General features: G+C 34.5%; 54 protein-coding genes, 2 tRNA genes, 1 riboswitch and 3 other annotated features (2 of these 60 cut by a window edge). Of the genes, 46 read left to right on the forward strand and 10 right to left on the reverse strand.

The annotated features are described in order from the left end of the window. The 6 genes from thrS to F9279_RS13940 all read left to right on the forward strand — a co-directional run. A protein-coding gene (gene thrS, locus F9279_RS13915) for a threonine--tRNA ligase (RefSeq protein WP_152114023.1) crosses the window boundary here: on the forward strand, positions 1-627 show its end. Its footprint begins 1,311 nt before the window's first position; the window shows 627 of its 1,938 coding nt (coding positions 1,312-1,938); its start codon lies beyond the left edge, outside the window; its stop codon occupies positions 625-627. A 310-nt stretch (positions 628-937) separates the two neighbouring features. Next, positions 938-1,073 (forward strand) — a sequence feature (ribosomal protein L20 leader region). A 150-nt stretch (positions 1,074-1,223) separates the two neighbouring features. Then, on the forward strand, positions 1,224-1,727 hold the full coding sequence (infC, locus tag F9279_RS13920; RefSeq protein ID WP_152114025.1) for a translation initiation factor IF-3: 504 nt from the start codon (positions 1,224-1,226) through the stop codon (positions 1,725-1,727). Positions 1,728-1,743: 16 nt separating this feature from the next. Beyond that, complete coding sequence (gene rpmI, locus F9279_RS13925) at positions 1,744-1,944, forward strand: 50S ribosomal protein L35 (RefSeq protein ID WP_152114027.1); 201 nt, start codon at positions 1,744-1,746, stop codon at positions 1,942-1,944. A gap of 27 nt (positions 1,945-1,971) precedes the next feature. Further along, positions 1,972-2,328, forward strand: coding sequence for a 50S ribosomal protein L20 (gene rplT, locus F9279_RS13930; protein ID WP_152114029.1), 357 nt, complete (start codon positions 1,972-1,974; stop codon positions 2,326-2,328). A gap of 106 nt (positions 2,329-2,434) precedes the next feature. Continuing rightward, entirely contained in the window at positions 2,435-2,695 is a 261-nt protein-coding gene (locus tag F9279_RS13935; RefSeq protein ID WP_152114158.1) for a DUF1294 domain-containing protein, read from the forward strand. 67 nt (positions 2,696-2,762) lie between these two features. Beyond that, on the forward strand, positions 2,763-3,338 hold the full coding sequence (locus F9279_RS13940) for a TVP38/TMEM64 family protein (RefSeq protein WP_152114032.1): 576 nt from the start codon (positions 2,763-2,765) through the stop codon (positions 3,336-3,338). A gap of 58 nt (positions 3,339-3,396) precedes the next feature. Here F9279_RS13940 and F9279_RS13945 read toward each other — a convergent pair whose 3' ends face one another. After that, complete coding sequence (locus F9279_RS13945; RefSeq protein ID WP_152114034.1) at positions 3,397-3,747, reverse strand: sigma-w pathway protein ysdB; 351 nt, start codon at positions 3,745-3,747, stop codon at positions 3,397-3,399. A 231-nt stretch (positions 3,748-3,978) separates the two neighbouring features. On the opposite strand from F9279_RS13945, the gene F9279_RS13950 reads away from it, so the two are divergent. Next, the gene (locus F9279_RS13950; protein ID WP_152114036.1) at positions 3,979-5,064 is read left to right on the forward strand and encodes a M42 family metallopeptidase; all 1,086 of its coding nucleotides are present in this window, start codon (positions 3,979-3,981) and stop codon (positions 5,062-5,064) included. Positions 5,065-5,106: 42 nt separating this feature from the next. Here the strand turns inward: F9279_RS13950 and F9279_RS13955 are convergent, their stop codons facing one another. Together F9279_RS13955 and sspI are read right to left on the reverse strand one after the other, a co-directional pair. Beyond that, entirely contained in the window at positions 5,107-6,231 is a 1,125-nt protein-coding gene (locus tag F9279_RS13955; RefSeq protein ID WP_152114038.1) for an AI-2E family transporter, read from the reverse strand. Positions 6,232-6,682: 451 nt separating this feature from the next. Then, positions 6,683-6,889 carry a small acid-soluble spore protein SspI gene (gene sspI, locus F9279_RS13960; protein ID WP_152114040.1) on the reverse strand — a complete coding sequence of 69 codons (207 nt, stop codon included), beginning with the start codon at positions 6,887-6,889 and terminating at the stop codon, positions 6,683-6,685. Positions 6,890-7,239: 350 nt separating this feature from the next. Here sspI and F9279_RS13965 point away from each other — a divergent pair, with 350 nt between their 5' ends. From F9279_RS13965 to F9279_RS14035, 15 genes are all read left to right on the forward strand, one after another. Next, positions 7,240-7,989 (forward strand): TrmH family RNA methyltransferase, encoded by a 750-nt coding sequence (locus F9279_RS13965; protein WP_152114042.1) that lies wholly within the window; start codon positions 7,240-7,242, stop codon positions 7,987-7,989. 143 nt (positions 7,990-8,132) lie between these two features. Next, positions 8,133-8,383 (forward strand) — a binding site (T-box leader). Between the two features lie 61 nt (positions 8,384-8,444). Beyond that, positions 8,445-9,485: a phenylalanine--tRNA ligase subunit alpha gene (pheS, locus tag F9279_RS13970; protein ID WP_152114044.1), complete on the forward strand. Its 1,041-nt coding sequence runs from the start codon at positions 8,445-8,447 to the stop codon at positions 9,483-9,485. Between the two features lie 16 nt (positions 9,486-9,501). Continuing rightward, positions 9,502-11,916 carry a phenylalanine--tRNA ligase subunit beta gene (gene pheT / locus F9279_RS13975; protein ID WP_152114046.1) on the forward strand — a complete coding sequence of 805 codons (2,415 nt, stop codon included), beginning with the start codon at positions 9,502-9,504 and terminating at the stop codon, positions 11,914-11,916. A 167-nt stretch (positions 11,917-12,083) separates the two neighbouring features. Further along, a complete protein-coding gene (gene zapA, locus F9279_RS13980) occupies positions 12,084-12,344 on the forward strand; it encodes a cell division protein ZapA (protein WP_152114048.1) in 261 nt (86 codons plus the stop codon). 8 nt (positions 12,345-12,352) lie between these two features. Then, positions 12,353-12,892 carry a CvpA family protein gene (locus F9279_RS13985; protein WP_152114050.1) on the forward strand — a complete coding sequence of 180 codons (540 nt, stop codon included), beginning with the start codon at positions 12,353-12,355 and terminating at the stop codon, positions 12,890-12,892. 154 nt (positions 12,893-13,046) lie between these two features. Next, positions 13,047-14,771, forward strand: coding sequence for a DNA polymerase/3'-5' exonuclease PolX (gene polX / locus F9279_RS13990; protein WP_152114052.1), 1,725 nt, complete (start codon positions 13,047-13,049; stop codon positions 14,769-14,771). Between the two features lie 35 nt (positions 14,772-14,806). Beyond that, complete coding sequence (locus F9279_RS13995) at positions 14,807-17,161, forward strand: endonuclease MutS2 (RefSeq protein ID WP_152114054.1); 2,355 nt, start codon at positions 14,807-14,809, stop codon at positions 17,159-17,161. Between the two features lie 34 nt (positions 17,162-17,195). Next, the gene (locus tag F9279_RS14000) at positions 17,196-17,603 is read left to right on the forward strand and encodes a DUF350 domain-containing protein (RefSeq protein WP_152114056.1); all 408 of its coding nucleotides are present in this window, start codon (positions 17,196-17,198) and stop codon (positions 17,601-17,603) included. 171 nt (positions 17,604-17,774) lie between these two features. Then, complete coding sequence (locus tag F9279_RS14005; RefSeq protein WP_152114058.1) at positions 17,775-19,469, forward strand: long-chain-fatty-acid--CoA ligase; 1,695 nt, start codon at positions 17,775-17,777, stop codon at positions 19,467-19,469. Between the two features lie 19 nt (positions 19,470-19,488). After that, complete coding sequence (locus F9279_RS14010; RefSeq protein ID WP_152114060.1) at positions 19,489-20,232, forward strand: electron transfer flavoprotein subunit beta/FixA family protein; 744 nt, start codon at positions 19,489-19,491, stop codon at positions 20,230-20,232. A 20-nt stretch (positions 20,233-20,252) separates the two neighbouring features. Continuing rightward, positions 20,253-21,230: an electron transfer flavoprotein subunit alpha/FixB family protein gene (locus F9279_RS14015; RefSeq protein WP_193224574.1), complete on the forward strand. Its 978-nt coding sequence runs from the start codon at positions 20,253-20,255 to the stop codon at positions 21,228-21,230. Positions 21,231-21,353: 123 nt separating this feature from the next. Then, complete coding sequence (gene trxA / locus F9279_RS14020; RefSeq protein ID WP_152114065.1) at positions 21,354-21,668, forward strand: thioredoxin; 315 nt, start codon at positions 21,354-21,356, stop codon at positions 21,666-21,668. Positions 21,669-21,975: 307 nt separating this feature from the next. Further along, entirely contained in the window at positions 21,976-23,730 is a 1,755-nt protein-coding gene (gene uvrC, locus F9279_RS14025; protein WP_413463213.1) for an excinuclease ABC subunit UvrC, read from the forward strand. A gap of 51 nt (positions 23,731-23,781) precedes the next feature. Next, positions 23,782-23,963: riboswitch (Lysine riboswitch) on the forward strand. Positions 23,964-24,098: 135 nt separating this feature from the next. Then, positions 24,099-25,328, forward strand: coding sequence for an aspartate kinase (locus F9279_RS14030; RefSeq protein WP_152114068.1), 1,230 nt, complete (start codon positions 24,099-24,101; stop codon positions 25,326-25,328). A 156-nt stretch (positions 25,329-25,484) separates the two neighbouring features. Beyond that, positions 25,485-27,500, forward strand: a complete 2,016-nt coding sequence (locus tag F9279_RS14035) for a methyl-accepting chemotaxis protein (RefSeq protein WP_152114071.1) — start codon at positions 25,485-25,487, stop codon at positions 27,498-27,500. A 109-nt stretch (positions 27,501-27,609) separates the two neighbouring features. On the opposite strand, the gene F9279_RS14040 is transcribed toward F9279_RS14035, so the two are convergent. Continuing rightward, positions 27,610-28,080 (reverse strand): YslB family protein, encoded by a 471-nt coding sequence (locus tag F9279_RS14040; protein ID WP_152114073.1) that lies wholly within the window; start codon positions 28,078-28,080, stop codon positions 27,610-27,612. 686 nt (positions 28,081-28,766) lie between these two features. Between F9279_RS14040 and F9279_RS14045 the strand changes: the two genes are divergently transcribed. The 3 genes from F9279_RS14045 to sdhB are packed head-to-tail and all read left to right on the forward strand — an operon-like array spanning position 28,767 to position 31,953. Further along, a complete protein-coding gene (locus F9279_RS14045; RefSeq protein ID WP_152114075.1) occupies positions 28,767-29,375 on the forward strand; it encodes a succinate dehydrogenase cytochrome b558 subunit in 609 nt (202 codons plus the stop codon). Between the two features lie 54 nt (positions 29,376-29,429). Next, positions 29,430-31,193 carry a succinate dehydrogenase flavoprotein subunit gene (gene sdhA / locus F9279_RS14050; RefSeq protein WP_152114077.1) on the forward strand — a complete coding sequence of 588 codons (1,764 nt, stop codon included), beginning with the start codon at positions 29,430-29,432 and terminating at the stop codon, positions 31,191-31,193. A gap of 1 nt (position 31,194) precedes the next feature. Then, positions 31,195-31,953 (forward strand): succinate dehydrogenase iron-sulfur subunit, encoded by a 759-nt coding sequence (gene sdhB, locus F9279_RS14055; RefSeq protein WP_152114079.1) that lies wholly within the window; start codon positions 31,195-31,197, stop codon positions 31,951-31,953. A 226-nt stretch (positions 31,954-32,179) separates the two neighbouring features. Here the strand turns inward: sdhB and F9279_RS14060 are convergent, their stop codons facing one another. Continuing rightward, positions 32,180-33,334 carry a 7-cyano-7-deazaguanine synthase gene (locus tag F9279_RS14060; RefSeq protein ID WP_152114081.1) on the reverse strand — a complete coding sequence of 385 codons (1,155 nt, stop codon included), beginning with the start codon at positions 33,332-33,334 and terminating at the stop codon, positions 32,180-32,182. Between the two features lie 553 nt (positions 33,335-33,887). Here F9279_RS14060 and gerE point away from each other — a divergent pair. Beyond that, positions 33,888-34,112, forward strand: coding sequence for a spore germination transcription factor GerE (gerE, locus tag F9279_RS14065; RefSeq protein WP_016201768.1), 225 nt, complete (start codon positions 33,888-33,890; stop codon positions 34,110-34,112). Between the two features lie 154 nt (positions 34,113-34,266). Here the strand turns inward: gerE and F9279_RS25220 are convergent, their stop codons facing one another. The 3 genes from F9279_RS25220 to F9279_RS14075 are packed head-to-tail and all read right to left on the reverse strand — an operon-like array spanning position 34,267 to position 34,871. Continuing rightward, a complete protein-coding gene (locus F9279_RS25220; protein ID WP_193224575.1) occupies positions 34,267-34,413 on the reverse strand; it encodes a hypothetical protein in 147 nt (48 codons plus the stop codon). 27 nt (positions 34,414-34,440) lie between these two features. Next, a complete protein-coding gene (locus F9279_RS14070; RefSeq protein ID WP_152114083.1) occupies positions 34,441-34,635 on the reverse strand; it encodes a hypothetical protein in 195 nt (64 codons plus the stop codon). Between the two features lie 47 nt (positions 34,636-34,682). Further along, the gene (locus F9279_RS14075) at positions 34,683-34,871 is read right to left on the reverse strand and encodes a hypothetical protein (RefSeq protein ID WP_152114085.1); all 189 of its coding nucleotides are present in this window, start codon (positions 34,869-34,871) and stop codon (positions 34,683-34,685) included. 436 nt (positions 34,872-35,307) lie between these two features. Between F9279_RS14075 and F9279_RS14080 the strand changes: the two genes are divergently transcribed. From F9279_RS14080 to F9279_RS14110, 7 genes are all read left to right on the forward strand, one after another. Next, positions 35,308-35,760, forward strand: a complete 453-nt coding sequence (locus F9279_RS14080; protein ID WP_152114087.1) for a MarR family winged helix-turn-helix transcriptional regulator — start codon at positions 35,308-35,310, stop codon at positions 35,758-35,760. 16 nt (positions 35,761-35,776) lie between these two features. Next, on the forward strand, positions 35,777-36,571 hold the full coding sequence (gene racE, locus F9279_RS14085; RefSeq protein WP_152114089.1) for a glutamate racemase: 795 nt from the start codon (positions 35,777-35,779) through the stop codon (positions 36,569-36,571). Between the two features lie 172 nt (positions 36,572-36,743). Then, complete coding sequence (locus tag F9279_RS14090) at positions 36,744-37,811, forward strand: GerMN domain-containing protein (RefSeq protein ID WP_152114091.1); 1,068 nt, start codon at positions 36,744-36,746, stop codon at positions 37,809-37,811. A gap of 140 nt (positions 37,812-37,951) precedes the next feature. Beyond that, positions 37,952-38,545: an XTP/dITP diphosphatase gene (locus F9279_RS14095; RefSeq protein ID WP_152114093.1), complete on the forward strand. Its 594-nt coding sequence runs from the start codon at positions 37,952-37,954 to the stop codon at positions 38,543-38,545. A 15-nt stretch (positions 38,546-38,560) separates the two neighbouring features. Next, positions 38,561-39,070 (forward strand): metallophosphoesterase family protein, encoded by a 510-nt coding sequence (locus F9279_RS14100; RefSeq protein WP_152114095.1) that lies wholly within the window; start codon positions 38,561-38,563, stop codon positions 39,068-39,070. A 130-nt stretch (positions 39,071-39,200) separates the two neighbouring features. Next, positions 39,201-39,274: transfer RNA gene (locus F9279_RS14105), tRNA-Arg, on the forward strand. Positions 39,275-39,333: 59 nt separating this feature from the next. Further along, a tRNA-Arg gene (locus tag F9279_RS14110) sits at positions 39,334-39,407 on the forward strand. 46 nt (positions 39,408-39,453) lie between these two features. On the opposite strand, the gene F9279_RS14115 is transcribed toward F9279_RS14110, so the two are convergent. After that, entirely contained in the window at positions 39,454-39,864 is a 411-nt protein-coding gene (locus F9279_RS14115; protein WP_152114098.1) for a general stress protein, read from the reverse strand. A 354-nt stretch (positions 39,865-40,218) separates the two neighbouring features. Here F9279_RS14115 and F9279_RS14120 point away from each other — a divergent pair, with 354 nt between their 5' ends. From F9279_RS14120 to lonB, 12 genes are all read left to right on the forward strand, one after another. Then, entirely contained in the window at positions 40,219-40,449 is a 231-nt protein-coding gene (locus tag F9279_RS14120) for a YolD-like family protein (protein WP_226793520.1), read from the forward strand. Between the two features lie 430 nt (positions 40,450-40,879). Beyond that, positions 40,880-41,135 (forward strand) — a binding site (T-box leader). 114 nt (positions 41,136-41,249) lie between these two features. Further along, positions 41,250-42,965, forward strand: coding sequence for an acetolactate synthase large subunit (gene ilvB / locus F9279_RS14125; RefSeq protein ID WP_152114102.1), 1,716 nt, complete (start codon positions 41,250-41,252; stop codon positions 42,963-42,965). Continuing rightward, positions 42,962-43,480 carry an acetolactate synthase small subunit gene (ilvN, locus tag F9279_RS14130; protein WP_152114104.1) on the forward strand — a complete coding sequence of 173 codons (519 nt, stop codon included), beginning with the start codon at positions 42,962-42,964 and terminating at the stop codon, positions 43,478-43,480. The genes ilvB and ilvN overlap by 4 nt, the downstream gene beginning before the upstream one ends. A gap of 46 nt (positions 43,481-43,526) precedes the next feature. Beyond that, positions 43,527-44,549: a ketol-acid reductoisomerase gene (ilvC, locus tag F9279_RS14135; protein ID WP_152114105.1), complete on the forward strand. Its 1,023-nt coding sequence runs from the start codon at positions 43,527-43,529 to the stop codon at positions 44,547-44,549. Beyond that, the gene (locus F9279_RS14140; protein ID WP_152114107.1) at positions 44,536-46,071 is read left to right on the forward strand and encodes a 2-isopropylmalate synthase; all 1,536 of its coding nucleotides are present in this window, start codon (positions 44,536-44,538) and stop codon (positions 46,069-46,071) included. Before ilvC ends, F9279_RS14140 begins: the two co-directional genes overlap by 14 nt. 30 nt (positions 46,072-46,101) lie before the next feature. Beyond that, entirely contained in the window at positions 46,102-47,202 is a 1,101-nt protein-coding gene (leuB, locus tag F9279_RS14145) for a 3-isopropylmalate dehydrogenase (protein WP_152114109.1), read from the forward strand. Positions 47,203-47,258: 56 nt separating this feature from the next. Further along, on the forward strand, positions 47,259-48,665 hold the full coding sequence (gene leuC, locus F9279_RS14150; RefSeq protein ID WP_152114112.1) for a 3-isopropylmalate dehydratase large subunit: 1,407 nt from the start codon (positions 47,259-47,261) through the stop codon (positions 48,663-48,665). A gap of 72 nt (positions 48,666-48,737) precedes the next feature. Then, entirely contained in the window at positions 48,738-49,316 is a 579-nt protein-coding gene (leuD, locus tag F9279_RS14155) for a 3-isopropylmalate dehydratase small subunit (RefSeq protein ID WP_152114114.1), read from the forward strand. Between the two features lie 122 nt (positions 49,317-49,438). Further along, entirely contained in the window at positions 49,439-50,452 is a 1,014-nt protein-coding gene (locus F9279_RS14160) for a tetratricopeptide repeat protein (protein ID WP_152114116.1), read from the forward strand. Positions 50,453-50,664: 212 nt separating this feature from the next. Continuing rightward, a complete protein-coding gene (gene tig, locus F9279_RS14165) occupies positions 50,665-51,951 on the forward strand; it encodes a trigger factor (protein WP_152114118.1) in 1,287 nt (428 codons plus the stop codon). 368 nt (positions 51,952-52,319) lie between these two features. Continuing rightward, the gene (gene clpX, locus F9279_RS14170; RefSeq protein WP_152114120.1) at positions 52,320-53,585 is read left to right on the forward strand and encodes an ATP-dependent protease ATP-binding subunit ClpX; all 1,266 of its coding nucleotides are present in this window, start codon (positions 52,320-52,322) and stop codon (positions 53,583-53,585) included. Positions 53,586-53,837: 252 nt separating this feature from the next. Further along, positions 53,838-55,511: an ATP-dependent protease LonB gene (gene lonB / locus F9279_RS14175; RefSeq protein ID WP_152114123.1), complete on the forward strand. Its 1,674-nt coding sequence runs from the start codon at positions 53,838-53,840 to the stop codon at positions 55,509-55,511. A gap of 183 nt (positions 55,512-55,694) precedes the next feature. Here the strand turns inward: lonB and F9279_RS14180 are convergent, their stop codons facing one another. After that, positions 55,695-56,753 carry a hypothetical protein gene (locus tag F9279_RS14180; RefSeq protein ID WP_193224576.1) on the reverse strand — a complete coding sequence of 353 codons (1,059 nt, stop codon included), beginning with the start codon at positions 56,751-56,753 and terminating at the stop codon, positions 55,695-55,697. A 472-nt stretch (positions 56,754-57,225) separates the two neighbouring features. On the opposite strand from F9279_RS14180, the gene lon reads away from it, so the two are divergent. Continuing rightward, positions 57,226-57,671: the 5' portion of an endopeptidase La gene (gene lon / locus F9279_RS14185; protein WP_152114127.1), read on the forward strand. Its footprint extends 1,882 nt past the window's final position; only the first 446 of its 2,328 coding nucleotides appear in the window; its start codon is at positions 57,226-57,228; its stop codon lies off the right edge, out of view.

Below are 57,671 nucleotides of genomic sequence, written 5' to 3' on the forward strand. Positions count from 1 at the left end.
GATGATGCAATGTGGAATAAAGCACAAAGCATGTTAAAGGATGCAATGGATGATCTTGGACTAGATTATTTTGAGGCAGAGGGAGAAGCAGCATTCTACGGCCCTAAGCTTGATGTCCAAGTTAAAACAGCTCTTGGAAAAGAAGAAACACTATCAACAGTTCAATTGGATTTCTTACTACCTGAACGCTTTGATTTAACATACGTAGGCGAAGATGGAAAACAACACCGACCAGTTGTTATCCACAGAGGGGTTGTATCAACTATGGAGCGTTTTGTAGCCTTCTTAATTGAAGAATACAAAGGTGCATTCCCTACATGGTTATCACCAGTACAAGTACAAGTAATTCCAGTTTCACCATCTGTTCATTTTGACTATGCAAAAGAAGTACAGGAAAACTTACAGAAACATGGTTTCCGTGTTGAATTAGATGAGCGTGACGAAAAAATTGGCTACAAGATCCGTGAAGCACAAATGAAAAAAATTCCTTACATGCTAGTTGTTGGAGATAATGAAGTAGAAGACAAAGCCGTAAACGTTCGTAAATACGGAGAACAGAAATCAGAAACAGTTTCTTATGTGGAATTTTTAGAAAGTTTAACACAAGAAGTAAAAAAATCAATTTAAGTGAATGATATGAATAGGGAAAGTTAGCTTTTTTCCTAACAGTATTGGTGCTGTACTGTGATTTTAGTACCATGCTTTTGGAAAGTGAAACTAGTCAGTGGAAATAGTTCTGCGTTTAAAAGAAAGCTATTTAATTCATTCAATAAATGCTTATTTTAAGCCTTATTTCCCACCTTTCCAGAAAATATGCATAAAAAGTATTGCATTGCATGCATTATTTTGATAAAATTTTTCTCGTTGTGATATTTCTTTCGTTGACTTATACATTTCAGTTGTGATATAGTTACTAAGGTAAATTGAATACGAGTTTGAGGAAAAGAAGAAGCACCCGCTTCTCACCTGATTGACACAGATTCCAAGTAGTTAACAGGTATTACGTGAACATTTTAGGTCTTACTATGTTATCGTAAGTGTGGGTGATTATTCATCCACACTTTTTTATTTGGATGATAAATAATATTCAATACCTACGATGTCAACTTGGGAGTCAAGTGTCAATTAGTAACTAAACTAGAGATACACTAGGATAGCAAATTCTTGACCCGAACGTTGTATTCGTCTATTATCCTTGGAGGTGTTTAACTATTAGCAAAGATATGATTTTAAATGAAGGTATTCGTGCTAGAGAACTTCGTCTTATTGACCAAAATGGAGAACAGCTTGGGATTAAAACGAAATTTGAAGCTCTTGAAATTGCAACACGTGTAAATCTTGATGTCGTTCTAGTTGCGCCAAATGCGAAACCGCCAGTAGCTCGTATCATGGACTATGGTAAATACAAATTTGAACAACAAAAGAAAGACAAAGAAGCACGTAAAAACCAAAAAATCATTAATATTAAAGAAGTTCGCCTAAGTCCAACTATAGATGAGCATGACTTTAATACAAAGCTTCGTAATGCAATTAAATTCCTAGAAAAAGGCGACAAAGTAAAAGCATCCATCCGATTTAAAGGACGTGCTATTACACATAAGGAAATTGGTCAACGAGTACTTGTGCGATTTGCAGAAGCTTGTACAGAAGTTGCCACTGTGGAATCACACCCGAAAATGGACGGTCGAAGCATGTTCATGACTTTAGCGCCTAAAAACGACAAGTAACGAGGAGGAATACAAAATGCCAAAAATGAAAACTCACCGCGGAGCTGCTAAGCGTTTCAAAAAGACTGGCTCTGGTAAATTAAAACGTTCACACGCTTATACTAGTCACTTATTTGCAAACAAATCTACGAAACAAAAACGTAAACTTCGCAAAGGTGCTTTAGTATCTTCTGGAGATTACAAACGCATTCGTCATTTATTAGATAACATTAAGTAATTTTTTTCAATATAGGAGGGAAACAATATGCCACGTGTTAAAGGCGGTACAGTTACACGCAAACGTCGTAAAAAAGTTCTTAAATTAGCAAAAGGTTATTACGGTTCTAAACATACATTATACAAAGTTGCAAACCAACAAGTTATGAAATCTCTAATGTATGCATACAGAGATCGTCGTCAGAAAAAACGTGATTTCCGTAAATTATGGATTACTCGTATCAATGCAGCTGCACGTATCAACGGTCTTTCTTACAGCCGTTTAATGCACGGATTAAAAGTTGCTGGTATCGAAGTAAACCGCAAAATGCTTGCTGAACTTGCTGTAAGTGATGCAAAAGCATTTGCTGAATTAGCAACTGTAGCAAAACAAAACTTAAAATAAGTTTTTTAAAAAAGAAGGTATTTATACCTTCTTTTTTGTATTTATAAGGATATGTTTTGTAAGGCATATCGATACAGGATGATCTTAGAAGGTGGTGTAAGTTGTGATTTTGTTCTTATTATATTTTATCTGCATTAATATTTATGGATATATATTAATGGGAAGTGATAAAAATCGAGCTATAAAACATCTTTATCGCATTAGTGAGAAAAAACTATGGATGATTGCCATTCTTTTTGGCGCAATAGGAATGTATGCTGGGATGTTATCCTTCCGTCATAAAACGAAACATACTTCTTTTAAATATGGACTGCCTATCCTTTCTATACTAGAAATAGGGATTGTACTTAATTTTTTATTTGTTTAGTCATAAAGTCATCGAACTGCTTATACAATGAAGTAACAGCATGATTCTTTATTCAGAAGGTGATTAGATGGAAGAACAATTAGCGGTTCTATTTGTAATGCTTGAAGTGGGTGGAATTTTAGCACCAATTATATTTATTTTGTTTCATACACTCAGACAATTTTTGTTTATCCCTCCTATCCTTGTGTGTATTGCAGGTGGTGTGTTATTTGGAGTTACATGGGGCACCGTTTACTCCATAATTGGTTTAACCATTAACTGTCTATTTTTTTATGGTGTTATCCATCGCTTGCCTAAGACACATCTTAGGCTATCTAATCTAAAAAAACGTTGGTTTGGAGAATATCGAAACTTGACATTAGGGCAAATAACTATTTTAAGGTTAATTCCTATTTTTCATTATCATTTATTGAACTTTTGTATCTTAGAAAAAAAGAAGAGCTTGAAGAGCTATATGAAGGGTGCGTTTTTAAGTAATATACCTTTAGCCTTCTTCTATACCATTTTTGGCCAGTTTATCAGTCAATTCACTTTTACGATGATTATTATCATCTTATTCGCTTTAGGAATTCTTGTTTACCTTCTAAGAGAGAAAATGACCATTATTAAATGGAATGAGTTTTTTAAAGAAGCAAGAGGATAGAAAAGAAAAGGAGATACCTTTTTACTTGAGTAAAAGGTATCTCCTTTACTAATCTCTATTATTCTTTATGCTTTTTAAATTCTATCTTTGCATAGGGATAAGTATTTTGTATAGTCTGGTGGATGAATGTAACATCATCATTTGATAATTTCGTATTATAGGGATCTGTCATCCATACTAGAATATGGTCGACAGTGGTACCAGTAGCATATTTCTCTCCTTCAAATAAATGACCTTTATAGGTTAATAAGAAATTCATTCTTACATTCTCTTTTTTATCTAATAAATAAAAATTTCCTCGTCTTTGTGCCATAGCTAGCCTTCTTTCAGGGCTCAGGGTAAATGAAATGAAGCGAAAAAGGAAGAAAATCAGCGCAGCACAAAGTAAAATAATAACCAGCCATACCATAATAAAGCCTCCAGTAATCTATTTTTTCAGGATTAGCTAATGATATACGTAGAAATCAGCAAAAAGTTTCAAATTAAAAATATTTTTTATAAAAATTTTAGAATAAAAGGAATTACAGCATATTTGTATAATAAAAAAATTCTGTTGTAACATAAATATAGCTAAAAGTTTGTGCTAGTTTCATTTTCTAGTATAATAAATATTGAACATTATATTAAGGGAGTCGAAATAATGGGAAAATTAGATCAAACATTAACGATGCTAAAAGAGTTAACAGATGCAAAAGGAATTCCTGGAAATGAAAGAGAACCAAGAGAAGTAATGAAGAAATACATATCTGAATATGCAGATGACGTAACTACAGATAACTTAGGAAGCTTAATTGCTAAAAAAGTTGGGAACGAAAATGGTCCTAAAATTATGGTTGCTGGCCATCTAGATGAAGTTGGCTTTATGATTACTAGAATTGATGATAAAGGATTTCTTTATTTCCAAACAGTGGGTGGCTGGTGGTCACAGGTAATGTTGGCTCAACGTGTGACTATTGTAACAAGTAAAGGCGACATTACTGGTATTACTGGTTCTAAACCTCCACATGTTCTTTCAGTAGAAGCTAGAAAAAAACCAATTGATTTAAAAGATATCTTTATTGATATTGGTGCATCCTCTAAGGAAGAGGCAATGGAATGGGGAGTAAAACCAGGAGATATGGTTGTGCCATATTTTGAATTTACAGTAATGAATAATGAAAAAATGTTACTTGCAAAAGCTTGGGATAATCGAATCGGTTGTGCTATTGCAATTGATGTCTTGAAAAATCTAAAAGATACAGAACATCCAAATGTTGTTTATGGTGTTGGAACTGTACAGGAAGAAGTTGGATTGCGTGGTGCAAAAACATCTGCACACTTAATTCAACCAGATATTGCGTTTGGAGTAGATGTTGGAATAGCGGGTGATACACCTGGAGTAACAGAGAAAGAAGCATTAAGTAAGATGGGGAAAGGACCACAAATCATTTTATACGATGCTTCCATGGTCTCTCATAAAGGTTTAAGAGATTTAGTGACAGATACAGCAGATGAATTAAGCATTCCTTATCAATTTGACAGTGTACCAGGCGGAGGTACGGATTCTGGTTCTATTCATTTAACACATAACGGAGTACCAGCTTTATCGATTACCATTGCAACACGTTATATTCATTCACATGCAGCAATGCTTCATCGTGATGATTATGAAAATGCAGTAAAGCTTATTGTAGAAGTGATTAAAAAATTAGATGCAGAAACTGTTAACGAACTGACATTTGCATAAATATAAAAAAGGAGAAGAACGATTCCGATCGTTCTTCTCCTTTTAAATTAGTGGATCTTTAAATGGTGGATCTTGAGCATTCAATATAGCTGCTTTTCTTGCTTTTAGAAGGCGAATAATATTAACAACGATCGTCTTAGCAGCAGCATAAGTTGGAACAGCTAAAATCATTCCTAGAATACCTGCTAGGTTACCAGCTACTAATAATAAAATAATAATCGTTGCAGGATGTGTATCTAATCGTTTGCCTAGAATTAAAGGGGATAAGACATTTCCTTCAATTTGTTGAGCTATTGTAATAACTATGATGACTAATAATGCTTGTGTAGGAGAAGTGAATAAAGCGATAATAACGGCTGGCGCTCCTCCAATAAGTGGTCCTACATATGGGATAATATTTGTAACGGCTACTATTAGTGCCATAACAAGCGCATAGTCAAGCCCGATAATAAGATAACCAATTAAAGCTAACGTTCCTACAAATAAAGCAACAATAACCTGTCCTTGAATGTATGCAGCTAATGTTGTACTTGTATCTTTAATAATTTTTAAGCCTTCTTTTCGATAAGAGGCTGGGAAAAATTTAGACAGTGCCTCAGGGAATCTTTCCCCATCTTTAAAGCAGTAAAATAATAAAAATGGAACAGTAACGATAGTGACTGTAATATTTGTCATGGTGCTTATAATGGCACCAATTCCATTGGATAAGTTACTAGGGATAGTTTGTGCATATGCCTTCAAATTCTCTGTAATATCTTTTATAGATATGTATTCTTGATTCATGACCCATTTATATTGTTCTGTATCATTTAGATAGTTGAAATACTTAACGGCCTGATCTGCATATTTAGGTATATTGCTAAATAATTCTGTAATCTGTGCACTAATCATAGGTACAATACTACCTATAGCTAATATAACAAGACCAATGATTACTACATATACAATAATAATGGCTAGTGATTTAGGTAATTTTCCTTTTTGTAGAAACCGAACAATCGGATTAAGAAGGAAATATAGAAAGCCTGTGATAATAATTGGTACAAATAATGTGGAGAATAATACTGCAACTGGCTGAAATAAGAATGAGATCTTGGTGCAAATGTAAATAATGGCTACAATTAATAATATTTGCAATAGCCAGTAATGAAATTTTTTCTTTGTCAAAATTCCTTCACCTTTTTTCGTATATAGTAAGAGTAGTATAGCATATAACCTTTCCTTAGAAAAAATAAACATAAAGAATATTCTATATTTATCATGGTTATAGCATAATACGTGTAAGAAATATAAAAAGTTTCAAAAAAAAAATATAAAAGAAGGAGAATAATCTCCTTCTCAGCTTGTAGAAAAAGTATATTAGAAAGATCAAATAGAATTTTTATCCAGATGATTGTAGTGGAAGGGGGAAGACTCCTGTGGGATCTGCGAGACAGCTGAGACCCTGCAGGCCAAAGGCAGACCGCGGCTCAGCGCGAGCCCCACGGAAAGCGAACCCCTGTAACGGAAATCATCCCCCTATTCAGCAGCATGTTTAAATATACAACTTTATATTCTCCCATTACTCCATAGAGGTGTTTCTCGACAGCCTGAGAAGGAGAATAATCTCCTTCTTCTGTTATTTTAATCCATCTTCAAGTGTTTGGAGCATTTCTACCTTGTCATTTTCTGAGGAGTTTTTCCAGATTACTTCGAATAATACTCCTAAGCCTGGAAGCATTTTTTCCTCGCCATTTTGGATAGCATCTACGATTGTTTCTTTTAATTGATCTTGTGAGTTACCAGATACATTATGAATAATCGCATTACGTAAATTTAAATTCACGATAAGTGACTCCCTTCCATTAAGTAGTTGTAGTATTTTAGATTGCACAAAAATGAAGATGCAAGATGAAAACATAACATCTATTAGATAGCATTTACTTTTGTACATTTATTATGTCCATTATTTACGATATAATAGAAGAAAAGTAAATCTTCATGTAAGTTACAATGGAGTTCAGAGTGTTACCAACTAGCAAGAAATGAGAGAAGTTAGTCGGTTTTTAATAATACGAAAAGAAGAATAGGATACATAGTATAAAAAAATAGGAACCAACCAAATGGTCAGCTTCTAGGTTGGGTATACTGCCATGGACTACTTACTGTTTATGGAAATGAAGGAGAAATACTAAATTGAAACACATACTTTCGGCAAAAAACCCGCAAATTAAAGAATGGAAAAAGCTACTAACTAAAAAAGAAAGAGATAAGTCACAAACTTTTTTAGTAGAAGGATTTCATCTTGTAGAAGAAGCTTATAAATCAAATGCGATTATACATCTCATTGTTTCAGAGGAAATAGAGATGCCATCATGGGATTATGGAGATATTCCAGTAACATTAGTAACAAAAGAAATAATAGACATGCTATCTGAGACAGAAACTTCACAAGGGATTTTTGCTCATTGTAAGCAGTTGAATAATAATGAGATTTTAAAACAAGCAAAGACTTTTATGGCTGTAGATCAAGTTCAAGATCCAGGAAATATTGGGACAATCATTCGAACTGCTGATGCTGCAGGAATAGATTGTGTTATTATTGGGGATGGAACAGTAGATGTATATAATCCCAAAGTAGTTCGTTCAGCACAAGGAAGTCATTTTCATTTACCTATTGTAAAGGCAAATTTACTAGAAGCCATTCCTCAACTTAAGGAAAGAGAGATATCTGTATATGGTACTTCCCTGGAAAATGGGAAAAACTATAGAGAATTAGAAACAAGAAAAGATTCCTTCTGTCTAATTGTTGGTAATGAAGGAAATGGAGTAAGTAAAGAAGTCTTAAGTAAAACAGATGCAAATCTTTATATCCCGATTTTTGGTCAAAGTGAGTCTTTAAATGTAGCTGTAGCTGCAGGTATTTTAATGTATCACTTTAAATAATTCAGTTATTGAAAATGTCTTTATATGATATAGTGTTGCTGTTTACTTGTAAACAGTGAACTTATGCAACCAGCTATAATAAAAGCGGAAATGGCATTTGAAAACGAATGAAAAATATATTATAATAAGTACAAAATACATGAATAAAAACTATGATGGAGAAAAGTAATTGATGACTTTTCAATTTAGGGAGAAAATGCCATAGACTGAAAGCATTTTTATTAAAAAACATCAATGAAGTTCACCTCCTGAGTTGGCATCGGGACCATAATCTACTTACTAGAGAATGTAAAGATGTGCCGGTAATAATACCGTTATCCAAATGAAGTGAGCTTGTTTTTTATTTTTTACAAGTTAATTAGGGTGGTACCGCGTATATAACCTCGTCCCTTTTTTAGGGGGCGAGGTTTTTTGTTGCCGAATTTTTCATGAACCTGTAGAAGGAGGAAATAAATATGGAAGCAAAATTAAAAGAGCTTCAGGCAGAAGCGCTGAAAAGTATAGAAAATAGCCAAAATATGAAAGAACTAAATGACATCAGAGTAGCTTACCTAGGAAAAAAAGGTCCAATTACAGAAGTTTTAAAAGGGATGGGAAAACTTTCTGCGGAAGAAAGACCAAAAATGGGTGCTCTTGTCAATGTGGTTAGAGATGAAATCACAGCACATATTGAGAAAAAGCAAAAAGCATTAGAGGATGCACTAGTTCAAGAGAAAATCTCCTCAGAAACAATTGATATTTCTTTACCTGGACGTCCAGTTTCAGTTGGAAACCACCATCCACTAACGAGAGTGGTAGAAGAAATTGAAGACTTATTTCTTGGAATGGGTTATGCCATTGAAGAGGGTCCAGAAGTGGAAAATGATTATTACAACTTTGAAGCATTAAATTTACCGAAAGATCACCCAGCAAGAGATATGCAGGATTCTTTCTATATTACTGAAGAGCTGTTGCTTCGTACACAAACATCTCCAATGCAAGCAAGAACATTAGAGAAGCATAAAGGGCAAGGTCCAGTGAAAATCATCTGTCCAGGTAAAGTGTATCGCCGTGATAATGATGACGCAACCCACTCTCATCAATTTATGCAAATTGAAGGCTTAGTGGTAGATGAAAACATTCGTATGAGTGATTTAATTGGAACATTAGAAGTTTTTGCGAAGAAAATGTTCGGTGAAGATAGAGAAATCCGTCTACGTCCAAGTTTCTTCCCATTTACAGAGCCTTCTGTAGAAGTAGATATTTCTTGCTTTATCTGTAAAGGTGCAGGATGTAGTGTATGTAAAAAAACAGGCTGGATAGAGATTTTAGGAGCTGGAATGGTTCATCCTAATGTGTTAGAAATGTCTGGATTTGATTCTAAGAAATATTCAGGATTTGCTTTCGGAATGGGACCAGAGCGTATTGCTATGTTGAAATATGGAATTGATGATATTCGCCATTTCTATACAAATGATGTTCGTTTCTTAAAACAATTTTCAGTGCCGGAATATTAAGTTTGGAGGAGAAAAAATGTTAGTTTCCTATAATTGGTTAAAAGAGTATGTAGATATTAAAGATATTAACCCGAACGATTTAGCTGACAAAATTACAAAAAGCGGAATTGAAGTAGAGGGTGTAGAAGTATTAAACGAAGGCATTTCAAATGTTGTAATCGGATATATAGTGGAAAGAGAACAACATCCTAATGCTGACAAATTGAATAAGTGTCTTGTAGATGTAGGAGAAGGAGATCCTATTCAAATTATTTGTGGAGCAGCAAATGTGGATAAAGGTCAAAAGGTTGCTGTTGCGAAAGTTGGAGCAGTTCTTCCTGGAAACTTTAAAATTAAAAAAGCTAAACTTCGTGGAGAAGAATCAAATGGTATGATTTGTTCCCTTCAAGAACTTGGAATTGAAGGAAAGATTGTTGCTAAAGAGTACTCACAAGGAATCTTCGTATTCCCAAGTGATGTAGAAGTAGGAACAGATGCCCTAGAATACTTACAACGTGATGATGCTGTCCTAGAATTAGGGTTAACTCCTAACCGAGCAGATTGTTTAAGCATGCTAGGTGTTGCTTATGAAGTAGCAGCAATATTAGGAAAAGAAGTAACACTACCAGATACAACATATCCAACAAGTACTGAAAAAGCAGCTGATTTTGTGCAAGTTACAGTAGAAAATAATGCAGATGTACCACTTTATACAGCGAGAGTGATTAAGAATATTACCATTGCACCATCTCCATTATGGATGCAAGGAAAATTAATGGCTGCTGGAATCAGACCACATAACAACGTAGTGGATATAACAAACTATGTTTTAATTGAATATGGTCAACCATTGCATGCTTTTGATTATGACAAGTTAGGTTCAAAAGAAATACATGTGAGAAGAGCACAAAGTGGAGAGAAAATTGTCACTCTTGATGAAGCAGAAAGAACATTATCAGAAGATACTCTTCTTATTACAAATGGAACAGTAGGAGTAGCCGTTGCCGGTGTAATGGGTGCAGCTAATTCAGAGGTTCAATCAGATACTACAACTGTATTATTAGAATCTGCTTATTTTGATAGTAAAGTGATTCGCAAATCTTCAAAAGAAATTGGCTTAAGAAGTGAAGCTAGTGCAAGATATGAAAAAGGTATTGATCCGAATCGTGTCCGCTTAGCTGCAGACAGAGCATGTCAATTACTACATTTATATGCTGGTGGAGAAGTGGTAGAAGGCGAAGTAGCAGTGGATACACTAACAGCAGAATCTAAAGTGGTTTCTATAACAATGGAGAAAATCAATCGCTCTTTAGGAACAGCTTTAACTGTAGAAGAAGCAGTAGCAATATTCCAAAGTTTGAAATTTGACACAATGGTAGATGGTACTAGCATTTCTGTTACGGTTCCAACAAGAAGAAATGATATTACGATTGAAGCAGATTTAATTGAAGAAGTAGCTAGATTATATGGATATGATAATCTTCCTAAAACATTACCAGTTGGATCATCTACACCTGGAGGCTTAACTTCTTATCAGAAAAAACGCCGTATGGCACGTAGGTTCTTAGAATCAGCAGGTATGTTCCAAGCTATTACTTATGCTTTAACAAATGAGTCTAAAGTTCAAGCTTTTGCTCTAGAGAAAAGACAACCAATTAAGCTTGCAATGCCAATGAGTGAAGAACGTGCATTATTACGACAAAGTATTGTTCCACAGCTACTAGAAGTGGTTAAGTACAATGCTGCTCGTCAAAATGAAAGCTTAGCTGTATATGAAACAGGTGTTGTCTTCTTAAGTAAGGAAGGAAATGAACTTCCAGAAGAAAGAGAGCATCTAGCTGGTGCACTTACAGGTACTTGGAGTAGCCATCCATGGCAAGGAGAAAAGAAAGTAGTTGATTTCTTTGTCGTGAAAGGAATTCTTGAAGGACTTTTTGAAAAATTAGGGGTGCTTGAAGAAGTAGATTTCACTAGGAGTGAAAAGGAAGGAATGCATCCTGGAAGAACAGCTGAAATCGTTCTGAATGGAGAAGTAATTGGATTCTTAGGTCAAGTGCATCCCCAAGTACAAAATGATCTAGATTTAAAAGAAACATATTGCTTTGAATTAAATTTAAGCAAATTATTTGCAGTAGAATTAGAAGATTTACATTATACTGCCATTCCAAGATTCCCATCTGTAACAAGAGATATTGCTCTTGTTGTAGCGAAGGAAACATTAGCAGGTGACATACAAAAAATCATAGCTGAAGCTGGTGGAGATTTATTAAAAGAGGTTTCTGTATTTGATTTATATGAAGGGGACAAAATGGAAGAAGGAAAGAAATCCATTGCCTTCTCTTTAAAATATTTTGATCCTGAACAAACATTAACAGATGAAATTATTACAAAAGCTCATGATAAAGTACTTGCAGCAGTAAAAGAAAAAACTGGGGCCGTATTAAGAGGATAAGTGAAGAGAAGCATCTTTAGAGTGAATCACTTTAAAGATGCTTTTTTCTAGTCTTAATGACATAGGTACTTTTAGTCCTTCCCACATAAAATAGTGTAATGACTTCCCTATCAAGATTAGTTCATGATATGATAGAGTCTAGGATTCTTTAGAATGGAGGCATAGGTGTGTCAGATACCCCCAAAAATCGTACAAATGTTGATATATTCGGAACACAATATGTAGTAATAGGGGAAGAGCCTTCTAGTCATGTTAGGTTGGTTGCCTCCATAGTGGATAAAAAAATGCGCGAGATTCAAGGAAAGAATCCCATTCTAGATTCCAATAAATTAGCTGTATTAACAGCTGTTAATATAGTAAATGACTATATAAAATTATTAGATAGAGTAGAGCTACTAGAGAATGAATTAAAAAGAGAAAAGGACTGAAATAGTTCATGTTGGATATTATCTTAGTAATTTTGCTGCTTTTTGGTCTCTTAAGAGGGTTAAAGAGGGGCTTTATTATGCAATTTATCTATTTAACTGGATTTATTGTTGCATTTATTGTAGCGAATAAATACTACATACCTCTTTCGACGAAATTAACACTATGGATTCCATATCCAAATACAGGGAGTAATGATTTTTTACAAACCTTATTCCAAGCCAGTAATATGGAAGATGTTTTTTACCGAGCAATCGCATTCATTATTATTTTTGTAGTGGTAAAAATAATCTGGCAGATTATAGGTAGTATGATTGATTTTGTGGCTAGTCTTCCCATTTTAAAGCAGTTAAATACTTGGGCAGGTGCTCTTTTAGGCTTTGTAGAAACCTATTTGCTATTATTTCTTCTTTTATTTATATCTGTATTAATTCCTGTAGATGGTATTCAAAGTTTCATAAGCGAGTCCTCTATAGCAGCATGGATGATAGAAAATACTCCATACTTTTCTGAAAAAGTAAAAAATCTTTGGGTGGAGTACAATGCTTAATTAATGGAAAACAAAACTCTTTTAGCCATTTAACTAGCTAAAAGAGTTTTTAGTATGTTCTGTATTCTTTTTGGAAATCTATCATCAGTATAGTATTTTATCTGTTCATGGTATGATAGAAATAGTCAATATCTTAATATTTGTAGGTGATTAGATGAGTATAACCAGTAAAGAAGTCATTCGACTATTAGAACAAATTGCGATATATATGGAACTGAAAGGTGATAATACCTTTAAAATTGCTGCTTTTAGAAAAGCGGCGAATAGTTTAGAAGCAAGCGAAAGAAAAGTGGAGGAGATAAATGATTTTACAGAACTACCAGGTATAGGGAAAGGAACAGCTGCTGTCATAGAAGAATACATAAATTCAGGCAGGTCTTCAGTCCTTAACGAATTAAAAGAAGAAGTTCCGAAAGGCTTAATACCACTTTTGCAGCTTCCAGGTTTAGGTGGTAAAAAGATTGCAAGACTGTATAAGGAACTTGGAGTTAAAGATGCCGAAGACTTAAAAGAAGCATGTAACTCTGGAGCTGTTCAGGCAATGAAGGGTTTTGGAAAGAAAACAGAAGAAAAAATTCTAGAAGCGTTACAAAAGGTTGGATCAAGGCCTGATCGTCTGCCTATTGCATATATGCTTCCAATAGCTGTTTCCATAGAGAAAGAATTAGCAGAGATGGAGGGAGTTACTCGTTATTCTAGAGCTGGTAGCTTACGAAGAGTAAGAGAGACGATTAAAGATCTAGATTTCATCATTGCGACAGATGAGCCATTAAAAGTCAAAGCTAAATTATTAGAATTACCAAATATTAAAGAAGTAATAGGTGCCGGGAATACAAAGGTAAGCATTACACTAGGATTGGACTATGATGTCTCTATTGATTTTCGCTTAGTAAAGCCCGCTGAATTTGTCACTACTTTACATCATTTTACTGGCTCTAAAGACCATAATGTTAGAATGAGACAACTTGCTAAAGAGCGTGGAGAAAAAATTAGTGAGTACGGAGTAGAAAATAATGAAACAGGTGAGATTAAAACATTTGAAACAGAAGAAGCTTTCTATGAATATTTTGGGTTACCTTATATTCCCCCGGAAATAAGAGAAGATGGAAAAGAAGTAGAGCGTTTTTCTGAAGAAAATGATTTGATCTCTGTTGATGCGATAAAAGGTGACTTGCATATGCATACTACTGCAAGTGATGGTGCTCATACACTAGAAGAGATGGTTGAGGCAAATAGAAAGATGGGCTATCAGTATATGGCTATAACAGATCATTCCCAATACTTAAAGGTAGCGAATGGTCTAACCCCTCAAAGACTAAGAGAACAGATAAATGAAATACGAAAACTAAATGAAAAATACGATGATATTACGATTTTAGCTGGTATTGAAATGGATATCCTACCAGATGGGACATTAGATTATGAGGATGAATTATTAAGTGAACTAGATATCGTTATTGCTTCTATTCACTCCTCTTTCACGCAATCAAAAGATAAAATTATGAATAGATTAAAAACAGCATTAGAGAATAAATATGTGGATATTATAGCACATCCTACTGGTAGGAAAATTGGAAAAAGAGACGGATATGAAGTGGATATGGAAAGTCTTATCCAATTAGCAAAAGAAACGAATACAGTATTGGAGCTAAATAGTAATCCTAATCGCTTAGATTTAAGTGCAACGTATATTCAACTAGCACAAGAAGCTGGAGTGAAAATTGTAATCAATACAGATGCCCATCATATAGATGAACTTCATAATATGAAGATAGGTGTGTCTACGGCGAAAAAAGGGTGGATAAGAAAATCGACTGTTTTAAATGCTATGACAAAAGAAGAATTACTGAACTATTTATATAATAAAAAACATAATTAACCCTATTATTTTTAGGTAGCAAAGGAGATAACTCCATGCAGGAAAGAGTATTAAAAACGTTAGAATTTGATAAAATCAAGGCTCAATTAAGTGAGCATGTCTATTCCTCTCTAGGAAGAGACAAAGCAGAGCAATTAGTACCATCAACAAACTATGAAGAAGTTGTTCAATGGCAGGCAGAAACAGATGAAGCTGCGAAAGTATATCGTATGAGAGGAAGTATTCCACTAGATGGAATTCATGATATCCGGGCACATGTAAGAAGGTCTTCGATTGGTGGAATGCTTAGTCCTTTAGAACTTGTTCATATAGCCAGTACTGTTCATGTGAGCAGACAAATGAAACGGTTTATGGAAGAGTTTCATGCAGAAGAAGCAGTGCCTATACTATATACATTAACGAGTAGCATAGTAGTTCTTAATGAAGTAGAAGAACAAATTAAAATGGCAATAGATGAACAAGGAGTAGTACTAGATAGTGCAAGTGACACACTTCGGACGTTAAGAAATCAGTTGCGCAGAAATGAGTCTCGTGTAAGAGAGAAATTAGAAAGTATGATTCGTTCTTCTAACGCGCAAAAAATGCTTTCAGATAGCATTATTACCATTCGTAATGATCGTTTTGTTATTCCAGTGAAACAGGAATATAGAGGAAACTATGGTGGTATTGTTCATGATCAAAGTGCTTCTGGCCAAACGTTATTCATTGAGCCACAAGTCGTAGTTACACTTAATAATGAATTACAAGCAATAAGAGTCAAAGAACAGCAGGAAATCGATCGCATTCTTTTACAGCTAACAGGTATTGTTGCACAATTTGAAGAAGAGCTATTACATATTGTATCCATATTAACAGAACTAGATTTTATGTTTGCAAAGGCTAAGTACGCTCACCGATTAAAAGCAACTAAACCGACCATTAATAATGAAGGAAGAATAGCTTTATTGAAGGCAAAGCATCCATTAATTCCTCAAGATGTAGTAGTAGCAAACGATGTTGCCCTTGGAGAAACCTATACTTCCATTGTTATAACTGGTCCGAATACAGGTGGTAAGACAGTAACGCTAAAAACAGTGGGACTGTGTACGTTAATGGCTCAAGCAGGACTTCAAATTCCCGCTCTAGATGGCTCTGAGATGGCCGTTTTTAAAGCTGTATATGCAGATATAGGGGATGAACAATCCATTGAGCAATCTTTAAGTACTTTCTCTTCGCATATGGTGAATATTGTTAAGATATTAGAAGAAGTCGATCAAAGTAGTCTTGTTTTATTCGATGAATTAGGAGCTGGAACAGATCCTCAAGAAGGTGCTGCTCTTGCGATTTCTATACTAGATGAAGTAAATAGTAGAGGAGCAAGAGTAATTGCAACAACGCATTATCCCGAACTAAAGGCATATGGCTATAATAGAAAAGAAGTCATTAATGCAAGTGTTGAATTTGATGTGGAAACCTTGAGTCCTACTTATCGCTTATTAATTGGAGTACCAGGTAGAAGTAATGCTTTTGAAATAAGCAAAAGGTTAGGGTTAAATAAATCAGTTATTGATGTGGCAAGGTCACATGTGAGTGCAGAGACTAATAAAATTGAAAATATGATATCTTCTTTAGAGGAAAGTCGTAGACAAGCAGAAAAAAATCAAGAAGAAGCAAATGATTACTTAAAGCAAGCTGAAATGCTTCACAAAGATTTACAGAAGCAAGTAATGGAATACTATGAAAAGAAAGACTCTCTGCAGGAAAAAGCAAAACTAGAAGCGAAACAGATCGTGGAAAATGCTAAGAAGGAAGCAGAAGAGGTTATTTCTGAGTTAAGAAAAATGCAACTTGAAAAGCATGCAGAAGTAAAAGAACATGAATTAATTGATGCTAGAAAAAGATTAGAAGATGCAACCCCTCAGATTGCTATCAAAAAAGATAAACTACCATCTAAAACGAACCATGCTTTCCAATCAGGTGATGAAGTAAAAGTTCTTACCTTTGACCAGAAAGGACAGTTGTTAGAGAGAGTTTCTGATAAGGAATGGCAAGTTCAAATCGGAATTATGAAAATGAAGGTAAAAGAGAAAGACCTAGAATTTATTAAAGCTCCAAAGGTGGTTGTAGAAACAAAGCCATTAGCGACGATTAAAGGTAAAGACTATCATGTTAGTCTTGAGCTTGATTTACGAGGAGAACGATTTGAAAATGCATTGGCACGAGTAGAAAAATATATTGATGATAGTCTGTTAGCTGGATATCCACGTGTTTCTATCATTCATGGTAAAGGAACGGGAGCATTACGAACAGGTGTGCAAGAGTATCTAAAAAATCATCGCTCTGTTAAAAAAATTCGTTTTGGGGATGCTGGTGAAGGCGGAAGTGGTGTGACAGTGGTTGAATTTAAATAGAGATTAGAATCAAAAAGGGGAGAGGGGAAGCCCGATGGATCAATTTTGGGAAAATGAGTACGTAAAAACAGCAGGAGATTATAGTGTTGTCATTTTAAGCATTGTTGTGTTTTTAGCTGTCTTTGAACTTGTTACAAGGTATAACAACTGGGAAGAAATTAAAAATGGGAATTTGGCTGTTGCAATGGCAACTGGAGGAAAGATTTTTGGAATTGCAAATATCTTTAGACATTCCATCATGCATAATGACTCCTTGATAACTATGATAGTTTGGGGAGTTTATGGATTTAGCTTGCTCCTAATTGGTTATTTTATCTTTGAATTTTTGACTCCAAAATTTAGAATTGATGAAGAAATTAAAAATGATAATCGGGCAGTAGGATTTTTATCCATGGTTATTTCAGTGGGACTTTCCTTTGTAGTAGGTGCTGGTATCTCTTAATAATGAAGTGTAAGTCTTTGAGATAGGTGCAAACCGTAAAATGATGCGGTTTGCACCTATTTTTTTGCCCATTTTAAACTCCTTTCTACAATTTAGGCGACTTAGAATAAGCCGAACCTTTCCTATCTCCATATAATAAGCTAGTACAAAAAATTTAAGGGAGGAATTGCAATGGAAACAGATAAGAGATGGCTAGAACTTTATCCAGATCATATCGCCAAGAATGTATATTATCAGGCGGATACCTTACCACAAATATTAAGAAATGCTGCAACAGAATACCCAAAACACAAAGCTATTCATTTTATGGGGAAAGAAATGACCTTTAAGAGCTTATATAATAAAACACTTGTCTTAGCCGCATATTTACAGAAATTAGGGATAAAAAAAGGAGATCGAGTAGCTATGATGCTACCGAACATTCCTCAAACAGTTATTAGCTTCTATGCTATTTTACAAACAGGAGCTATAGTTGTTCCAGTAAACCCACTCTATCAAGAAAAAGAGATTGAGTTTATGATGAAGGATTCTGATGCAAAAGCAATTATTACTTTAGATCTTCTTTATAATAGGGTAAAAAATGTACAAGCAGAAACCAATTTAGAGCATGTTATTGTGACGTCCATTAAAGACTTTCTTCCGTTTCCTAAAAATGTTGTATATCCATTTATCCAAGCAAAAGAACAAGGTAAATCACCTAGCATTACACCCTCCCATTCAACCCATCTATTCTCTTCCATATTAAAAAACAAAGATGCAAATCCATTAGCAGTACCTCTAAATTTTGAAGAAGATATTGCGATTCTTCAATATACAGGTGGTACAACCGGTTTTCCAAAAGGAGCCATTTTAACTCATCAAAACTTAATTTCGAATACTGCTATGTGCAGACAATGGCTTTATAAAATGGAAAAAGGTAAAGAGAAACTGCTTGCTATTATGCCTTTATTCCATGTTTATGGCTTAATGACAGTAATGGTTTTATCTGTAATGGAAATATATACGATGATTCTTCTTCCTAAGTTCGATGCTACCACTGCTCTTAAAACCATTGATAAACAAAAGCCTACTGTATTCCCTGGTGCTCCCACTATCTATATAGGCTTATTGAATCACCCTGATATCGAGAAATACGACCTCTCGTCTATTAAAGGAGCAATTAGTGGCTCTGCTCCGTTACCAATGGAACTGATTGAAAAATTTCAGCAAAAAACAGGTGGCAAAATAGTAGAAGGATATGGGCTAACCGAAACATCACCTGTAACACATGTGAATTTTCTTTGGGATTATGAGGTAGTGAAAGGCTCTATCGGTGTTCCATGGCCTGGAACAGATGCTGCTATTTTCTCATTAGAAACAGGTGAACCACTTTTGCCAGGAGAAATAGGGGAGCTTGGAATTAAAGGTCCACAAGTTATGAAAGGCTATTGGAAAAACGAAGCAGAAACAAACAAAGTATTGAAAGATGGTTGGCTGTTAACAGGAGATCTAGCTTATATGGATGAGAAAGGCTATTTCTATATTGTAGATCGTAAGAAAGACATTATAATTGCAAGTGGATTTAATATTTATCCTCGTGAAGTGGAAGAGGTGTTATATGAACATCCTGCTGTCTTAGAAGCTTCTGTAGTAGGTGTGAAGGACTCTTATCGAGGAGAAACAGTAAAAGCATTTATCGTATTACAAAAGGGTGCAGAGTTAACAGAAAAAGAATTAAATCAATATATGAGAAGTAAGATTGCTTCTTATAAAGTACCTAGATTGTATGAATTTAGGGAAGAATTGCCGAAAACAGCAATAGGTAAAGTATTAAGAAGACAATTAAAGGAAGAAACAGAAGCACAAATAAAGTCTGATAGTGAATAAGGTAAGGAGGAATAAATAAATGAATATGATTGTTTTACTTTCTAGAACAGTATCACCGGAAGAAGAATTGAAAGTAGAGAATGGTCAGATTTCCATGAACGAAAGTAGCTATATCATTAATCCTCCTGATTGTATAGCACTAGAAGAGGCTCTTCAGTTAAAAGAATTATATGGAGGAACTATTACAGTTTTAATGGTAGGTCCACATACAGGTGAAAAACAACTAAGAACCGCACTTGCAATGGGGGCTGATAAAGCTGTGTTAATGGATATAGGGGATGAAAAATCCAATTCCTCCTTAGTAGCAAAAATAATCGGAGCGTATATAAGCTCTCTGGACTATGATCTTATTCTCGCAGGAGATTTTTCAACAGATGGAGCAACAGGTCAAGTTGGTCCTAGAGTTGCTACAATATTAAATATTCCCTATTTAACAAATACAATAAAAATAGAACAAGAAAAGAATAAAGTTAGTATTACAAGACGCTCCGAATTTGATGTGGAAACATATGAGGGACAATTTCCACTATTAGTGACAATCCCACAAAGTCTCCATGTGCCAAGACTTGTATCCATTGCTGGTGTAATCAAAGCGAAGAAAAAAGAAATTGATTTCAACTTCGTTAATAGCGAGAAAAAGTCATTTGAATACGCTCAAAATTATTCTTATGCACCATTAGAAAGAACTAAACACATGATTCAAGGAGACAATTCTACCAAAGTAGCTCATTTAGCAAAGATTATAAAACAAGAGTTACCATAGGTTTGTAAATGGAGGAAAAAATGGCGAAAGAAAGGATTCTTATTTTTGGAGAAGTGTATCATAATAGCATTAAATCGATAACATTAGAATGTATAGATGCCATAAAGCATTTAAAGAGAAAGGCTGAATTGATTGTCTTATTAAGCGGGGAAGATGTAAAAAAGCATGCTGAAGAATTAAGTTATTATCCAATAGACAAAATTATAACAGTAGAATCCCCCTTTCTATCTAGATTCTCCATTGAGACATGGAATAACATGGTAGAGTCTGTGATAGAAAACTTGGAACCAACAATAATAGTGTTTGGTCATACAGAGATAGGGAGGTCAATTACACCTTATATAAGTGAAAGACTAAATATCCCCTTATTTTCTAATGTTGAAACTTTAGAAATGAAAGAAAATAAGCTACAAATAACTAGACCTGCTTTTTCAGGAAAACTAACGGAGTATCTACAAATAGAAGAAACACCCTATATTCTTACACTAAAGCCAAAGGTTTGGTCAAGTATATCTAAAATGGAAAACAAAAAGAGTCAAGTAATTGCTATGAATGTGGAAATAGAAAAACCTGTATTTTCCCTTAGTAGATTAGTCCAAAGTGAAAAAGAGCAAAGTAATTTAACAGATGCAAAGATAATTGTTGGTGCTGGAAGAGGGGTAGAAACTAAGGAAGGCTTTGAGCTTGTCGAACAGCTTGCGCAAAAACTTGGAGGAGCGGTAGGTGTATCCAGAGGGGCTGTAGAGCTGGGAGTTACTGATTCTTCTATTCAAATAGGACAAACAGGTAAAACGGTTGCTCCAGACATTTATATCGCTTGTGGAATTTCCGGTGCTATTCAACACTTAATAGGAGTTAAATCAGCGAAAACCATAATAGCTATTAATAAGGATCCGCATTCCCCCATTTTTGAATATGCAGACTATTGCCTAGTAGGAGATATTTTTGATGTTATTCCTGCTTTAATAAAGGAATGGAACCAAGAAAGTATGGAATAATATTGGATGGATGGAGCATTATTTGGAAAACATAACGTTTGAAACATATTATTAGTATCCTTTATCAAACCATGGTATACTTTCGATATTATAAGTTAAACACTTTGAGGAGGCATATATATAATGGCAATTACACATGCAACAGATCAAACATTCCAAACAGAAACAGGTTCAGGTGTCGTACTAGTAGATTTCTGGGCACCATGGTGCGGACCTTGTAAAATGATTGCTCCAGTTCTAGAAGAACTTGATGGTGAAATCGGTGATAAAGTAAAAATCGTGAAAGTAGATGTAGATGAAAACCAACAATCAGCATCTCAATTCGGTGTTATGAGTATCCCAACATTATTGGTTCTTAAAGAAGGAGAAGTAGTAGATAAAGTAGTTGGTTTCCAACCAAAAGAAGCTCTTTCTGAATTATTAGCAAAACACGTTTAATTCTTAGGAAAAAACACGAAAACGTAGGTAAACCATGCAATTGGTTTACCTACGTTTTTTTTATTTGTGATTGTACCTTTAAAACCTTTTCATGACAAAAGCAAAGATACAACCTTTGTATGAAGGAAAAGGGAATCTAAATTCCCCTTGTTCTAATATAAAAATATTACCAACACATGCTTTTTTCTTGATGAATACTTGAAATAACCTATAATAAAGATAGTATACATGTTCGATTATTTGAAGGTTAAGGTATGGTTTCATTCAGGGAGGGAACTAATTGAACGATATTATTAAACATAAATTAATGATCTTGCCAGATCAGCCTGGATGTTATTTAATGAAAGACCGTCAAGGAACGATCATTTATGTCGGTAAAGCTAAGGTTTTAAAAAATCGAGTTCGTTCCTATTTCACAGGCTCACATGATGGAAAAACATTAAGATTAGTAAATGAAATAGAAGACTTTGAGTATATAATTACGTCTTCTAATATAGAAGCATTAATTTTAGAATTAAATTTAATAAAAAAACATGATCCAAAGTATAATATTATGCTTAAGGATGATAAAAGCTATCCTTTTATTAAGCTTACAGCAGAAAGACATCCGAGACTCATTACAACCCGCCAAGTAAAAAAAGATAAAGGAAAATACTTTGGACCCTATCCAAATGCTCAAGCAGCAAATGAAACAAAAAAGCTACTTGATAGAATTTATCCTTTGCGCAAATGTAATACCCTACCAGACAGGGTTTGCTTATATTATCATTTAGGACAATGCTTAGCACCTTGTGTGAATGATGTATCAGAGAAAGAATACAAAGCTATTGTGGATGATATTTCAAAATTTTTAAATGGTGGATATAAAGATATTAAGAAAGAATTATCAGAAAAGATGATGGCAGCATCAGAGGAATTAGATTTCGAACGTGCAAAAGAATTTAGAGATCAAATTGCTCATATTGAAGCAACGATGGAAAAGCAAAAAATGATGATGACTGATTTAGTAGATCGAGATATCTTCGGTTATGCTTATGATAAGGGCTGGATGTGTGTACAGGTATTCTTTGTTCGCCAAGGGAAATTGATTGAAAGAGATGTTAGTATGTTTCCTATCTATCAAGAACCAGAAGAAGAAATGCTAACATATTTAGGTCAATTCTACGATAAAGCAAACCATTTTAAACCAAAAGAGATTTATATTCCTGATGATATTCAAGGAGAAATGGTAGAAGAGATTCTTCAAGTAAAAGTAATAAAGCCACAAAGAGGACAGAAAAAGGATTTAGTGCTACTAGCAAGTAAAAATGCTAAGAATGCATTAAAAGAGAAATTTGCTTTAATTGAAAGAGATGAAGATCGTACCATTAAGGCAGTAGAGAATTTAGGTAACCAAATGGGAATCTATGCTCCACTGCGAATGGAAGCATTTGATAATAGTAATATCCAAGGTACGAATCCTGTATCGGCTATGATTGTCTTTATAGACGGGAAGCCTGCTAAAAAAGAATATCGTAAATATAAAATAAAATCTGTTCAAGGACCAGATGACTATGAATCAATGAGAGAAGTGGTTCGAAGAAGATACCAACGAGTACTAAAAGAGGGATTGCCGCTTCCAGATTTAATCTTAATTGATGGAGGAAAAGGACATTTAGAAGCGGTCCGAGAAATCCTGCTAGATGAATTAAGCTTAGATATTCCAGTAGCTGGGTTAGTGAAGGATGATAAGCACAAAACCTCTCAATTGCTTTATGGAAATCCATTAGAAATCATTCCTTTAGAAAGAAATAGTCAGGAATTCTATCTATTACAAAGGATACAAGATGAGGTTCACCGTTTTGCCATTACTTTTCATCGCCAATTACGTGGAAAAAATGCATTTCAATCCCTTTTAGATGATATACCAGGGATTGGTGAGAAACGTCGAAAGCTTCTTTTAAAAACTTTTGGTTCTGTAAAAAAAATGAAAGAAGCGTCTATGGATGATTTTCAAAAGGCAGGGATTCCACTTCATGTGGCTGAGCAATTAATGGAAAGATTAAAAGAAGAAAAACAGTGATTGTCGTTTTTAAGACACTGTGCTATAATAATTTCAACTTATAACTGAATAAGTGAAGGTAGAGGTGCGAGCTTCAAGAGTAGTAATTCGGAGAAGGATGAGCTTCCGTGAAGAATTATGAAAGGGATAGATCGCCGAAGTAAAGAATGTCTCATTGATTTCTTTACTGGTTTTGCATTGAATAAATGTAAGACTGTCAAAACAAGGAACTGTTTTGGAGAGCTATCTCACTGTTTGTGCATCTTAATGTATACATACTGCACGGCAATGAGACGTTCTCATTGCTTTTTTTATTGCAAAAAATAATAAAAGCAAGGGGAAGATTATAGACAACCTCTAAGAATAATGAGAAAAGGTAGGGAGAAGTTGTGGGATTAGTTGTACAAAAATTTGGTGGAACATCGGTTGGTAGTGCAGAAAGAATTCTTCATGTAGCGGAAAGAGTGATAGAAGAAAAAAATCGTGGCAATGATGTTGTAGTTGTCGTATCGGCAATGGGGAAAACAACAGACTCTCTAGTAACTTTAGCAAATGAAGTTACTAGTAAGCCCTCTAAAAGGGAAATGGATGTATTGCTATCAACAGGAGAGCAAATTACCATTAGTTTACTCGCTATGGCATTGCAGGCTAAAGGGGTCGAAGCGATTTCATATACAGGGTGGCAAGCAGGAATAGAAACAGAGGATATTCATGGTAATGCACGTATATTAAATATCCAGACAGAAAGAGTACAGAAACAATTAGAGCAAGGTAAAGTTGTCATTGTTGCTGGTTTTCAAGGTTCTACGATAGAAGGAGATATTACTACACTAGGTCGTGGTGGTTCTGATACAACAGCAGTTGCACTTGCAGCAAGTCTTAAAGCAGATAAATGTGATATTTATACAGATGTAACAGGTGTGTTTACAACAGATCCTCGTTACGTGAAATCAGCAAGAAAGTTATTAGCAATCTCCTACGATGAAATGCTTGAATTAGCAAATCTAGGTGCAGGAGTGCTACACCCAAGGGCAGTAGAGTATGCTAAAAACTATCAAGTACCATTAATAGTACGCTCAAGTATGGAACAAGAAGAAGGAACAATCATCGAGGAGGAAGTTTCAATGGAACAAGGTTTAGTTGTAAGAGGAGTTGCTTTTGAAGATAATATTACAAGTGTTACCGTATTAGGATTAAAGAATCCATTAACAAGTCTATCTACTATTTTCACAACACTTGCAGCACATCATATTAATGTGGATATTATAATTCAAAGCTTAACAAACAATCAAACAATGAATGTATCTTTCTCTATAAAAGATAGCGATTTAGACGAAACACTGAAAGTACTTGAAGCAAACAAGGAAGCATTGAGCTATGAGAAAGTTATTTCTGAACAAGGATTAGCGAAAGTATCCATTGTTGGATCTGGTATGATTTCTAATCCAGGCGTTGCAGCAGACATGTTTAAAGTACTTGCATCAGAAGAAATTGTTATTAAAATGGTGAGCACTTCAGAAATTAAGGTTTCCACGGTTATTGAAAAGGAAAATATGGTTAAAGCAGTAGAAACATTACATGATGCCTTTGAGCTTAGCAAGATTACCGTAAATGCATAAGTTGTAGAAATCAGGGACTAGATTAACATGTTAATCTAGTCCCTTTGAATTGTCACGATTTAGACATACAATTTTCAAAAAATGAAAATGGAAGCGCTTTATATTATGATAGAATGAATAAAAGGGTATATTTTACTATTCAGGGGGATGTAGGATGTGAAAAAACAATACTTTCGTCATCTATCAAGAAAAATTACTAGCATTTTAAATGGGAAAATATTCACAGTAAAGCGAAGGTTAATCATTTCCTTTGCATTAATATTAATTGTTCCGAGCTTGCTTATTAGTGGTTTCTCGTATGCAAAAGCAAGGAGTGAAATGAACAAACAATTCATCAGTACCTCGGAAGAAAATGTGAAAATTGTAGATGAAATAATAAATAACACATTAGAACCAAGAATCTTACAGGCTATTATTTATTCTAAATCTCTCATTTATGATGAAAATGATAACAGTATTACTTCAGAGTTTAAACAAGAGTTTGATGATTTTATGGAGTTGAATTTAGATTTAGAAAGTGTATTCTTTGGAACACTTGATGGAAAAATGATTCAATCCCCTCAAAATATATTAGGAAGTGGCTATGACCCTAGGCAAGAGGATTGGTTTATAGAAGCTTCAGAAAACCGAGGGAAAGTTATTATTTCTAAACCCTATCTCTCTATTGCAACAGGAAATTTAGTAGTAGCAATTTCTAAGGAAGCAGAGAACCGATCAGGAGTCTTTGGAATGGAAGTAAGCTTAGAAAATATAAAAAATGTCATCTCGAATGTAAGTATAGGGGAAAAAGGATATATTATGATTCTTAATCCTGAGAAATACTACATTGCACATCCAACGAAAGAAGTTGGAAATATAGAAAAAGACAAAAATATAGAAAAGCTTTATAAAAGCAATAGTGGAATGACAGAATGGAAGGAAAATAATGACGATTATATAGTTAAGTATACAACCAATATGTCTTCTGGATGGAAAATATCGGGAGTAATTAATCAATCAGAAATCAATGAAATGACATTTCCTATTCTTCTGCAGACTAGCATAGTTATATTGGTTTCCCTACTTATTGGAGGATTCCTTGTCTACTTTATCATTATATCTATTATTAGCCCTTTAAATAAATTAAAAAAATCTGCCATTCTAGTTAGTGAAGGAAACTTAACGGAAAAAGTAGAAATTCAAAGAGAAGATGAAATTGGTCAAGTTGCTTTAGCATTTAAAAATATGGCACAAAATTTACATACCATCATTACAGAAGTTAACGTAAAGTCTGAGCAGGTTGCTGCTTCATCTGAAGAACTTTTAGCAAGTTCCGAGCAAACGACTGTGTCATCCGAATTCGTTGCAACAACTATACAAGATGTAGCTAGTAGTGCAGAAAGTCAAAGTAAGCGCTTAATTGAAAACTCGGAGTCCTTAAATGATATCTCCAACCATATTAATAAAGTAGCAGATAATGTCAAACATGTTTCTAGTTTAAGTAACACGACTGTTTTACAAGCAATGGAAGGAGAAGCATCTGTTAATGATACAGTGAAGCAAATGAATGGAATTTTTCATTCTGTAGAAACTGCTAATGAACAAATGAAGAATTTACATGAAAGAACGAAAGCAATAGAATCTATCGTAGATGTGATTAGTGGAATAGCAGGACAAACAAGATTACTTGCATTAAATGCAGCAATTGAAGCGGCAAGAGCTGGAGACCAAGGAAAAGGTTTTGCTGTAGTTGCTGCAGAAGTTGGTAAATTAGCTAAGCAATCAGAGGTATCTGCAAGTGAAATAGGAGACATAGTAAATAATATTCTAACAGATACTATTACAACGGCGAAGGGCATGGAGGACGTTACTATACATGTTCAAAAGGGTATTCAGGCTTCTCAACAAACATCAGACACATTTATTGATATTATCGATAAAATACAAAGCATTTCCCCTCAAATAGAAGAAGTTTCTACTCTAGCTAGTGAAATGGCAGATCATGTGCAACAGGTTGCTGTGTCAGCTAATGATTTATTAGAGATTTCTATGGAAAATGCTGTATATTCCGAACAAATGGCAACAACAACAGATGAACAACTTGCAGCTATGCAAGAGATTAAAGCATCTGCTAGTTCATTAGCACATGTTGCAGAAGAGTTAAAGCAAAATATCAATCAGTTTAAAATTTAAATCAAAAAACACAGTATGCTTCTCTAATGTAAGAGTTTAGTATACTGTGTTTATTGACAGTATGTATTTCAGTTAAGTTCAATGAAATACATAGATGTGATGGTAATTCCTATTCTACACTATCTTTACTATCCCAACGGACAGTTATGGTTACTTTATTGCTTCTTCTTTTAGGATCTTCAAATGCTTCTGCAATCACATTTTTACTGTGTTCATATTGCTGTGCTAAGTATCCTGCTTCTAATTGGAAGGTGCATTTTCCTTTTTCTTTTAGCCTTTTCTCTATTAATTCGCTAGATAATGAATATACTACTTCATTTTTAGTTTGTTTCACTATTTCTAATTTTCCCCATGCAACTTTTTGAAAAAAAGAAACAGACTCTTCTACACTATCTAGAGGAAATAAACGTGCTATACGTTTGCCAGCCCAATAAAGCAAATCAGGCGTTTCTCTTCCTAATAATTCAGGAATAAGAATTTCACGTATTAATTCATAGCCATAAGCAGGAACAGTTAATGGATCACTATCTACCTTTGTAATATCTGCTACTACTTCTTCTATTGATGTTACATCACTCATAATGCTCTCCTCTTTCTCCCATTCTATTATATTCTATATCGATTTTTTGAATATAAAATGTTTCTGTTAGTTTTCATTCCCTTTAGGCAAATATCTCTTTCCTTCTACTAAAGAAGATCTGTCTCATTAGTATACTGTAAAAACGAAAAAAAATCATAAAATTAAAAGTTGAAACATGTCAGATTGTAGAAAGACTCTTAAATAGAGAAACATGATATAACAGGGTAGTAAATTTATTTATTCCACTGAATATGGGGCTGATTTCTGTTACAGAGGTCCGCTTTCCACGTGGCTCATCTACAAGCTTCACGAGTCACGCTCCTGTTTTTTCTCGGATTGTCTCGCTAATCCCAGGAGTCTCACCCATGGAACGTAGATCAGCTGTATAAAAATGTTTTCTTTCTTCCTAAATCACTCTTGTCAAAGAAGCTGATTTATCTTATTCCTTCTATTATTTGTACCCTTGCTAGTAATTATTCGGAGTGTAATTGGTAGGATATTTTTTCTACTTTCCACATATATATGGTAATGAAATAAATAGAAAGAAATTTTATTTTATGTATCCGTTTTCTTGACCGCATTTTTTTTAAAGAGTACAATTAAATTGTCACTAAATTGTAAGAATTTTTGATTATGTAATCGGTTTATTGAAATTTTCCATGTTAACTATTCAGAGGGGGAAAGTTATGACAGCGAATCGAGAATTCCTATTCAGGAGACTTCACTCTTTATTGGGAGTGATTCCAGTAGGGGTATTTTTAATCCAACATTTAGTAGTGAATCAATTTGCCACAAGAGGACCAGAAGCCTTTAATAAGGCTGCAGCCTTTATGGAACATTTGCCATTTAGGTATTTTTTAGAAATATTTATTATTCTACTTCCAATTCTATACCATGCAATATACGGTATTTATATTGCCTTTACAGCCAAAAATAATACCAAAAACTATAGTTATTTCCGAAATTGGATGTTTTACATTCAACGAGTAACTGGCATCATTACGCTGGTTTTTATCGTATGGCATGTATGGGAAACAAGGATAGCTGCACAATTTGGCAAAGAAGTAAATTATGATATGATGGCTGAAATTTTGGCTAATCCTTGGATGCTAATCTTCTATTTAGTTGGAGTTATCTCAACGATCTTTCATTTCTCCAATGGATTATGGTCATTCTGTATCAGCTGGGGCATTACCGTTACACCAAAATCTCAAAAAATTAATACATATGTCACTTTAGGCATTTTTATCGCATTATCCATTGTAGGTGTGCGTGCTATATTTGCTTTTGTATAAGAGCGTACTAGATTAGTAGGATTGTATATTAGCATCAGAGGAGTGGTGAAAGGAATGAAGAAAGGGAAAGTAATAATAGTCGGTGGTGGATTGGCAGGTTTAATGGCTGCCATAAAAGTAGCAGAAACAGGTACTCAATTAGATTTGTTTTCCCTTGTACCTGTAAAAAGGTCACATTCAGTATGTGCACAAGGTGGCATTAACGGGGCTGTTAATACAAAAGGAGAAGGAGATTCACCATTAGAGCATTTTGATGATACGGTATATGGTGGAGATTTTTTAGCAAACCAACCTCCTGTTAAGGCGATGGCTGAAGCGGCTCCAGGTATCATCCATTTAATGGATCGTATGGGAGTAATGTTTAACAGAACACCAGAAGGATTACTAGACTTCCGTCGTTTCGGTGGTACACAGTATCACAGAACAGCTTTTGCTGGTGCGACAACGGGACAGCAACTACTATATGCACTAGATGAACAGGTTAGAAGATATGAAGTGGAAGGACTTGTCGTAAAGTATGAAGGCTGGGAGTTCCTTGGAATTATAACAGATGATGAGGGAGTTTGCCGAGGAGTTAAAGCACAGGATTTAAAGACAATGGAAATAAAAACGTTTCGAGCAGATGCTGTAATCCTAGCAACAGGAGGACCAGGGATTATCTTCGGAAAATCAACAAACTCTATTATTAATACAGGTTCTGCTGCATCTGTTGCTTACCAACAAGGTGCTTACTATGCGAATGGAGAGTTTATCCAAATACATCCTACGGCTATTCCAGGTGATGATAAGTTAAGACTAATGAGTGAATCTGCACGTGGAGAAGGCGGAAGAATTTGGACATATAAAGACGGAAAGCCATGGTATTTTCTTGAAGAAAAGTACCCTGCATATGGCAACTTAGTGCCGAGGGATATTGCTACTCGTGAAATCTTCTCTGTTTGTGTAGACCAAAAACTAGGCATTAATGGTGAAAACATGGTGTATTTAGATTTATCTCATAAAAATCCAAAAGAATTGGATATTAAGCTTGGTGGAATTATTGAGATATATGAAAAGTTCACAGGAGAAGATCCTAGAAAATTGCCAATGAAAATTTTCCCTGCTGTTCATTATTCAATGGGAGGATTATGGGTAGATTATGATCAAATGACAAATATACCTGGTTTATTTGCAGCAGGTGAATGTGATTATTCACAGCATGGAGCAAATCGCTTAGGAGCTAACAGTCTATTATCTGCCATCTATGGCGGAATGGTGGTAGGTCCTAATGCTGTAAGATACATTAGTGGGCTACAAAAAAGTGCAGAAGATCTTTCCTCTTCTATTTATGATACTGCTGTAAAGGAAGAACAGGAAAAATGGCAGGATATTATCAAAATGGATGGCACAGAAAATGCATATATTCTTCATAAAGAATTAGGAGAATGGATGACAGACAATGTAACAGTTGTACGCTACAATGAGAAACTATTAGCTACAGATAATAAAATTCAGGAACTATTAGAAAGATATCAAAAGATTAATATGCATGATACAGCAAAATGGAGCAATCAAGGAGCTGTATTTACACGACAATTAGAAAATATGCTTCAACTTGCAAGGGTTATTACTATTGGAGCATATAATCGTAATGAAAGTCGAGGAGCTCATTATAAACCAGAATTCCCAGATAGAAATGATGAGGACTTCTTAAGAACAACAATGGCGAAATTTGTTTCAGCCAAAGAAGCACCTGATTTCCACTATCAAGAAGTGGATACTTCGTTAATCAAACCTAGAAAGAGAGATTATTCCAAGCAAAAAGAAGGAGTGAAATAACATGGGGGAACAACGATCCGTCACGTTACAAATTACTAGACAAGATGACCCAGATTCACCATCTTATGTACAAGAATTTACTCTTCCATACCGACCAAATATGAATGTCATCTCTGCACTAATGGAAATTCGTAGAAACCCAGTAACTTCAAGTGGAGAAGAAACGGCACCTATTTCCTGGGATATGAATTGCTTAGAAGAAGTTTGTGGGGCATGCTCTATGGTTATAAACGGAAAACCTAGACAATCATGTACGGCACTTATTGATCAATTAGAGCAGCCAGTTCGACTGGAACCTATGAGAACCTTTCCCGTTGTTCGTGATCTTCAAGTAGATAGAAGTCGTATGTTTGATAGTCTTAAAAAGGTAAAAGCATGGATTCCTATTGATGGGACATATGATTTAGGACCTGGACCAAGAATGCCAGAGAAAAAACGTCAATGGGCTTATGAATTATCTAAGTGCATGACTTGTGGTGTATGCTTAGAAGCTTGTCCGAATGTTAATGATAAATCAAACTTTATGGGACCAGCTCCTTTATCACAGGTTAGGCTATTTAACTCTCATCCAACAGGTGAGATGAATAAAGAAGATAGATTGCAAGAAATTATGGGTGATGGTGGGCTTGCAAACTGTGGTAATTCACAAAACTGTGTGCAATCTTGCCCAAAGGGGATTCCATTAACTACTTCTATAGCTGCGCTTAATAGAGAGACTACTTTTCAAGCGTTTAAGGATTTCTTTGGTAGTGATCGTTAAATGAGGAAAGACCACTAGGGAATCTAGTGGTCTTATATTATGTGGAATTTAAGCATATAGAGATTGTTAGTCTTATAATGAAGGAGGATGATCTTCGCTTTAGGGTCTCGTCTGTTCACTAATCCCGTAGGAGTCTCACCCCTTACGCTCCAATCATCCTGCAAAATATTTTTATTTTTCCTCTTATTCCTAGAAGATAATGTATGGCTTCTAATTAATCTTTTATCTAATTAGGATTATATTTTTCTATAAAGCTATGATAAGAGGTAATAAAATCTAGTGCTGCTTTTTCTTCAATTGTGGATAGGGATTCAAGTTTGTTTTCTATTAACGCACTCAATGATTCAAAAGATTGTAGTGTTTCTTTGAATATTTCTTGATCCCGGTCATTGCTGATTGTCTCTATTTTTGTTCCGTAATCATATTGATAGAATCCATCGTAAACTTCATTTTCTGTAACAGCCATCATCATTTTGCGTTGAAGGCATTGTTTGCAGATGCCACATGATAAACTTAGAGCATTTTTTTCTTTAGTTTTTCTTTTGATGCAATCAGATGTATTTTTAATCTGTAATTTATAGTTTTTTGGTAATTCTTTAATAATGTCTGTCCTAGTTTTATGCAGAAATGGTAGTTGAATGTGAATATTAAGTGATGCGTATTGATAAATTGCTTTTAGTAGTTCATAGGTTTTAGGTTGTGCTGCTTTATCGATAAGATAAGAGTTTTGTTCAATATCTAGATTTATCTTGTTACTTTGGTAGAAGTTTACGTTCTTTCCACCGTTAAAATATACTTTTGCACTAGCGAGTGTTAGTAATAAAAGGTTGAGTGATGCTGAGTGCTTAGCCTTAGTATAATGAAAGTGCTTTAAATCCCCTCGAATAATTTCCGAAGAGTTAGAAATAGAATCTCCTAAGAATAAACTCAATTTCTGTTGTTTTACTTTGTCATTATTTTTGTTGACTAAATGAATATAATCAAATTCTTCATCCTTAGCTAAAATTAGCCCAGCTATTGATTCCAAGTCATCATAAAATAAGGAAATATCTAGTTCACTAGGCAATAAGAAAGTAAGTTCATGTTGTGTATGAAAAATTTGTTCTACGAATTGAAGCTGAATGGGCTTATCTGTGATCCACTCAAAAAGATTGGTTACTAACATAATTTTCTTTCCCCAGAAGGAGGGGTCAAATACTGGAATAATGAGTGTTGCCTCATTCCTCTTTTTATTATTATTAATATCATAGAAAAATAAGCTTCCAATAATGGTAATTATGTCTATCAGCTTGGTACTAGTTTCTTCATAGTCATAATACATTCCATTTAGCAAGTCTTTATGTAAATTAGATAAATGGTCAATAGTTAGTTTCATCGTCATCACCAAAACTTCCTTGAAAACAAATAAGAAAAACAATTGAATTAGTTATTATTAATAAAATTATACCATTTTTAGAATAGGAAGAAACATCTAATAACTTATTAAGCTAATTAATCAATTGGGTAAGTGTTGGATAATTTCGGAATTGGAGTATAGTTCATAAAATACTCACCTTTTTTATAAAACTTATTAATAATGGAATGAATTTCAATTTATAGGAGGGTAGGAAGTCGAAAGGAAGATATCAGCTTAGGATATAATCTGGATGATGAATGTATATGAATATAAAATCATATTGGCTTTAAAATAATGAGTATTTCTTCTTTATAATACGTAACTAAAATGAGTAATAAGGAAATAAATCGTTATTCCGATATGTTCTGTGGGAAAGAGAATTCTGCATCCTAAATTTAAGTTTTATTAGGATAAATAAATACTCCCCAATTTCCCTAAAACCATTCACTCCAAGGAGTCTCCCTACATAATATATTCAGACTATAACTATACCCATCCCAAAGTTCATAGCTGGCAAAGGCAAGGAGGGTTACACTACTTGAAGGAGAATGAATTTACTCACAAGCCATTATTAACAAAAAGAGAAAGAGAAGTATTTGAGCTGTTAGTCCAAGATAAAACGACTAAGGAAATCGCGAGCGATTTATTCATAAGCGAGAAAACAGTTCGAAATCATATTTCTAATGCTATGCAGAAGCTGGGCGTTAAGGGACGTTCACAAGCTGTTGTAGAGCTCCTAAGAATGGGAGAACTAGAGCTATAATGAAGAAGATGATCTGTGTAAGCGTCATAGTCAGACAAACAACACTTACACGGGTCATTTTCTTTAAATTAAGGGAGAGGGTAGTAAAGAATAAGGATGATGAGAAGTGTAAGGAGAAAAAACATCCTACAGATTAAGTAGGATTCTAAAGACATTATTTTAACTGATCAAGCTTACTTGAGATTTCTCTGAGAATGTCATTTTTTTCTTTTAATAACTGATAAAACTTTACTACTGCAATAATAATTAAAACGGCAGGTAGTAAAGAAATGAGAAGGGTTACAATCGGTATAATGCTCATTATAAATAGCCAACTCCTTTAAAATACTTATAATGCTTGAAATTTTTCAGTCTGTTTGACTTTCATAGAGACTACTTCTCCGCACTTCTTGCAAAATAAAACAGTTATCGGAGAGCCTGTAGAAAATATTTTATCTGTTGGTCGAACGGCAGCATATCCTTCTAAAGATCCTTCAGCAAAGGTAGTACTTCCACAATCTCTACAATGCAAATTCGTATCCATTCCTATCACCTCTAATGATATTTTGAAATGCAAAAAAATTTAATAGTTTATTTTTTATCCAATCGATCATCAAGCTTTCTAGAAATTTCCTTTAAAATCTCATTCTTTTCTTTCATTAACTTGTAAAACTTAACTACTGCAATGATGATTAGTACTATAGGGACTAGATAAAACAATGAACCAAAAAATAATGATATTAGTGATAAAAAATCCCCAGACCCAGATACAACACTCATCTACTATACCTCCAATTGTTAGCTATCTATAGTAACTAATACGATTACATAACAAAAAGGTTTCAAAGGCAGCACATTCTCTCATAGTGCTTACATGTGAATAATTCATTTTTTACGTTAATGATGATGGTATCGTGTAGTTTGCAACATATCAGATATAATCAATAGTTAATTAGACATGTATTACCTGCTCATTCACACTTCATTGACCTCTAAAATATTCCATTTAATCAATAAAAGGATAGCTCATCTGCTGTCCTTTTTCTCATAGCCTAAAACAATGCTATAAATATAATATTTTTTTTCTAAATCTATATGACATACCGCATAACAAGTTTACGATTTCACATTTGTAGATTATAATTGATATAATGAAGATACGAAAAATGTCGGAAATTATATATTTCTGTATATCTAAAGTAGAGAGGTATTCAATATGACGGAAGAATTAAAGAACTCTAAAGAGTATTTAGATAATATTGCTACTATTGAAAAAGAGTTAAGGTATATTAGTGGGATTATTAAGCAAAAAGGAAGAGAGATTCTAAGTAACTATACGATAACACCACCACAGTTTGTTGCCTTACAGTGGTTATTTGAAGATGGGGACATGACGATTGGTGAACTTTCTAATAAGATGTTTTTAGCATTCAGCACGACAACAGATCTAGTTGATCGTATGGAAAAAAATGAGTTGGTTCAACGTGTAAAAGATCCGAATGATCGAAGGGTTGTTAGAATACATCTTTTAGAAGAAGGAAAGCGATTAATTGATGAAGTAATAAAAAAACGTCAAGTGTACCTTCAAGAAGTTTTAGGGGAATATACAACAGAGGAAATGGAAGATTTAAAGAAACATTTCTTACGATTACATCAAGAAATGCGATAAGAATGAGGCGGTTTTTTTGGAAAGAGCGATAGGGGTTATTGATTCTGGGGTTGGTGGATTAACAGTAGCAAAGGAAATTATGCGCCAGCTTCCATATGAAAATATCATCTATTTAGGTGATACAGCACGTTGTCCATATGGTCCGAGAACAGGTGAAGAAGTGAAATCTTTTACTTGGGAAATGACGCGCTTTCTTCTCGAGAAAAATATAAAAATGCTTGTTATTGCATGTAATACGGCTACTGCGGTGGCTATAGAAGAAATAAAAGCAAGCATTCCTATTCCTGTAATAGGTGTCATTATTCCAGGGGCCAGAACAGCTATTAAAGTGACAAGAAATCAACAAATTGGAATGATTGGCACTATTGGTACAGTTAAAAGCAGAGCATATGAAAAAGCGCTGAAGAAGATCAATAATAAGGTACAAACGAACAGCTTAGCGTGTCCGAAGTTTGTACCATTAGTTGAAAGTGGAGAATATGATGGTCCAGTTGCAAGAAAGATAGTTGCAGAAACCTTACTTCCATTAAAAGATACATCTATAGATACTCTCATTTTAGGGTGCACCCATTATCCTTTGCTCGAGAAAGTAATTCGTGAGGAAATGGGGAAAAAGGTGAAAGTGATAAGCTCTGGTGAGGAGACAGCAAGAGAAGTTAGTACCATTCTAAATCATCAGGACCAATTAGCTACATCTGATAATGAAGTGAAGCATCATTTTTACACAACTGGTTCTAAAGAGATGTTTATGAAGATAGCATCTAAGTGGTTGGAACAAGATATTGAGGCAGTAGAAACAATTGTATTATAGAAAAAACTAAGAATAGTACTTCATTATTTTTCCGCAAGTTGGAATAAATAGTGAAAATACTATTCTTTTTTTATAATGGCTAAAATAATTTTAGAAAAATCTCTTTAAGGCGGTCTAAAAATAAAATAGGCTCGTATATATATTAGTACAAACTGTCTTAGGAGTGATAAAGATGTCTAAGAATACCAAAAAAATGACCATTGTATCAGCGGTTATTATATCATCCGTATTAATTTCTGGTTGTAGCTTATTAGGAGGGAAAGAAAGTGTAGACCCACCTCAAAATACTACATATGAGGAAGATGCTGCCAAGGATTCAACAAAGGAAACAACAGGTGAAGTAGCAACAGAAGAAACAATGCCTGTTGAGTTATATTTAATGGACAAATATGGATATATCGTTCCACAAACATTAAACTTACCAAAAACCAATAGTGTAGCAAAGGAAAGTTTAGAGTATTTAGTCAAAGGTGGAAAAGTTACCGAATTACTTCCTAATGACTTTCAAGCTGTACTACCAGAAAATACGGAAGTTACTGTAAATATTAAGGACAAGGTTGCAACAGTTGATTTCTCTAGTGCGTTTAATGAGTATGAAGCAGAAAATGAATCAAAGATTTTACAATCTGTTACATGGACACTAACACAATTTGATACCATTGATTCTGTTAAGCTAACTGTAGCTGGTAAAGAACTAACAGAAATGCCAGTTAATAAAACGCCAATTCAAGGGGAATTAACTCGTGCAGATGGGATTAATATTGATACAGAAAACGTAACAGATATCGCAAATACTAGACCATTAACGGTATATTACCTAGGTGGAGAAATGGATTCTTACTATTATGTCCCTGTAACTAAGCGTGTTAGTAATGCAGAAGAAGATAATATTGCTTCAGCAGTCGGTGAATTAATCGAAGGGCCAGGTAGCCTTGGTGGAGCTTCTTCCTTAATGAGTTTCTTAACAGATGATGTAAAACTGTTAGATGATCCAGTAGTAGCAGATGGAAAAGTAACCTTGAATTTTAATGAAAATATTTATACAAGTGGGTTAGAAGGTGAAGAGAAGGTAGTAGCAGATGAAGTGTTGAATTCCATTGTACTATCCTTAACAGAGCAAAAAGGAATTGAAGGTGTGTCTATCACGGTTAATGGAGAAGCAGACTTAGTGAATGCAGAGGGAGAATCTTTAACAGAGCCAGTAACACGTCCTGAAAATGTAAATACAGGAAGTTTCTAATTATATAAGAAGAAAGGGTGTGCTTATACAAGCCATCCTTTTTTTTGTAGGAGGAATTTTGCATAAGTGGACGCAAAGATTTTTCAGTAGTAAACTAAATGTAGGTGAAATGTAAGTTAGTAAGAATAAAGGAGAATTTTATGAAAGAAATTATTATCGCAACAAAGAACCCAGGTAAAGCGAAAGAATTTGTTCAAATGTTTGAGCCGCTTGGATATGAAGTGAAGACATTATTGGATTTTCCAGAATTAGAAGATGTCGAAGAAACAGGAACAACCTTTGAGGAAAATGCAAAATTAAAAGCAGAGACTATATCTAATATTTTAAATAAAATTGTATTGTCCGATGATTCTGGTCTTATGATAGATGCTTTAGATGGAAGACCAGGTGTATATTCAGCGCGTTATGCAGGAGAGCAAAAAAATGATTCAGATAATATGGACAAGGTCTTAGAAGAGTTAAAGACTGTGCCTTCAGAAGATAGAACTGCACGTTTTTGCTGTACACTAGCTGTTGCTATCCCTGAAAAAGAATCGCTGACTTTTACAGGGGCGTGTGAAGGGGTAATAATGGAAGAAAAAAAAGGTACATATGGATTTGGTTATGATCCTATCTTTTATGTAGTAGAAGAGCAAAAAGCAATGGCGGAATTACCACCTGAAACTAAAAATAAAATAAGTCATCGTGCAAAAGCAATTCAACAATTAAAAATGCAAATACAAGATATTTTTTAAAGGAAGGTTATTGATATGAATGTACTAATAGTAAGTGATAGTCATGGCTTTCATTCCGAACTTGGCCAAGTTAAGGATAGACATGAAAAGGAAGTAGACTTATTCTTACATTGTGGGGATTCAGAACTTTCTAAAGACGAAAAAGCGATGCAAGGCTATGTGACGGTTCAAGGAAATTGTGATTATGAGGAAAGATATCCTACTCAAACTTTACAAAATGCTGCGGGTAAGAATATTTTTATGACACATGGTCATTTATATGGTGTGAAATCGAGTTTAACAAATTTGTCCTATAAAGCAAAAGAGATAGGAGCAAATATCGTTTGTTTTGGTCATTCACATTTATTAGGAATGGAAATGATAGAAGATATTTTATATATTAATCCAGGTAGCCTCAGACTTCCTAGAGGAAGGGTAGAACAAACATATGTGATCTTAACAATAGAAGAGAACAGATATGTAACAAATGTGTATGATCTTCACAAAGGACTATTACCTGAATTAAAGCGTGTTTTTTCCATCTAAAGTAAACTACCTAAAGAGAAATGAAAATATTTCTCTTTAGGAAAAAAAGTTTAAAATATTATTGACATAAGGTTCAATTGGTCATATAATAAGTAATGTCCTGATGACACATTAAATGTTTTACATACATGTCCCAGTAGCTCAGCCGGATAGAGCATACGCCTTCTAAGCGTACGGTCGGGAGTTCGAATCTCTCCTGGGACGCATTTACTTAATATAGTGAAGTATGGTAATATAAGTTTGTAGAAAACAAAATGATGCATGTCCCAGTAGCTCAGCCGGATAGAGCATACGCCTTCTAAGCGTACGGTCGGGAGTTCGAATCTCTCCTGGGACGTAATGAGAAAAAAGCTTATTCTTTTAAAGAATAAGCTTTTTTTATGTTAATCTACCTTTTTACGTTCAAATGTTGTATTCATTGTCTGAGATGGCATAACATCTACTTCGTTATTATCAAAGCTTGTATGATCCACTGTCTGTTCTTCTATCACCATACTAGAGTCTAGAAAAATTAAATATTTTCCTTTTTGCAATTCTGACTCATATTCCGTTGCTTTTCCATCAGCTTCTGCTTGTTGATTATCCATACTGTCTAAAAAGGACGTGGGCTCCACGCTTTCTATACTTGTAGATGTCTGAATCTCAACATTAGTTTCATTTGATATAAAGGAAAGGTCATTATTTTTTGAAAGGACAGAAATTTGCTTGGGAGAATATCCTTTATACGTTAATTCTTTGATTGCTTCAATTGTTTCTTCAGAAGTTTTAAAAATACCTACTAAACTTTTTCCCATATTAGATACCTCCGTTAATTGTAATAATAGTTAGTTTCCCGCTATTTTATAAGTTTAAACAGACAAGTTCGTCCATAAGGTATGATTACTTTATTGAAATAATTTGATTGGAATTTTCTGAAAGTGGTAAAGTCCATTCGTTATTAGATGTACTATTTCCTTACAAGTAGATGTTATATAAAAATTTCAATGGAAATGAAGAAAAAGGTTTAATATATGTAAAATTTGACCAAACTGTGAGCAACAGAAAAAGTATGTGCACAAATATACATTTACACTTGAAAACGTTTACTTTATTCGTGTATAATAAAAATCATAGAAAGTTAATACGTGATAATAATGTTATGTGAATAGATGAACGAAATAATATATGCAAGGGAGTCAGTGATTTTTATGATACTTATGGAATTAAGTAGAAGTAGATTGATTGTAATTAATTACTATAAAAATGGTTTTTTAGAAACATGTAAAGGGGTAATTCAAAAATTAAATTTAAACGACCAAACGATTGATATAAAAGATGATCAGGAAAATATGCTTCAAATTCGTCTATCTTGGATAAAGGATGTTTCAGCAGCTTATTAATAAAAAAAGTTTTGAAACCGTTTACTATAAACGGTTTTTGTTTTTTCGGAATATTATGTTAGATTATATAACAGGATACTGTTAAATATGTAATTATTGCATTATAATGAAATCTGAAAGAAAAGAATTATCCAAAAAAATGATGGGCAATTATGTTAGTGACAGAATAGAAAAAATTTTTTGTCAATTTTCTAAGTACATGCTTTGTTGGTATATCAATATTGTAAGCGTATACAATAAAAGTCCTTTTGTTTAAATAATCAAATAATTCTTAAAAATGGTGTTGACTACTTTTTAAAATCAGCGTAATATAACCTCAACGAAAGCAAAATACAAATATTTCAACAGCTTAGAAATGCTTCTACTAGTGCCAGAATATTATAATGGCACTTCTATAAATATTAATCACTTTGAAAAATGACCATAATACGATAATTCGATGAAGAGGATAAGTAGTTTTTATTCTGGATTCCACAGAGAGCCGGTGTATGCTGAAAACCGGTGAACCAGATAGAAATGAACTCACCTCAGAGTGTTAGCTTGAAAGGTTTTTAACCGATTAGAGCTAGCCGAGTGTTTTCACTCGTTACCAAAAAGAACATTCTGTTCACTAGAGTGCATACATCTATTTTTGATGTATGAATGAGGGTGGTACCGTGGAAAGAAAAGACCTTTTCACCCCTTTGCTTACTAATACATTAGTAAACATGGGGGTGAGAAGGTCTTTTTAGGTTGAACAGGAATTAGAGATCTTTGATAGAAGAAAATGTATGAATAAATTATTTAGGGAGGTTAAACAAATGTTACAGGAGACTGCCTTTGAAAATGCAAAGGCTCAAGTAAAACCGTTAACAGGTGCCGATCTATTATTACAAGCGCTAGAGAAGGAAAATGTTGAATTTATTTTTGGTTATCCTGGAGGAGCCGTTTTACCTATATATGATAAAATCTATGATTCAAATATATTTCATGTGCTTCCAAGACATGAACAGGGTGGAATTCATGCGGCAGAAGGATATGCAAGAATTTCAGGTAAGCCTGGAGTGGTCATTGCAACCTCTGGTCCTGGAGCAACTAATATCGTAACAGGATTAGCAGATGCAATGATGGATTCCCTTCCACTTGTAGTCTTTACAGGTCAAGTAGCAACAAGTGTTATTGGAACAGATGCCTTTCAAGAAGCAGATATATTAGGTATTACTACACCTATTACCAAATATAATTGCCAAGTTAGAAGTCTAGAGGAGATTCCTAAAGCAATTAAAGAAGCTTTCTATATTGCTACTTCTGGTAGACCAGGTCCTGTGTTAATAGATTTTCCTAAGGATATAGCAGCTACTATTACAGAAATACCAAAAGATAAGGAAATAGATCTTCCTGGGTATCAACCTAATACGCAGCCAAACTATTTACAAATTCGAAAATTAACAGAAGCTGTTAGTGCATCGAAGAAACCTGTTATTTTAGCTGGAGCAGGAGTTATATTCGCAAAAGCTAGTGAGGAGTTAAAAGAGTATGCTGAACAGCAAAACATTCCGGTTGTTCACACTCTACTAGGTTTAGGAGGATTCCCTGCTGATAATGACCTTTTTGTAGGAATGGGTGGTATGCACGGTTGTTATGCAGCTAATATGGCCCTATATGAGGCTGATTTATTAATTAATGTTGGTGCACGATTTGATGACCGATTAACAGGGAATTTAGCACATTTTGCTCCGAATGCTACGATTGCTCATATTGATATTGATCCAGCAGAAATCGGGAAAATTATTCCTACCAAAATTCCCATCGTAGGAGATGCAAAAGAGGCACTTACGATGCTAATTAAGCAAAATGGATTACAATCTGAGCATGACGAATGGGTAAAAAAGATTGAAAATTGGAAAAATGAGTATCCGTATTTTTATAAGGAAAATGATCAACTGAAACCACAACAAGTAATGGAGCTATTATTTGATAAAACGAAAGGTAATGCCATTGTTACAACTGATGTAGGTCAGCATCAAATGTGGGCAGCTCAATATTATCGCTTCACACAAGCTAATAGATGGGTAACTTCAGGAGGATTAGGCACAATGGGATTTGGTCTTCCGTCTAGCATTGGAGCACAGCTAGCAGATCCAAAAGCTACAGTTCTTGCTATTAGCGGTGATGGTGGTTTCCAAATGTGTAGTCAGGAGTTAGCACTAATTCGTGAACTTAACTTACCAATAAAGATTATTATCTTTAATAATCAGGCATTAGGTATGGTGAGACAATGGCAAGAGTTTTTCTATGAATCTCGTTTTTCTCATAGTAAAGAATCTTTCCAACCATCTTTTGTAGCATTAGCAGAAGCATATGGAATTAAGGGTTATCAAATTAGTTCAGTAGAGGAAGCTGACAAGGTGTTAGATGAAGTACTGAATGTCAGAGAACCAGTATTGCTTGATTTCCGTTTAGATCCAAATGAGAATGTATTTCCAATGATTGCACCAGGCAAAGGTCTACATGAAATGGTAGGGATTAAACCATGAAGAAAATAATTAGTTTAACCGTTATGAATAAATCAGGTGTACTAAATCGTATAACCAATCTTTTTTCTAAAAGAAATTACAACATAGAAAGTATTTCAGTAGGACACACGGAGCATGAAGGAGTATCAAGAATTACTTGTGTTGTTCATGTAGAAAGTGAAGGAGTAATTGAACAAATTACTAAACAGCTGAATAAGCAAGTGGATATTTTAAAGGTAGTAGACATCACAGACCAAGCTATTGTAGCAAGAGAATTAGCTTTAATAAAAGTGATGGCAACACCTCAAACAAGACATGAATTATATTCGCTTATCGAACCTTTTAGAGCGTCAGTGATAGATGTTAGCAAAGAAAGCATTGTTATTCAAATTACTGGTGAAGCTGAAAAAATTGAAGCTTTTATTGAGTTGATAAGACCTTATGGAATTAAAGAACTAGCAAGAACTGGAACCACAGCATTCCCTAGAGGATCTCAAAAAGCAACTAATCAGAAAAACACTTATTCTATAGTTTAATTAAAATTTATATAAACTAAACTTACAAACGAGAGGGAGAAATAAAATGGCGAAAATGTATTATAACGGAGATGCAAACTTAGGATATTTTGAAGGGAAAACAGTAGCAGTAATTGGATATGGATCACAAGGGCATGCACATGCTTTAAATATGAAAGATAGTGGTGTAAATGTAATTATCGGTCTTAGAAAAGGTAAATCATGGGATAAAGCAGTAGAAGATGGTTTTAATGTATATTCTGTAGGAGAAGCTACTGCTAATGCAGATATCGTAATGATCTTGCTTCCAGATGAATTACAAACAAAGGTATATAACGAAGAGATTAAGCCTAATTTAACGAATCAAGCACTTATGTTTGCACATGGTTTTAACATTCATTTTAATCAAATCGTAGCTCCGACAGAAAGTGATGTACTATTAGTAGCACCAAAAGGTCCAGGACATTTAGTAAGAAGAACGTATGAACAAGAAGCAGGTGTACCAGCATTATTCGCTATCTATCAAGATGTAAGTGGAGAAGCAAGAGAACTTGCATTAGCTTATGCAAAAGCTATTGGGGCATTACGTGCAGGAGCGTTAGAAACGACTTTTAAAGAAGAAACAGAAACAGATCTTTTCGGAGAGCAAGCAGTGCTTTGTGGAGGGTTAACTGCTCTTGTTAAAGCAGGTTTTGAAACATTAGTAGAAGCTGGATATCAACCAGAGTTAGCATACTTTGAATGTTTACATGAATTGAAATTAATTGTGGATTTAATGTACGAAGATGGAATGGCAGGAATGAGATATTCTATTTCTGATACGGCACAATGGGGCGATTTTGTTACAGGACCACGTATCGTTACAGAAGATGTGAAGAAAGAAATGAAAGCAGTATTAACTGATATTCAAGAAGGTAAATTTGCTAAAGGATGGATCTTAGAAAACCAAGCAAACCGTCCAGAATTTAATGCTATTAATGCTCGTGAAAGTGAACATTTAATTGAAAAAGTAGGAAAAGAACTACGCGCAATGATGCCATTTGTAAAAAGTTCTCGAAAGAAAGAAGTGGTAGCTAGTGGCAAAAATTAAGATATTTGACACTACTTTAAGAGATGGCGAACAGTCTCCTGGTGTAAATTTAAATATGGCAGAAAAAATCGTCATTGCAGAGCAATTAGAAAGATTAAATGTAGATATCATAGAGGCAGGCTTTCCTGCTGCCTCTAAAGGTGATTTCTTATCTGTTCAAAAAATTGCTAATACCATAAAAAATAGTTCTGTCACTGGGCTTGCTAGAGCGGTAACTTCTGATATTGATACAGCATGGGAAGCATTAAAGGGTGGGGCAGAACCAAGAATACATGTGTTTCTTGCCACTAGTCCTATTCATCGACAATATAAATTGAAATTGTCAAAAGAACAAGTAGTAGAGAGAGCGGTATCAGCAGTTAAGTATGCAGCGGAGCGCTTTCCTATTATACAATGGAGTGCAGAGGACGCTTGTCGCACAGAGCTTCCATTTTTAGCAGAAATAATAGAAGAAGTAATTCAAGCGGGAGCAAGAATTATTAATATTCCAGATACAGTAGGCTATATAACGCCGAATGAATACGGTGAGGTTTTTCAATATTTAAAAAATAATGTTCCTTCTATAGATAAAGTATCTCTTTCTACTCATTGTCATGATGATTTAGGAATGGCAACAGCTAATTCATTAGCAGCAATAGAAAATGGCGCAACTCAAGTCGAGTGTACTATAAATGGTATTGGGGAAAGAGCAGGTAATGCTTCCTTAGAGGAGATTGTGGTAGCGCTTCATATTAGAAATGATCATTATGGTGAAAAATCTAGAATTAATTTAAAAGAAATTAGTCGTACTAGTAGTCTTGTTAGTGAATTAACTGGGATGGTGGTTCCTGGAAATAAAGCCATAGTTGGACGAAATGCCTATGCACATGAATCAGGAATTCATCAAGATGGTGTCTTAAAAGAAAAATCCACATATGAAATTATTTCCCCTGAACTAGTAGGCTATAACAATACTAATAATATGGTATTAGGAAAGCATTCTGGAAGTCATGCCTTTAAAGCAAGATTAGTTGAACTTGGTCTACAAGTCAATGACGAAGATGTGAAGGATTTATTTATTGCCTTTAAAGATCTTGCAGATCATAAAAAAGAAATAACAGATGAAGATATTATTGCTATTGTCTTAGAAGAAAAACTAGCTAAGGAAGAAAAATACTATGAGCTAGTGGAAGTGAAAGTTCAGCATATGAATGAAAATGAAGCAGAAGCGTATGTGAAACTTTCGAATCAAAAAAATGAAATCATTAGTCATTCAGCTAAAGGCTCTGGAAGTGTTGAAGCTTTATATAATACTCTTGAAAAATCCATAGATGGAGAAGTAAATCTCAAGGATTATCGCATACAGTCATTAGGTGCTGGTAGAGACGCACTTGCACAAGTGTTTGTAAATATTCAATTTGAACAAACAGAATCAACAGGCAGAGGCTTAGATCAAGATGTTTTAGTGGCTTCAGCTAAAGCATATATTAATGCGATTAATCGTGTGATTCTAGCAAAAGAAAAAATGTTAGAAATCGTTTAAGCAAGATGCTTTAGATAGGAGCGGTTAAGTATGAAGAAAAGAATTGCAGTTTTACCTGGAGATGGAATTGGACCTGAAATAGTAGCTGGTGCTATTCAGGTTTTACATACAATAACAGAGGCTTTTGGTCATGAAGTAGAATTAGAATATGGTGATATAGGTGGATGTGCAACAGATAAGACAGGAACGCCATTACCAGATGAAACTGTTTCTCTTTGCAAAAGCTGTGATGCTATCCTTTTAGGAGCGGTAGGGGGACCGAAGTGGGATTCACTTCCGGTTCCAATGCGTCCAGAACAAGGGTTATTAAAGATTAGAAAAGAATTAAACTTATTTGCTAATCTAAGGCCAACTACATACTTTGAAAGCTTAGCAAGTGCCTCACCTTTAAGAGAGGAAGTTATTAAGGGAGTAGATTTGTTGGTAGTTAGAGAGCTAACAGGTGGTATTTACTTTGGAACTCCAAGTGAACGAGTAACCGTAGATGGAAAACCAGGAGCAGTTGATACACTAGTATATAAAAAAGAAGAAATAGAACGAGTAGTTAAAAAAGCGTTTGAAGTAGCTAGAACAAGATCGAAAAAAGTAACGTCAGTGGATAAAGCAAATGTATTAGAGACTAGTAGATTGTGGAGAGAAATTGCCAATGAAATAGCTCAAGATTATCCAGATGTAGAGCTTGAGCATATGCTTGTAGATAATGCAGCTATGCAACTAATTCGTAATCCAAGACAATTTGATGTGTTGGTAACAGAAAATATGTTTGGCGATATTCTAAGTGATGAGGCATCTGTATTAACAGGCTCTTTAGGTATGCTTGCTTCCGCAAGTCTGTCAGAGGGTGGCCCATATCTATATGAGCCAATACACGGTTCTGCACCAGATATTGCAGGACAAAATATAGCTAACCCTTTAGCTACTATCCTATCAGTAAGTATGATGTTAAAAACTTCTTTTCAATTAGAAAGAGAAGCCAGTGTAATTGAAGAAGCTGTGAAAAATGTGTTAAATAAAGGCATAAGAACAAGAGATATTCTAGCTCCTAATACTATTCTAGTTTCCACCACAGAAATGGTTCAAGAAGTAAGAAAAGAAATAGATGTGCTAGTAAATAGTAGTGCTATTAAATAAAAAATCCACAAGGCTTTAAGAAAATAAGGATCGATCGGAGAAATGGAGGGTTAACAATGGGCAAATCCATTATAGATAAAGTTTGGGAAAAGCATATTGTGCATAGAGAAGAGGGGAAACCAGATTTACTCTATATTGATCTGCATTTAGTACATGAAGTTACCTCTCCGCAAGCTTTTTCAGGATTAAGAATGAAAAATCGTACAGTAAGACGTCCAGATAGAACTTTTGCAACAATGGATCACAATGTTCCTACAATAAATCGATTTAAAGTAGACGATGAAGTAGCATTAAATCAAATGACAACCCTAGAAAAAAACTGTAAAGAATTTAATGTTCCATTAGCTGATTTAAATAGCCCTGAACAAGGGATTGTACATGTGATAGGACCGGAACTTGGATTAACTCAGCCTGGGAAAACAATTGTTTGTGGAGATAGTCATACCTCAACACATGGAGCGTTCGGAGCACTTGCATTTGGAATTGGAACAAGCGAAGTGGAGCATGTACTAGCAACTCAAACCTTATGGCAAACAAAGCCAAAGACTTTGAAGGTAGAAGTGAATGGAAGCTTGGCATATGGTGTCAATGCAAAGGATGTTATTCTCTATATATTATCCAAATATGGAGTCAATTTTGGAACAGGACATGTAATAGAATACACCGGAGATGTTATCCGTTCTCTTTCGATGGAAGAGCGAATGACAATTTGTAATATGTCTATTGAAGGAGGAGCTCGTGCTGGATTAGTAAGTCCAGATGAAATAACCTATTCCTATTTAAAAGGAAGAAAGTATGCTCCTGAAAATTATGAGGCAGCCATTAAAGAATGGAGTTCACTCGTATCAGATCATGATGCAGTGTATGATAAAGAAATCATTATTGATGGAAATGATATTGCACCGATGGTTAGTTGGGGTACCAATCCTTCTATGACAGCAAAAGTAGATGAATTTATTCCTACATCAGCAGATTTCGCAGAAGAAACAGATCGTAGAGCTCTAAAAAGTGCCTTAGATTACATGGGACTTAAAGAGGGGCAAGCTATTACAGATATTGCAATACAACATGTATTTATCGGTTCCTGTACAAATTCAAGAATAGAAGATTTAAGACAGGCGGCAAATGTCATTAAAGGACAAAAAGTATTTCCTGGTGTAAGAGCGCTTGTTGTACCTGGTTCACAACAAGTAAAAAAACAAGCAGAACAAGAAGGTCTTCATTCTTTATTCACGGAAGCTGGATTTGAATGGCGAGATGCTGGTTGTAGTATGTGTTTAAGTATGAACAACGACATGGTACCAAGTGGCGAACACTGTGCATCAACATCCAATCGTAACTTTGAAGGAAGACAAGGCGCTGGCGCAAGAACTCATTTAGTTAGTCCTGCAATGGCAGCAATAGCAGCGTTAAACGGTCGCTTTATTGATATAAGAAAATCAACAACAGCGGAACTAGTATAAGAATCAGGAATATAGCATGCAAAAAATACATGTAGATGTAATGCTTGCTCTTACTAAAAGGAGGTTACTTTTGTGAGTGGATTTAAAAAGCTATTTGCAAAGGCGGTTGCAATGGATCGTGTGAATGTTGATACAGATCAAATCATTCCGAAGCAATTTCTAAAAAGAATAGAGAAAACAGGATTTGGTCGCTTTGCTTTCTTTGATTGGCGTTATCTGAAAAATGGAGAGCCAAATCCAGAATTTGAATTGAACTTTCCAGAAAATCAAGGAGCATCTATTCTAATAGCCAATAAGAACTTTGGTTGTGGTTCATCAAGAGAGCACGCACCATGGGCATTACACGATTATGGATTTCAAGTAGTTATCGCTCCATCATTTGCTGATATTTTCTATCAGAACTGTTTAAAAAACGGAATGCTACCAGTTCAATTAACTCCAGAAGAGGTGGAGTATTTACTAACAGCAGCAAAAAATCAACCGTATTCCTTGCATATTAATTTAGAAAACGAAACAGTCGAAGATGAAAGTGGCTTTCAAGCTACCTTTACCATTCACCCTTATTGGAAGAAAATGCTCGTAAACGGCTGGGACGAAATCGAAATTACATTACAATACGACGAAGCCATCTTAGCATATGAGAATAATTGATATAAAAAGAGGTATTCTTAAAAAAGAATGCCCTTTTTTATGTGGAAATCAGCCACTTGTTGCAGTTAGAGAAGAAGTAATGCTACACTAGCAACAAAAAGATGGTATAGGCGGTTAAATAAATGAAAAAGAACGAGCCTGAACAAAAAAATAATATTTTCTTTTTCCCCAATTTAGATAAACGATTGTTAGAAAAAGGACTAGATGCTATTCAACAAAAAAAATACAAAGAGGCCGTTCCATTATTAGAAGAGGCATTAACCATTAATCCTGCTAATAGTGAAACAAAAATTGGCCTTGTACTTGCTTATTTTGAGCTAGGATTGTTACAAAAAGCAAAAGAAATTGCGAAAGAAATGCTTGCTGATGGATCAGGTGAATACATCGAAGTATTAGATTTATACATCATGATTCTCGTTCAATTACATGAATATCAGGAGATTGTTACAACAATAGAAGTTTTATTAGAAGATCATCAAATCCCAGCTAATAGAATGGAGCATTTTTCTAAAATGCTAGAGTTTAGTAGAAAAATGGTGCTCTCTGATCGTATAGAAGTAGAAATTAAAGAAGAACGTGATGTACAACCATTACACTTACAATCCATTCAAGATCCTAATGAACAAATGCTTCTTATTGCCAATCTTTCCGAACAAAATATTCGTTCTTATATAGAAGAAGTAAAGGTATTCTTACAGTCTCAAGAAAGTAATCCATTTCTAAAAACAATGCTTTTAAATATATTAAAAGAACAAGAATATAACCAAGAGATAAGTATTCAAAAATTTGATAGAATTATAAATGTTATTCCTTCTGAACTAGAGGATATCCAAAATCAAATACAACAAGCTGACATAATAGAGATATTAATTGATAAGGTAGAAAGTAATGACCCAGTTTTGTTTGAAAACATTAGACTGTTAGTAGACCGGCAAAGCTTTCTATTGTATCCTTTTCCTTTGGAAAATTACTCAGTTGATACTTGGGCTGCTGCTTATCATTCCATTGTCACAGAATATTTTGGACAGGAAGAATCAGCTATAATATCAAGTTTATATGAAATTAAATTAGAAGATTTACAGCAAGCAAAACAGTTCATTTCAAGACTTGAGGAAATTTCTTATCCTAATATTTAGGCTTGGATGTTGAAACAACTAGAACCTATGATATAATGTAATGGTTGCATTTAGATAATGCGAGGATGTATATTTTAACTAGATATTGCTTTTTAGAAAAAATAGGTTATGAATGACAATACTGTCTAAACGTAACTTAAAGACAAAGTTCTATCTAAACATTCAAAGAAGTAATGAAAAAGTAGAATAGATTGTTGGAGGGAAATAATAGTATGTCAGCTAAATGGGAAGTTTTAGAAGGGAACCGCGGGGTTCTTACAATTGAATTAGATGCTGAAAAACTAAACGAAGGTTTAGACTTAGCATTCAAAAAAGTAGTAAAGCAAGTAAATATTCCAGGATTCCGTAAAGGTAGAATCCCACGTGGAATGTTCGAACAACGTTTTGGTGTTGAATCTTTATACCAAGATGCAATCGATATTCTTTTACCAGAAGCTTATGCTAATGCAATTGACGAAACAGGAATCGATCCAGTAGATCGTCCTGAAATCGATGTAGAACAAATCGAAAAAGGTAAAACATTAATCTTCAAAGCTACTGTTACAGTTAAGCCTGAAGTTACTCTAGGTGAGTACAAAGGTTTAGAAGTACCAGCAGTTGATACAAATGTTACAGATGAAGATGTAGAAGCAGAAATCAAAGCTCTTCAAGAAAAACAAGCTGAATTAGTAGTAAAAGAAGAAGGAACTGCTGAATTAGGCGATACAGTTGTGATTGATTTCGAAGGCTTCCAAGATGGAGTAGCTTTTGAAGGCGGAACTGCTGAAAACTTCTCATTAGAACTTGGTTCAGGACAATTTATCCCAGGTTTTGAAGAAAAATTAGTAGGAGTTGCTACTGGTGAAGTGAAAGAAGTAGAAGTTTCTTTCCCAGAAGAATACCATGCAGAAGAATTAGCTGGTAAGCCTGCTACTTTTAAAGTAACAGTTCATGAAATCAAAGGAAAAGAACTTCCTGAACTTGATGATGAATTTGCTAAAGATGTAGATGAAGAAGCTGAAACATTAGCTGATTTAAAAGAAAAAATTAAAACTCGTTTAGAGAACGATAAAAAACACCAAGCAGAGCACACAGTACGTGATACTGTTGTAGAAAAAGCTGCTGAAAATGCAACAATGGATATTCCATCAGCGATGTATGATACAGAAATCGACCGCATGATGAATGAATTCGAACAACGTCTTCAAATGCAAGGTATGAACCTTGAACTTTACTTCCAATTCTCTGGTCAAGATGAAGCTGCTTTAAAAGCACAAATGCAAGAAGATGCTGAGAAGCGTGTACGTGTAAACTTAACACTTGAAGCAATCGTTGCTGCTGAAAACATCGAAGTAACGGAAGAAGAAGTAAATGCTGAACTTGAAAATATGTCTGGAATGTATAATATGCCTGTAGATGCTATTAAACAAGCTCTTGGTGGCGTAGAAAACGTTGAAATGGACCTTAAAGTTAGAAAAGCAATCGATTTCCTTGTAGAAAACAGTAAAACTGTTGCATAATAGAAGAAAATAAAAACTAAGGCGCGACTATTTCGTGCCTTAGTTTTATATTAATGTTAATATACATATAATAAGGGGTAATAAGCTATTAGTTACTCCAAACAACAAGTACAGGAAGACTACTTAACAGAGAAAGAGTAATATTTCCAGACTTAAAGATGTGAAATCTGGTTATGCTTATGTAAGTACATACGTTTTATGTTACGGATTATTTAGTAGTAATTTCTCTCAAGGTATATTGTTTCCTGTACGAAGGTACCTTGTGTTACAATTCAATACATAACTGTTGTAAGAAGTAAAGAGTTTCCATGAAGATTCATAATCCGTAACGGTAAACATATACAAAGTTAGTTTTAAGGGGTGAAGACATGTTTAAGTTTAATGATGAAAAAGGACAATTAAAATGTTCTTTCTGTGGGAAAACGCAGGATCAAGTCCGCAAATTAGTAGCTGGACCAGGAGTATACATTTGTGATGAATGTATCGAATTATGTACAGAAATTGTGGAAGAAGAACTAGGGACGGAAGAAGAAGTAGAATTTAAAGATGTTCCGAAACCAGCAGAAATTCGTGATATTCTAGATGAATATGTAATTGGACAGGACCAAGCGAAAAAGGCACTTTCTGTTGCAGTTTATAATCATTATAAGCGTATTAACTCTAACAGTAAGATTGATGATGTGGAATTGTCTAAGAGTAACATCGCTTTAATCGGACCTACTGGTAGTGGTAAAACTTTACTAGCACAAACCTTAGCTAGAATCTTAAACGTACCATTTGCTATTGCAGATGCAACTAGCTTAACTGAAGCAGGGTATGTTGGAGAAGACGTAGAAAATATTCTTTTGAAGCTAATTCAGTCTGCTGATTATGATGTGGAAAAAGCGGAAAAAGGAATTATCTATATTGACGAGATAGATAAAGTAGCTCGTAAATCAGAAAATCCATCTATTACAAGAGATGTATCTGGTGAAGGAGTACAACAAGCACTTTTAAAAATTTTAGAAGGTACTGTAGCAAGTGTGCCTCCACAAGGTGGAAGAAAACATCCACACCAAGAGTTTATTCAAATTGATACTACTAATATTCTGTTTATTTGTGGTGGAGCATTTGATGGAATTGAACCAATTATTAAAAGACGTCTTGGTCAAAAAGTAATTGGATTCGGTTCAGACGCGAAGCAAGCGGAGACAGAAGAAAAAGATTTATTATCTAAAGTGTTACCTGAAGATTTATTGCGTTTTGGATTAATTCCAGAGTTTATTGGTCGTCTACCTGTTATTGCTAGTCTAGGACAACTAGATGAAGATGCATTAATGGAAATCCTGACTAAACCAAAAAATGCTCTAGTTAAACAGTATAAAAAAATGCTGGAACTAGATGATGTAGAATTAGAATTTGAACCAGATGCATTAAATGAAATTGCAAAGAAAGCAATTGAAAGAAAAACAGGTGCGCGTGGATTACGTTCTATTATTGAAGGAATAATGCTGGATGTTATGTTTGAATTACCATCTCGTGATGATATTGTGAAGTGTATTATTACAAAAGAAACGGTAACTGAAAACGCTACTCCAAAGCTTGTTCTAGAAGATGGAACTATCCTAGACAAAGAAACAAAAACTTCTGCATAAACAACAGTTAAGAGAAGAATCATTTTTACCAAATTTGGTAGGATGGTTCTTTTTTTTGTTTATTTTCTTATTAGTAAAGAAGAACCTATAAATTTTCTTCCATACTTTTAAAAAGAATCTTGTTTATTCCAACTAAGGAAAGGAGATACTACTTTTTAAGAGATGGCTTTGTTAAAAAAATGTTTCTGCAGCAATACATAAAGCCTAGCCTACTTATTAAAAAAACATCAAGTCTCAGGAGGTATTATGAATATGAGTTGGGCGGAGATAGCGTTATTTGTACAATTATTTTTTGGGATCATCATTGGTCTATATTTTTGGAATTTATTGAAGAGCCAACGAACTCAAAAGGTATCGATTGACCGAGAATCCAAAAAAGAAATGGACCAACTAAGAAAGATGCGATCCATCTCGTTAACGGAGCCATTATCAGAAAAAGTGAGACCAACTAGCTTTGCAGATATAGTAGGGCAAGAGGATGGTATTAAAGCGTTAAAAGCTGCTTTATGCAGCCCTAATCCACAACATGTTATCATTTATGGTCCCCCTGGTGTTGGGAAAACAGCAGCAGCAAGACTTGTGCTAGAGGAATCAAAAAAGTATGACAAATCCCCTTTTAAGACAAACTCTGTCTTTATAGAATTAGATGCAACTACTGCGCGTTTTGATGAACGAGGAATTGCAGATCCTTTAATCGGTTCTGTACATGATCCTATTTATCAAGGAGCAGGAGCGATGGGACAAGCGGGAATTCCTCAACCGAAACAAGGTGCCGTGACAAATGCTCATGGTGGTGTTCTCTTTATAGATGAGATTGGGGAATTACATCCTACACAAATGAATAAGCTCTTAAAAGTATTAGAAGATCGAAAAGTTTTTTTAGAGAGCGCTTATTATAATGAGGAAAATACACAAATACCGAAACATATTCATGACATATTTAAAAATGGATTACCTGCTGATTTCAGATTAATTGGAGCGACGACACGGACACCGAATGAAATACCACCAGCGATTCGGTCTAGATGTATGGAAGTCTTCTTTAGAGAATTAACAAAAGAAGAAGTAGTTACTATTGGAAAAAAAGCAGCTAACAAAGTGAATCTTACTATAAGTGATCAAGCTTTAGATACACTCTCAGATTATGCTAGAAACGGCCGAGAAGCCGTTAATATAGTTCAGATTTCAGCAGGTCTTGCTATCGGAGAAGAAAGAGATTTTATTAAAGAGGAAGAATTAGAATGGGTAGTAAATTCTAGTCAATTATCACCTAGAATGGAAAGAAAAATAAATCAGGAATCTCAAATAGGGTCAGTAAATGGATTGGCTGTTATTGGGCCAAATACTGGTGCTTTATTAGAAATAGAAGTTACAGTGATTCCTGCTAAAGACGAAAAGGGATCTATTAACATAACAGGAATTGTAGAGGAAGAGAGCATTGGTGGACAAGGGAAGTCTATTAGACGAAAAAGTATGGCTCGTGGTTCAATTGAGAATGTAATTACAGTGTTACGATCTATGGATGTTCCAGCAAATCAATATGATATTCATGTGAATTTTCCAGGAGGAGTTCCAATTGATGGTCCATCGGCCGGGATATCAATGGCGACTGGAATTTACTCTGCTATTTACAAACAGCCTATTGACCGTAAAGTTGCGATGACTGGAGAAATAAGTATTCATGGTAAAGTGAAAGCCATTGGTGGTGCTGTAGCAAAAATAAAAGCAGCAAAAGCCGCTGGAGTAGAAAGAGTCATAATTCCAAAGGAAAATATGCAAGCAATGCTACAAGAAATAAAAGGAATTACGATTATTCCAGTTAGTACATTAAACGAAGTATTAGAGCATGCATTACTGAAAGAAAGCTGGAAAGAAGACGCTATACCTGCTTCAACAGTGGAGTTATCAAAGAAAGAGAGCATATAGTAAAGAGTGAAAATAGAATAGATTTATCTAAAATACAGTTTAGACGTAAAAAAAACCCTAACTATTAAGCGATATGAAACCTTCGCTAAAATAGTTAGGGTTTTCCTTTATTAAAAGATTAGAGCAGTGATTTCTGTAAAGACCATAATAATTTATAATATATTTGGATCTTTTCAGATTACCTTATCGTACTTTCTTCAACTCCAATTTACCGACTGAAAAGTAAAATGGAGAAGGAAATGGTAGAGATTTTTTATGTTTTAAGCAATATAATGCAATCCTTAGCCAGTTACGCTGTTTATGTAAACCGGTAAAGAAAAGATACAATGTATCTTGGTCATATTCGGATTCGCCATAATGACCTATGGGACTAGCAACTCCATTTCTATACCATTCAGGTCCCTTATCAGAATCGAGAATTAATCGTGGTGATTCAGACCAATTTATTCGATCTCCATTAGCTTCCTTGCCTTCTAAAATCCATAATCCTTGTTTGGGAAAAGGAGTTCTTCCATATAAGTTTGTACTTCTACAAACAACCATTTCAAAACCATGAGCATTATTAGACGGATGTACAGAGGCATTATAGAAATTTTCATTCTCTATAAAAACAGCTTGAGGCTTTGACCAATTAGATAGGCCGTCTTTACTTTCACTGTAAAGTATTCTATATTGAGGGAATCCGTTTTTCCCTGTTTCCTGCTTAGTGGTTACATACCACATTCTCCACATACCTTCTATAAATCTAACATTAGGTTCTAGTACATTAGGAAGTTCCTCTGTTCCCGTTATAACAGGTAAAGGGTGACGAAACCATTCACTTCCCTTTTTCTCCAAAAATCCAATAGCATATGGCGCGTTATTATCAACTACTTTGTTTGAACCTCTGCCTGCATAATATACCCTTTCAACAAATGCTCCATTAGGTTCAATGCCTTTTACATAACATGGTGTATGGTAGCCGAATGAATCCCATTCGCCTTTAGGGGAATTATTTGTAAGAGCCTTAGCTTTATGGGAATGCTGCTCATTTCTTGTGATTGTCCAATTATTATTACTTAAAGGCTCGCCAATTGGTAATGTAGCTGTGAAAATATTATTTTTGAAATTAGTTTGAAAACCTCCAAAAAACATCCACCACTGATTATCTAATTTCACAACATGAGGATCTCCCATTCCTAAAACATTGGTAATCCCATTGTATTTGTCTACTTGATCAAATATTTTTATAACTTTTTTCATAATAAATTTCATGCATTCACCTTCCCTTTTTAGCCTATCCATCCCAAGTCTGAAACATTCTATCACTTGCTTGATAAAGGCTTTACTAGTTTATTCATTTTATTCTGAAGAGTATTTATTATATAATTGAAGAGTGGAGATTTCTTTTTAAGGAATATTGTATTTGTTGTATGGAAAAGACGAAAATAAGCCATTTTAATTAATATAAATGCTGATAGAAAAAAGGATGGAGAGAAAATGTCCTTTTCCCTTTCTTTTTCGAAATTTCGCTCAAAAGATGTAATGACCATTTGTACAAAGTGAATTGAAAATATTTAGAGTTCTAATTATCCTTTTGGACTAATAATCCTAGTTAATAGACACTTCTTCATAAATAAGATAGAATTGTACAAAGCATTAGCGTCTAGAGAAAGGTAGAATTACTTCTAGAAATAATAATAACAGAGGATTTTTAAGCTGGAGGTGCAACGACATGGAGGAAAATAAAAAAACAATAGTACCCCTCCTGCCGCTTCGAGGATTACTTGTGTATCCAACTATGGTACTTCATTTAGATGTTGGTCGAGATAAGTCAGTGCAAGCCCTTGAAAAAGCTATGGTAGAAGACCATTTAATTTTTCTTACAATGCAGAAGGATATCGATATAGATGAACCGTCTGAAGACGATTTATACAAAATGGGTACATTAACAAAAGTAAAACAAATGTTAAAGCTACCTAATGGAACCATTCGCGTTTTAGTTGAAGGACTTGAACGAGCTGAAATGGAAGAGTTATTAGAAGAAGATGGATACTTTTCAGCAAGTCTTTCGTTTCATGAGGAAAAAAATACAAAAGATGTAGAAGACGAAGCTTTAATGCGAACAATGCTGCAGTATTTTGAACAATACATAAAGATATCCAAAAAAATATCACAAGA

Origin of the sequence: Bacillus sp. B1-b2 (genome assembly GCF_009183415.1) — a bacterium.
Taxonomy (GTDB): domain Bacteria; phylum Bacillota; class Bacilli; order Bacillales; family Cytobacillaceae; genus Niallia.

What these genes read in the sequence shown, in the direction of transcription:
- F9279_RS14075 (WP_152114085.1), bottom strand. Translation starts at nt 34,871, where the DNA reads ATGAGTGTTGTATCTGGGTCTGGGGATTTTTTATCACTAATATCATTA.
- sdhA (WP_152114077.1), top strand. Translation starts at nt 29,430, where the DNA reads ATGAAGAAAGGGAAAGTAATAATAGTCGGTGGTGGATTGGCAGGTTTA.
- F9279_RS14000 (WP_152114056.1), top strand. Translation starts at nt 17,196, where the DNA reads ATGGATCAATTTTGGGAAAATGAGTACGTAAAAACAGCAGGAGATTAT.
- rplT (WP_152114029.1), top strand. Translation starts at nt 1,972, where the DNA reads ATGCCACGTGTTAAAGGCGGTACAGTTACACGCAAACGTCGTAAAAAA.
- F9279_RS14115 (WP_152114098.1), bottom strand. Translation starts at nt 39,864, where the DNA reads ATGGGAAAAAGTTTAGTAGGTATTTTTAAAACTTCTGAAGAAACAATT.
- F9279_RS14090 (WP_152114091.1), top strand. Translation starts at nt 36,744, where the DNA reads ATGTCTAAGAATACCAAAAAAATGACCATTGTATCAGCGGTTATTATA.
- F9279_RS14100 (WP_152114095.1), top strand. Translation starts at nt 38,561, where the DNA reads ATGAATGTACTAATAGTAAGTGATAGTCATGGCTTTCATTCCGAACTT.
- pheS (WP_152114044.1), top strand. Translation starts at nt 8,445, where the DNA reads ATGGAAGCAAAATTAAAAGAGCTTCAGGCAGAAGCGCTGAAAAGTATA.
- pheT (WP_152114046.1), top strand. Translation starts at nt 9,502, where the DNA reads ATGTTAGTTTCCTATAATTGGTTAAAAGAGTATGTAGATATTAAAGAT.
- F9279_RS13940 (WP_152114032.1), top strand. Translation starts at nt 2,763, where the DNA reads ATGGAAGAACAATTAGCGGTTCTATTTGTAATGCTTGAAGTGGGTGGA.
- F9279_RS14160 (WP_152114116.1), top strand. Translation starts at nt 49,439, where the DNA reads ATGAAAAAGAACGAGCCTGAACAAAAAAATAATATTTTCTTTTTCCCC.
- F9279_RS25220 (WP_193224575.1), bottom strand. Translation starts at nt 34,413, where the DNA reads ATGAGCATTATACCGATTGTAACCCTTCTCATTTCTTTACTACCTGCC.
- F9279_RS14060 (WP_152114081.1), bottom strand. Translation starts at nt 33,334, where the DNA reads ATGACGATGAAACTAACTATTGACCATTTATCTAATTTACATAAAGAC.
- F9279_RS14095 (WP_152114093.1), top strand. Translation starts at nt 37,952, where the DNA reads ATGAAAGAAATTATTATCGCAACAAAGAACCCAGGTAAAGCGAAAGAA.
- F9279_RS14005 (WP_152114058.1), top strand. Translation starts at nt 17,775, where the DNA reads ATGGAAACAGATAAGAGATGGCTAGAACTTTATCCAGATCATATCGCC.
- F9279_RS14015 (WP_193224574.1), top strand. Translation starts at nt 20,253, where the DNA reads ATGGCGAAAGAAAGGATTCTTATTTTTGGAGAAGTGTATCATAATAGC.
- polX (WP_152114052.1), top strand. Translation starts at nt 13,047, where the DNA reads ATGAGTATAACCAGTAAAGAAGTCATTCGACTATTAGAACAAATTGCG.
- clpX (WP_152114120.1), top strand. Translation starts at nt 52,320, where the DNA reads ATGTTTAAGTTTAATGATGAAAAAGGACAATTAAAATGTTCTTTCTGT.
- uvrC (WP_413463213.1), top strand. Translation starts at nt 21,976, where the DNA reads ATGATCTTGCCAGATCAGCCTGGATGTTATTTAATGAAAGACCGTCAA.
- F9279_RS13945 (WP_152114034.1), bottom strand. Translation starts at nt 3,747, where the DNA reads ATGGTATGGCTGGTTATTATTTTACTTTGTGCTGCGCTGATTTTCTTC.
- F9279_RS14180 (WP_193224576.1), bottom strand. Translation starts at nt 56,753, where the DNA reads ATGAAAAAAGTTATAAAAATATTTGATCAAGTAGACAAATACAATGGG.
- F9279_RS14080 (WP_152114087.1), top strand. Translation starts at nt 35,308, where the DNA reads ATGACGGAAGAATTAAAGAACTCTAAAGAGTATTTAGATAATATTGCT.
- sdhB (WP_152114079.1), top strand. Translation starts at nt 31,195, where the DNA reads ATGGGGGAACAACGATCCGTCACGTTACAAATTACTAGACAAGATGAC.
- tig (WP_152114118.1), top strand. Translation starts at nt 50,665, where the DNA reads ATGTCAGCTAAATGGGAAGTTTTAGAAGGGAACCGCGGGGTTCTTACA.
- rpmI (WP_152114027.1), top strand. Translation starts at nt 1,744, where the DNA reads ATGCCAAAAATGAAAACTCACCGCGGAGCTGCTAAGCGTTTCAAAAAG.
- F9279_RS13985 (WP_152114050.1), top strand. Translation starts at nt 12,353, where the DNA reads ATGTTGGATATTATCTTAGTAATTTTGCTGCTTTTTGGTCTCTTAAGA.
- F9279_RS14045 (WP_152114075.1), top strand. Translation starts at nt 28,767, where the DNA reads ATGACAGCGAATCGAGAATTCCTATTCAGGAGACTTCACTCTTTATTG.
- leuB (WP_152114109.1), top strand. Translation starts at nt 46,102, where the DNA reads ATGAAGAAAAGAATTGCAGTTTTACCTGGAGATGGAATTGGACCTGAA.
- ilvC (WP_152114105.1), top strand. Translation starts at nt 43,527, where the DNA reads ATGGCGAAAATGTATTATAACGGAGATGCAAACTTAGGATATTTTGAA.
- F9279_RS13995 (WP_152114054.1), top strand. Translation starts at nt 14,807, where the DNA reads ATGCAGGAAAGAGTATTAAAAACGTTAGAATTTGATAAAATCAAGGCT.
- F9279_RS14120 (WP_226793520.1), top strand. Translation starts at nt 40,219, where the DNA reads ATGAACGAAATAATATATGCAAGGGAGTCAGTGATTTTTATGATACTT.
- lonB (WP_152114123.1), top strand. Translation starts at nt 53,838, where the DNA reads ATGAGTTGGGCGGAGATAGCGTTATTTGTACAATTATTTTTTGGGATC.
- F9279_RS13950 (WP_152114036.1), top strand. Translation starts at nt 3,979, where the DNA reads ATGGGAAAATTAGATCAAACATTAACGATGCTAAAAGAGTTAACAGAT.
- F9279_RS14010 (WP_152114060.1), top strand. Translation starts at nt 19,489, where the DNA reads ATGAATATGATTGTTTTACTTTCTAGAACAGTATCACCGGAAGAAGAA.
- infC (WP_152114025.1), top strand. Translation starts at nt 1,224, where the DNA reads ATGATTTTAAATGAAGGTATTCGTGCTAGAGAACTTCGTCTTATTGAC.
- ilvB (WP_152114102.1), top strand. Translation starts at nt 41,250, where the DNA reads ATGTTACAGGAGACTGCCTTTGAAAATGCAAAGGCTCAAGTAAAACCG.
- F9279_RS14070 (WP_152114083.1), bottom strand. Translation starts at nt 34,635, where the DNA reads ATGGATACGAATTTGCATTGTAGAGATTGTGGAAGTACTACCTTTGCT.
- F9279_RS14040 (WP_152114073.1), bottom strand. Translation starts at nt 28,080, where the DNA reads ATGAGTGATGTAACATCAATAGAAGAAGTAGTAGCAGATATTACAAAG.
- leuC (WP_152114112.1), top strand. Translation starts at nt 47,259, where the DNA reads ATGGGCAAATCCATTATAGATAAAGTTTGGGAAAAGCATATTGTGCAT.
- ilvN (WP_152114104.1), top strand. Translation starts at nt 42,962, where the DNA reads ATGAAGAAAATAATTAGTTTAACCGTTATGAATAAATCAGGTGTACTA.
- trxA (WP_152114065.1), top strand. Translation starts at nt 21,354, where the DNA reads ATGGCAATTACACATGCAACAGATCAAACATTCCAAACAGAAACAGGT.